At 71.9% G+C, this 53,340-nt stretch carries 39 protein-coding genes and 1 tRNA gene; 26 read left to right on the top strand and 14 right to left on the bottom strand.

What is annotated here, in order from left to right; genetic code table 11:
- Positions 1 to 87 precede the first annotated feature (87 nt).
- The 3 genes from AC0IY0_RS25555 to AC0IY0_RS25565 all read right to left on the bottom strand — a co-directional run bounded on the left by AC0IY0_RS25555 (position 88) and on the right by AC0IY0_RS25565 (position 6,337).
- A complete protein-coding gene (locus AC0IY0_RS25555) occupies positions 88 to 2,142 on the bottom strand; it encodes an ATP-binding protein (protein WP_471766091.1) in 2,055 nt (684 codons plus the stop codon).
- The gene (locus AC0IY0_RS25560; RefSeq protein ID WP_471766092.1) at positions 2,139 to 3,662 is read right to left on the bottom strand and encodes an ATPase domain-containing protein; all 1,524 of its coding nucleotides are present in this window, start codon (positions 3,660 to 3,662) and stop codon (positions 2,139 to 2,141) included. Before AC0IY0_RS25560 ends, AC0IY0_RS25555 begins: the two co-directional genes overlap by 4 nt.
- 170 nt (positions 3,663 to 3,832) lie before the next feature.
- Positions 3,833 to 6,337, bottom strand: coding sequence for a PAS domain S-box protein (locus tag AC0IY0_RS25565; protein WP_471766109.1), 2,505 nt, complete (start codon positions 6,335 to 6,337; stop codon positions 3,833 to 3,835).
- 338 nt (positions 6,338 to 6,675) lie between these two features.
- On the opposite strand from AC0IY0_RS25565, the gene AC0IY0_RS25570 reads away from it, so the two are divergent.
- The 7 genes from AC0IY0_RS25570 to AC0IY0_RS25600 all read left to right on the top strand — a co-directional run bounded on the left by AC0IY0_RS25570 (position 6,676) and on the right by AC0IY0_RS25600 (position 17,556).
- Entirely contained in the window at positions 6,676 to 7,407 is a 732-nt protein-coding gene (locus AC0IY0_RS25570; protein ID WP_147907629.1) for a lysophospholipid acyltransferase family protein, read from the top strand.
- 324 nt (positions 7,408 to 7,731) lie between these two features.
- On the top strand, positions 7,732 to 9,900 hold the full coding sequence (locus AC0IY0_RS25575; protein ID WP_471766093.1) for a hypothetical protein: 2,169 nt from the start codon (positions 7,732 to 7,734) through the stop codon (positions 9,898 to 9,900).
- A gap of 78 nt (positions 9,901 to 9,978) precedes the next feature.
- On the top strand, positions 9,979 to 11,703 hold the full coding sequence (locus AC0IY0_RS25580; protein ID WP_471766094.1) for a type I secretion system permease/ATPase: 1,725 nt from the start codon (positions 9,979 to 9,981) through the stop codon (positions 11,701 to 11,703).
- The gene (locus AC0IY0_RS25585) at positions 11,700 to 13,016 is read left to right on the top strand and encodes an HlyD family type I secretion periplasmic adaptor subunit (protein ID WP_147939868.1); all 1,317 of its coding nucleotides are present in this window, start codon (positions 11,700 to 11,702) and stop codon (positions 13,014 to 13,016) included. Before AC0IY0_RS25580 ends, AC0IY0_RS25585 begins: the two co-directional genes overlap by 4 nt.
- 101 nt (positions 13,017 to 13,117) lie before the next feature.
- Positions 13,118 to 14,413: a family 16 glycosylhydrolase gene (locus AC0IY0_RS25590; protein ID WP_471766095.1), complete on the top strand. Its 1,296-nt coding sequence runs from the start codon at positions 13,118 to 13,120 to the stop codon at positions 14,411 to 14,413.
- Positions 14,414 to 14,798: 385 nt separating this feature from the next.
- Positions 14,799 to 16,148 (top strand): adenylate/guanylate cyclase domain-containing protein, encoded by a 1,350-nt coding sequence (locus AC0IY0_RS25595; protein ID WP_471766096.1) that lies wholly within the window; start codon positions 14,799 to 14,801, stop codon positions 16,146 to 16,148.
- A 55-nt stretch (positions 16,149 to 16,203) separates the two neighbouring features.
- A complete protein-coding gene (locus tag AC0IY0_RS25600; protein WP_471766097.1) occupies positions 16,204 to 17,556 on the top strand; it encodes a TAXI family TRAP transporter solute-binding subunit in 1,353 nt (450 codons plus the stop codon).
- 58 nt (positions 17,557 to 17,614) lie between these two features.
- On the opposite strand, the gene senB is transcribed toward AC0IY0_RS25600, so the two are convergent.
- Entirely contained in the window at positions 17,615 to 18,574 is a 960-nt protein-coding gene (senB, locus tag AC0IY0_RS25605) for a selenoneine biosynthesis selenosugar synthase SenB (RefSeq protein WP_471766098.1), read from the bottom strand.
- A gap of 27 nt (positions 18,575 to 18,601) precedes the next feature.
- Here senB and senA point away from each other — a divergent pair, with 27 nt between their 5' ends.
- Positions 18,602 to 19,903, top strand: coding sequence for a selenoneine synthase SenA (gene senA / locus AC0IY0_RS25610; protein WP_471766099.1), 1,302 nt, complete (start codon positions 18,602 to 18,604; stop codon positions 19,901 to 19,903).
- A gap of 73 nt (positions 19,904 to 19,976) precedes the next feature.
- Here senA and selD read toward each other — a convergent pair whose 3' ends face one another.
- Positions 19,977 to 21,026: a selenide, water dikinase SelD gene (gene selD / locus AC0IY0_RS25615; protein WP_471766100.1), complete on the bottom strand. Its 1,050-nt coding sequence runs from the start codon at positions 21,024 to 21,026 to the stop codon at positions 19,977 to 19,979.
- A 450-nt stretch (positions 21,027 to 21,476) separates the two neighbouring features.
- Between selD and AC0IY0_RS25620 the strand changes: the two genes are divergently transcribed.
- Genes AC0IY0_RS25620 through AC0IY0_RS25630 form a run of 3 tightly spaced genes read left to right on the top strand, consistent with a single transcriptional unit; the run spans position 21,477 to position 24,619 of the window.
- Positions 21,477 to 22,364, top strand: a complete 888-nt coding sequence (locus AC0IY0_RS25620; RefSeq protein ID WP_147907639.1) for a putative selenate ABC transporter substrate-binding protein — start codon at positions 21,477 to 21,479, stop codon at positions 22,362 to 22,364.
- A gap of 15 nt (positions 22,365 to 22,379) precedes the next feature.
- Positions 22,380 to 23,063, top strand: a complete 684-nt coding sequence (locus AC0IY0_RS25625) for an ATP-binding cassette domain-containing protein (RefSeq protein WP_471766101.1) — start codon at positions 22,380 to 22,382, stop codon at positions 23,061 to 23,063.
- Positions 23,060 to 24,619 (top strand): PhnE/PtxC family ABC transporter permease, encoded by a 1,560-nt coding sequence (locus AC0IY0_RS25630; RefSeq protein WP_471766102.1) that lies wholly within the window; start codon positions 23,060 to 23,062, stop codon positions 24,617 to 24,619. The genes AC0IY0_RS25625 and AC0IY0_RS25630 overlap by 4 nt, the downstream gene beginning before the upstream one ends.
- Before the next feature lie 109 nt (positions 24,620 to 24,728).
- Here the strand turns inward: AC0IY0_RS25630 and AC0IY0_RS25635 are convergent, their stop codons facing one another.
- Both AC0IY0_RS25635 and AC0IY0_RS25640 read right to left on the bottom strand, forming a co-directional pair.
- Positions 24,729 to 25,439, bottom strand: a complete 711-nt coding sequence (locus AC0IY0_RS25635; RefSeq protein WP_147907641.1) for a L,D-transpeptidase — start codon at positions 25,437 to 25,439, stop codon at positions 24,729 to 24,731.
- 277 nt (positions 25,440 to 25,716) lie between these two features.
- Positions 25,717 to 25,792 (bottom strand) — tRNA-Glu (locus AC0IY0_RS25640).
- 106 nt (positions 25,793 to 25,898) lie between these two features.
- Here AC0IY0_RS25640 and cobU point away from each other — a divergent pair.
- The 5 genes from cobU (at position 25,899) to AC0IY0_RS25665 (ending at position 30,226) form a co-directional block, all read left to right on the top strand.
- The gene (gene cobU / locus AC0IY0_RS25645) at positions 25,899 to 26,453 is read left to right on the top strand and encodes a bifunctional adenosylcobinamide kinase/adenosylcobinamide-phosphate guanylyltransferase (RefSeq protein ID WP_419828463.1); all 555 of its coding nucleotides are present in this window, start codon (positions 25,899 to 25,901) and stop codon (positions 26,451 to 26,453) included.
- Entirely contained in the window at positions 26,450 to 27,052 is a 603-nt protein-coding gene (gene cobO, locus AC0IY0_RS25650) for a cob(I)yrinic acid a,c-diamide adenosyltransferase (protein ID WP_471766103.1), read from the top strand. Before cobU ends, cobO begins: the two co-directional genes overlap by 4 nt.
- 23 nt (positions 27,053 to 27,075) lie before the next feature.
- Positions 27,076 to 28,518, top strand: a complete 1,443-nt coding sequence (locus AC0IY0_RS25655; protein ID WP_471766104.1) for a cobyric acid synthase — start codon at positions 27,076 to 27,078, stop codon at positions 28,516 to 28,518.
- 80 nt (positions 28,519 to 28,598) lie between these two features.
- Positions 28,599 to 29,948, top strand: a complete 1,350-nt coding sequence (locus tag AC0IY0_RS25660) for an MFS transporter (protein WP_147941200.1) — start codon at positions 28,599 to 28,601, stop codon at positions 29,946 to 29,948.
- Between the two features lie 101 nt (positions 29,949 to 30,049).
- On the top strand, positions 30,050 to 30,226 hold the full coding sequence (locus AC0IY0_RS25665) for a hypothetical protein (protein ID WP_244036568.1): 177 nt from the start codon (positions 30,050 to 30,052) through the stop codon (positions 30,224 to 30,226).
- Between the two features lie 5 nt (positions 30,227 to 30,231).
- On the opposite strand, the gene AC0IY0_RS25670 is transcribed toward AC0IY0_RS25665, so the two are convergent.
- On the bottom strand, positions 30,232 to 31,146 hold the full coding sequence (locus AC0IY0_RS25670) for an NAD(P)-dependent oxidoreductase (RefSeq protein WP_471766105.1): 915 nt from the start codon (positions 31,144 to 31,146) through the stop codon (positions 30,232 to 30,234).
- Positions 31,147 to 31,258: 112 nt separating this feature from the next.
- Positions 31,259 to 32,242 carry an adenosylcobinamide-phosphate synthase CbiB gene (gene cbiB, locus AC0IY0_RS25675; protein ID WP_187278903.1) on the bottom strand — a complete coding sequence of 328 codons (984 nt, stop codon included), beginning with the start codon at positions 32,240 to 32,242 and terminating at the stop codon, positions 31,259 to 31,261.
- Here cbiB and cobD point away from each other — a divergent pair.
- A complete protein-coding gene (gene cobD / locus AC0IY0_RS25680) occupies positions 32,234 to 33,262 on the top strand; it encodes a threonine-phosphate decarboxylase CobD (protein WP_147941202.1) in 1,029 nt (342 codons plus the stop codon). The two genes, cbiB and cobD, sit on opposite strands and share 9 nt — an antisense overlap.
- Here cobD and AC0IY0_RS25685 read toward each other — a convergent pair.
- The gene (locus AC0IY0_RS25685) at positions 33,255 to 34,430 is read right to left on the bottom strand and encodes an MFS transporter (RefSeq protein ID WP_419828462.1); all 1,176 of its coding nucleotides are present in this window, start codon (positions 34,428 to 34,430) and stop codon (positions 33,255 to 33,257) included. The two genes, cobD and AC0IY0_RS25685, sit on opposite strands and share 8 nt — an antisense overlap.
- 352 nt (positions 34,431 to 34,782) lie before the next feature.
- On the opposite strand from AC0IY0_RS25685, the gene AC0IY0_RS25690 reads away from it, so the two are divergent.
- The 3 genes from AC0IY0_RS25690 to AC0IY0_RS25700 all read left to right on the top strand — a co-directional run bounded on the left by AC0IY0_RS25690 (position 34,783) and on the right by AC0IY0_RS25700 (position 38,327).
- On the top strand, positions 34,783 to 34,974 hold the full coding sequence (locus tag AC0IY0_RS25690) for a hypothetical protein (RefSeq protein ID WP_147856579.1): 192 nt from the start codon (positions 34,783 to 34,785) through the stop codon (positions 34,972 to 34,974).
- 282 nt (positions 34,975 to 35,256) lie between these two features.
- On the top strand, positions 35,257 to 36,666 hold the full coding sequence (locus AC0IY0_RS25695; protein WP_147909468.1) for a malonyl-CoA decarboxylase: 1,410 nt from the start codon (positions 35,257 to 35,259) through the stop codon (positions 36,664 to 36,666).
- Positions 36,667 to 36,818: 152 nt separating this feature from the next.
- Positions 36,819 to 38,327: a malonate--CoA ligase gene (locus AC0IY0_RS25700; protein ID WP_471766106.1), complete on the top strand. Its 1,509-nt coding sequence runs from the start codon at positions 36,819 to 36,821 to the stop codon at positions 38,325 to 38,327.
- Between the two features lie 50 nt (positions 38,328 to 38,377).
- On the opposite strand, the gene AC0IY0_RS25705 is transcribed toward AC0IY0_RS25700, so the two are convergent.
- The 4 genes from AC0IY0_RS25705 to AC0IY0_RS25720 form a co-directional block, all read right to left on the bottom strand.
- Positions 38,378 to 39,154 carry a hypothetical protein gene (locus AC0IY0_RS25705; protein WP_419828460.1) on the bottom strand — a complete coding sequence of 259 codons (777 nt, stop codon included), beginning with the start codon at positions 39,152 to 39,154 and terminating at the stop codon, positions 38,378 to 38,380.
- Positions 39,155 to 39,246: 92 nt separating this feature from the next.
- On the bottom strand, positions 39,247 to 39,618 hold the full coding sequence (locus AC0IY0_RS25710) for a DUF3618 domain-containing protein (RefSeq protein ID WP_187193612.1): 372 nt from the start codon (positions 39,616 to 39,618) through the stop codon (positions 39,247 to 39,249).
- A 5-nt stretch (positions 39,619 to 39,623) separates the two neighbouring features.
- A complete protein-coding gene (locus AC0IY0_RS25715; RefSeq protein WP_147855974.1) occupies positions 39,624 to 40,037 on the bottom strand; it encodes a phage holin family protein in 414 nt (137 codons plus the stop codon).
- 4 nt (positions 40,038 to 40,041) lie between these two features.
- Complete coding sequence (locus AC0IY0_RS25720) at positions 40,042 to 40,551, bottom strand: hypothetical protein (protein WP_147909464.1); 510 nt, start codon at positions 40,549 to 40,551, stop codon at positions 40,042 to 40,044.
- A gap of 481 nt (positions 40,552 to 41,032) precedes the next feature.
- Between AC0IY0_RS25720 and AC0IY0_RS25725 the strand changes: the two genes are divergently transcribed.
- The 6 genes from AC0IY0_RS25725 (at position 41,033) to AC0IY0_RS25750 (ending at position 53,164) form a co-directional block, all read left to right on the top strand.
- Positions 41,033 to 42,454, top strand: coding sequence for an alpha,alpha-trehalose-phosphate synthase (UDP-forming) (locus tag AC0IY0_RS25725; RefSeq protein ID WP_147909463.1), 1,422 nt, complete (start codon positions 41,033 to 41,035; stop codon positions 42,452 to 42,454).
- 728 nt (positions 42,455 to 43,182) lie between these two features.
- Positions 43,183 to 45,297 (top strand): glycogen debranching protein GlgX, encoded by a 2,115-nt coding sequence (glgX, locus tag AC0IY0_RS25730; RefSeq protein WP_471766107.1) that lies wholly within the window; start codon positions 43,183 to 43,185, stop codon positions 45,295 to 45,297.
- A gap of 182 nt (positions 45,298 to 45,479) precedes the next feature.
- Positions 45,480 to 45,704, top strand: a complete 225-nt coding sequence (locus tag AC0IY0_RS25735) for a hypothetical protein (RefSeq protein WP_047170722.1) — start codon at positions 45,480 to 45,482, stop codon at positions 45,702 to 45,704.
- A gap of 3 nt (positions 45,705 to 45,707) precedes the next feature.
- On the top strand, positions 45,708 to 46,268 hold the full coding sequence (locus AC0IY0_RS25740) for a type II toxin-antitoxin system VapC family toxin (protein WP_238260649.1): 561 nt from the start codon (positions 45,708 to 45,710) through the stop codon (positions 46,266 to 46,268).
- A gap of 174 nt (positions 46,269 to 46,442) precedes the next feature.
- Positions 46,443 to 48,248: a malto-oligosyltrehalose trehalohydrolase gene (treZ, locus tag AC0IY0_RS25745; protein WP_419828459.1), complete on the top strand. Its 1,806-nt coding sequence runs from the start codon at positions 46,443 to 46,445 to the stop codon at positions 48,246 to 48,248.
- Entirely contained in the window at positions 48,245 to 53,164 is a 4,920-nt protein-coding gene (locus AC0IY0_RS25750) for a malto-oligosyltrehalose synthase (RefSeq protein ID WP_471766108.1), read from the top strand. Before treZ ends, AC0IY0_RS25750 begins: the two co-directional genes overlap by 4 nt.
- Positions 53,165 to 53,340: the final 176 nt, after the last annotated feature.

Here is a 53,340-nt window from a genome sequence, read left to right on the forward strand (position 1 = left end):
ACACACAGACACGATCACCACGATCCAGCCAAACAGCCGGTCCGCTCACGCGGACCGGCTGTTTCGTGCTCGGGGCTCACTCGGGGCTCAGCGGCCTTCCCCGCCCAGCACCAGGCGCAAGGACCGGGCGAGCTCGTCCCGGCGGTACGGCTTGTTCAGGACCGGCAATTCGCCGTGGCCGATGACCTGGCCCTCGTCGAGATTGGCGACGTAGCCCGAGGTGAGCAGCACCTTGATCCCGGGGCGTACCCGCTGGGCCTCGACGGCGAGCTGCGAGCCGTTCATGCCCCCCGGCATGACCACGTCCGAGAACAGGATGTCGATGCGCTCCACGCCCCGGAGATGGCCTAAGGCCTCGGCGGCGTTGCGGGCGACGATGACCCGGTAGCGCAACTCCTCCAGGCTCTCCACCGCCATGCCGAGCACTTGCTCGTCATCCTCGACCAGCAGCACGGTCTCGCCCTCGCCGGCGCGGCGCAACGGGATGGTCCGGAGTGCGCCGGCCCCGGTCTCCTCGTCGGCCGGGTCGGTGGAGCGCGGGAAGTACAGTGTCACGGTGGTGCCGGCTCCAACCTCGGAGGCGATGTCGACGAAGCCGTTGGCGCTGCGGGTGAAGCCGTAGACCTGGCTGAGCCCGAGCCCGGTCCCCTTGCCGACCTCCTTGGTGGTGAAGAACGGCTCGAACACCCGCTGAAGCTTATCCGGCGGGATTCCCGCACCGCCATCGGTGACCGAGACCAGCACGTAGGGGCCGGGCGCCACGCCCTTCTCGGCCACAGCGCCGGTGCCGAGATGGACGTTGCGGCTCGTCACGGCGATCCGGGTGTGACCCGGCCGGCCCTCCATGGCGTCGCGGGCGTTGACGATCAGGTTGAGCACCGCGGCCTCGAACTGTGCGGGGTCGATGCGGATCGGATCGAGCGCGGGGTCGAGGTCGAAGGCGAGCTCCACCGCGCCGCCGGCGGCGCGTTCCGCGAGCGGCCGGAAATCCAGGAGCAGGCGGTTGGGATTGAGCGTCTGCGGCCGCAACATCTGCCGACGGGAGAACGCCAGGAGCTGCTGGGTCAGCTGCTCGCCGCGCCGGGCCGCGCCCATGGCGGCCTCCGCGAGTCGCTTGACCCGGTCGACCTGCTCGGGCCGGCGGAGCACCATGTCGAGCCCACCCACGATGACGGTGAGCAGGTTGTTGAAGTCATGGGCGACGCCGCCCGTAAGCTGGCCGATCGCCTCCATCTTCTGGGCCTGGCGCAGGGCCTCCTCGGTGACGTGCTGGTCGGTGCGATCCATCAGGATGCCGGCGATCCGGGTCGCAGTGCCGGCCGCGTCGTACTTGACCTGCCCCCGCAGGGCGATCCAGCGCACCGCCCCGTCAAGCCGACGGATCCGGCATTCCAGATCGAGCCGGCCGGTCAGGCCGACCGTGGAGAAAGCCCGGTCGACGCCCGCACGATCCTCCTCGACGACGTGGGCCAGGAAGGTATCCCGGTTCCAGAACGCCTGGGGCGCGTCGTAGCCGAACACCGTGTCGAAGCGAAGCGAGCGCCGGGACGCGCCGGTGACGTGGTCGAGGTCCCAGGATCCCATCCCGGCGGCGTCGAGGGCGAAGGCGAGGGTCTCGTGGGCGGTCTCGACCTCCCGGGTCCGCTCGGCCACGCGCCGTTCCAGCCCCTCGTTGGCGAGCCGGAGCTGCTCCCGGTCGCGCTCGCGCTCCAGGAGACGCTCACGCGCCTGGTATTGACGACGGCGCGCCCGCAGGGCCGCGGCCGTGGCGCTGACCAGGGTCTCGGCGTTGATCGGGCGCTCCAGCAGGACCACGTTGCCGAGCCGGGCGAGGAGCTGGGACGCGCGCTGGGAGCGGTGCCCGTGCTGGCGGGTCGCCAGCACGATGAACGGGAAGTCCGACCAGGCGGGCTGCGCCTCGAGCCATGCGAAAAGGTCCGGCGGCCCGGTCTCCCCGAGGGCCTCTTCGGTGACCAGCGCGGCGGCGGCCCCGGCCCGGAGGGCGTCGATCCAGCCGGCGAGGTCGAGACAGATCGCGGCCGGCGTGCCGGCCCGGGCGATCACCTGCTCGGCCACCGCGGCGTCGCGCCCGCGCGGCGCCAGGATCAGGACGCGCTCCTCGTCCTGCGCCAATGCCGTCATGGGGCGCGGCCGTCGGCCGGCGCGTCGCCGGTCAGCATCGCCACCGCGCCGCGATAGGAGGGCAGGCCGGTGAGCACGCCCTCGAAATCGGCCAGGGCCTCGCCGACCTGGATCCCATGCGCCGACAGCTTCATCTCGCGGATGGTGCGCTCGTGCGCGTTGACCCGGCTCTTGACCACGGACAGGGCCGTGCGGACCTCGCCCTTGGCTTCGAAGAACCGGAACAGCAGGATCGAATCGCTGAGATAGCTGAGATCGATGTCGGTGCGGACCTCGCCGATGACCCCGTGCTGCCCCAGGACCAGCAGCGTCGTGACGCCCTGCTGGTTCAGGTAGCTCAGCATCTCGTGCATCTGCAGGATGAGGTACTCCTCGCCCGGCATCGCGTGCAGGTAGGCGTTCAGGCTGTCGATCGCGACGACGCTGGAGCCGTGCTCCTCCACGCTCTGCCGGACCATGCTGGAGAACTCCCCGGGGGAGAGTTCGGCCGGGTCGATCTGCGTGATGGTCAGGCGCCCGGCCGCGATATGCGGGCTCAGGTCCATGCCGAGGGTCGCCGACCGCGCGAGCAGGGTCGCGAGGCCCTCGTCGAACAGGTAGTAGGTGCCCCGCTCGCCGCGCTCCAGGGCGGTCAGCATGCAGCGGATGGCCATGGTGGTCTTGCCCACCCCGGACGGGCCGAGCAACAGGGTGTTGGTGCCGGGCACCAATCCGCCGCCGAGCAGCAGGTCGAGCGCGTCCGAGCCCGTGGAGCGCGCCGTCGCGTCGAACGGCGTGTGGTGCTCGGCCGCGATCAGGCGCGGGAACGCCAGGATGCCGCCGGTCTCCAACAGGAAGTCGTGGTAGCCGCCCCGGTACTTGATGCCACGCATCTTGACGATGCGCAGGCGCCGGCGCTCGGAGCCGAACTCGCGCGGGACCTGCTCCAGCGAGACGACCCCGTGGGCGATGCTGTGGAGCTGCAGGTCGCCCGTCTCCGACGTGCGGTCGTCGAGCATCAGCACGGTGCAGGCCCGCTTGGCGAAGAACTGCTTGAGCGCCAGGATCTGGCGGCGGTAGCGCAGTGGGTTCTGGGCCAGCAGGCGCAGCTCCGACAGCGAGTCGAACACGACCCGCTCGGGCTTCAGCGCCTCGACCCGGGCGATGACCTCCCGGACGGTCTCGCCGAGTTCGATCTCGGACGGGTGGAGGATCGACTGCTCGCTGTCGGGGTCGAGCCCCATCTCGTTGACGAGCTCGTAGAGCTCGATGCCGTCGAGAGACCAGCCGTGGGTCGCGGCGGACGCGCGGAGCTCCTGGCCGGTCTCCGACAGGGTGACGTAGAGCGTCGGCTCGCCCCGGGCCGCGCCCGCGCGCAGGAACTGGAGCGCCAGGGTGGTCTTGCCGGTTCCGGGCGTGCCCTCGAGCAGGTAGAGGCGGCTCGGGGTCAGGCCGCCGCAGAGGATGTCGTCCAGGCCTGGAACGCCCGTCGAGATTCGCGGCGCCGGACAGGCCGGGAACGCCGTTTCGGTATCGGTCATCGGCTTGCCCTACGCTTCCCCCACGGTCCCACGCACCCCCCGGTGCCGCGCGCACGGTAGCGGCCGCGCCATGCCTTGTCAGTGCCATGCCTTGTCAGTGCCATGCCTTGTCAGTGCCGCCCGCGCCGCAGCCGTGAGGCGCCCCGTGCGCCGCGGGACAGCGCGGGGCCTCACGGCTCGATCATATCCCGGATGCGCGCGGCCAGCGCCTCGATCACGAAGGGCTTGGTGAGCACCTGCATGCCGTCGTCCAGGTAGCCGTTGCCCACCGCGGCGTTCTCGGCATAGCCGGTGATGAACAGCACCTTGAGCCCGGGACGGGTCTCGCGGGCGGCATCGGCCACCTGCCGGCCGTTCATGCCGCCCGGCAGGCCGACATCGGTGATCAGCAGGTCGATCCGCACGTCCGATTGCAGGACCTTCAGCCCGGACGGGCCGTCGGCGGCCTCGATCGCCATGTAGCCGAGATCCTCCAGGACCTCGGTCACCAGCATCCGCACGGAGGGCTCGTCGTCGATGAGCAGGACCGTCTCGCCCTGCTCGGCCCGGGGCACCGCGCCGGCATCCGGCACGGCCACCGCGGCGGAGATGTCGCCGTGGAAGCGCGGCAGGTAGAGGCACACGGTCGTGCCCTGACCGACCTCGGAGTAGATCCGCACCTGCCCGCCGGATTGCCGGGCGAAGCCGTAGATCATCGACAGGCCGAGCCCGGTGCCCTGCCCGATGGGCTTGGTGGTGAAGAACGGGTCGAAGGCCTTGGCGATCACCTCCGGGGGCATGCCGGTCCCGGTATCGGACACGCAGAGCGACAGGTACTGGCCGTGCGGCAGGTCGCGCTCCCGGGCGGCGCGGTCGTCGAGCCAGCGGTTGGCGGTCTCGATGGTGATGCGCCCGCCCTCCGGCATGGCGTCCCGGGCGTTGATGCACAGGTTCAGGAGCCCGTTCTCGAGCTGGCCGGGATCGACCAGGGCGGGCCACAGGCCGGCCGAGCCCACCACCTCGATGTGGATCGACGGGCCGACGGTCCGGCGCACCAGCTCCTCCATGCCGTGGACCAGGGCGTTCACGTCGGTGGGCTTGGGGTCGAGGGTCTGGCGGCGCGAGAAGGCGAGCAGGCGGTGGGTCAGCGCCGCCGCCCGCTTGGCCGCGCCCTGGGCGGCGGTCATGTAGCGGTCGAGGTCGGTCAGCCGGCCTTGGCTCATCCGCGTCTGCAGCAGCTCCAGGCTGCCCGAGATGCCGGTGAGCAGGTTGTTGAAGTCGTGGGCGATGCCGCCGGTCAGTTGACCGACCGCCTCCATCTTCTGCGATTGCCGCAGGGCCTCCTCGACCTTCTCGCGCCGGGCGGCCTCCTCCTCGACGCGCCGCTCCAGGGTGGCGTTGAACGCCTCCAGGGCGGCCTTGGCGCGCAGCTCCTCCTCGATGTTGCGGGCCTCGATGACCGTGCCGATCGGCTCGCCGCGCTCGTTGCGGATCGGGCTTGCGGTGAAGCCTACGGGATAGAACGAGCCGTCCTTGTGGACGAAGACCTCCTCGCCCTGCTCGCGCTCGTTCTCCGGGAAGGCCTGGTCGATCGGGCATTCGCAGAGCGGGTAGGGCGATCCGTCCGGCCGCGTATGGTGCACCACGTCGTGCAGGGCGCGGCCCTCGGTCTCCTCCAGGGCGTAGCCGGTGAGCGTCTCGGCGGCGCGGTTCATGTAGCTGCAGTGCTGGCGCTCATCCATCAGGAAGATCGCCTGCGAGGTGTTGTTGAGGATGGCGTCGAGCCGGCGCGTGGTCTCGACCAGGCGCTCCTCGGCGGCCTTGCGGTCGTGGATGTCGGTGACCGAGCCGATATAGCCGCGGAAGCCGCCATCCTCGCCGCGACGGGGCTGGGCCGCGTCGATGAACCAGCGATAGCGGCCGTCGGCGCCGCGCAGGCGGTACTCGACCTGGAACGGCCCGTGCCGGGCGTTGGCGTCCAGGAACGCCCGGGCCGAGGCATCCCGGTCGTCCGGGTGGACCGCGTCGAGCCAGCCGAGGCCAAGGCTCTCCGCCTCGGTCTGGCCGGTATACGCGTACCAGCGGCGGTTGAGGTAGGTGCAGGCCCCGTCGGCGCCGGTCACCCACATCATCACCGGGGCATGGTCGGCCATGTTGCGGAACCGCGCCTCGCTCTCCCGGAGCGCGGTCTCGGCCCGCATCCGGGCGGTGGTCTCCGTGCAGGTGCAGAACACCCCGGCCACCGCGCCGGCCGCGTCCCGGAGCGGCGCGCAGGAGAGGGTGAACCAGGTCTCCTCGTCGTAACCGTGGCGGTTCATGACCAGCGGCCGGTTCTCGACCCAGGTCGCCTCGCCGGCCATCGCCGCCTCGACGAGGGGCGCAAGGTCGGCCCAGATCTCCGCCCAGACGTCCCGGAGGCGCGCGCCCATGGCGGCCGGATGCTTGCTGCCTAGCACATCCGCGTAGGCGTCGTTGTAGAGGAGGCCCAGCGCCGGCCCAACGGCCACGAACATCGGGAATCCCGACCCATGGATCAGGCTCACGGCAGCCGACAGCCACTGGGGCCAGCGCTCGGGCGGGCCCAGCGGCGAGGAGGACCAGTCGAACGCGCGCATGACGGCGCCCGCCGCGCCGCCGCCCGCGACAAGGGCCGGACCGTCCCAACCGGCCCCCCCGTCCTCCGCACGCCCCGTCACCCTCGCCAACCCGGTCTCCTTCAACACGCGCGCCCGCGCCCGCCTGAACCGTAGCAACAACGCCGCTCGGCGGCGGCCGTTCTCGGCCCCGGCGCGGAAGGCTGCCGGGCCCAGCCCTTGTCGCCCCTGCGAAGGGCGGCGCCAAGTCTCCATCCGGAACCCGGATCCGGATCGACGGACTTGCGCGCGCGGCGAGGGGGAAATACTGGCCCTGGCCGGCACTCGCGGGTGCCTGCGGCTTTCGAGCCCGTCCGAATTGCCGTGCGCCCCGTTCCGCGAGGCGCTATTCCCCCCTGAACCACCCCAGCCCCGCCCCGGGCCCTAGGTGAGGCCCGACCTTGGCGCAGCACGCCCGTTCCCTTCTGTTCGTCGCCTACTGGACCGTCTGGACGGCCCTGTTCGTCGCGCCGCTGGTCGTCCTGGCGCTCGCCGGGGCGCCGGCGCGGCCGGTCCGCACGGCGGCGCGGCTCTGGGCCCGCGGGGTCCTGGCGGGCCTGCACGGCATCGTCGGCCTGCGCTACGTCGAGGAGGGGCGCGAACACCTCCCGGCTGAGCCCTGCCTGCTCGTGGCCAACCACCAGTCGACCTGGGAGACCCTGGCCTTCCTGGTGCTGGTCCCCGACGTCGCCATCGTGGCCAAGCGGGAATTGCTGGCGATCCCGGTGGTCGGCTGGTTCCTGCGGCGCTCGCCGATGATCGTGATCGACCGCGCCAACGGCACGCAGGCCCTGCGGGCGATCATCGAGGGCAGCCAGGCTGCCGTCGCGGCGGGCCGCTCGGTGCTGATCTTTCCGGAGGGCACGCGGGGCCGGGCCGGCGACCCGCTGCAGTTCAAGCGTGGCGTGGAGCTGCTGTACGGCCGGCTGCGCCTGCCGGTGGTGCCGGTCGCGGTGAATTCCGGATTGTTCTGGCCCCGGGGCATGGCCACGCGAGCCGGCACGATCGTGGTGAGCTACCTCGCCGCCCTCGCGCCCGGCCTGCCGGCCGCAGAGTTCCTGCGCGGCACCGAGGGCGCGATCGACCGGGAACTCGACCGCTGGCGTCCGGCCGAGGCGCAGGGGCGGCGTTAGGCCCTCGTTCCAGCACCGACAAACAGGGGCTGCGCGCAGGCCGTCCCGCGGCGAAGGAGCCGCCGCCCACCGCGCGGGCCGCCACCGGCGAGCTGGTCGGGTTGGCGAAGACCCGCTTTCATCTGTCCGCCGGGCTTTACCCGAACACGATCGCGGTCCTCGATCAGCGGATCGACGCGATCGGCCGGACCGGCCACCCCCGCAAGCGTATTCTCGCAACAGACGCGATCCACCGAATCAAGGTGGCCTCGGTATTCCCTACCGACGCCGCAATTTGCAACTCACAGTTGCAAAACTGGTTACTTGATGAACCAGGAGGTGTTCATGTCGCTCTCTCCCGCCGCAATCCTCAGCCCCGCGTCGCGCTCCCTCGCATGGCTCGTCGGCCCCGACGCACTCCTATCCACGACCGCCCTCTCCACCGGCCAGCTCGCGAGCCTCGGCCCGATCGCCTCGCTCATCGAGGGCACCGTCGATACCGGCTCCACGGATGCGCGCGGATCGGTGCTGCCCGACGCGGTCAGCGCGACGGCGAACCAGATCGTGCTCGACACCCATGCGCAGCTGGAGGGGCTCGGCCACGCGGTCGCCCCGCTGAACGGGCCGCTGCACGGGCTGACCAATCTCGGCGAGACCGTAGGCCTCGGCCATATCGGCGCGGGCGGCAACCTGATCACCGACCTCACGAGCGCTGGCGCCGACCCGGCCGGGTCCGGCGCGATCCCGTCGCTGCCGAGCGATGCCGGGGCCGTCGCCGCGGCCGCCGGCGCCCTGCTCGGATCGGTCACGGCAGCGCCGGCGAACGGCAACGGCCTGGTCGGGGCCGACGGCATCCTCAGCCCGGCGACCAGCATCCTCAACCAGGCCGTCCTCGATCTGCACACCACGCTGGAGGACGCCGGCCACCAGATCCCGGTGCTGAACGCGCCGGTCCACGCGGTCACGGCTCTCGGCGAGACACTCGGCCTCGGCTATCTGGGTCAGAGCGGCAACCTCCTGACCGACACGCTGGCCCTGCCCGGATCGCTCCTGACCGGCGGCGGCCTGGCGTCGGCCAACCCGGTCCTGTCCGATCTCGGCCACGTCCTCGGCTCGGCCGACACCCTGGTCGGCTCGGTGACCGGGGTCGCCAATGCCGGCGGCCTGCTCTCGTCGGACGGGCTGCTGGCCCCCGTCACCAACCTGGCGAACACCGCGGTGCTCGACATCCACGCGACCCTCGAGAATCTCGGGCACGCGGTTCCGCTCCTGAACGACGCCCTGCACGGCCTGACCCATCTCGGCGAGACCCTCGGCCTCGGCCATCTGGGGCAGGGCGGCAACCTCCTGACCGACGTCGCGGCCCTGCCCGGGGACTTGCTGGGCGGCCAGGGCCTCGGGGCGCTGTCGCCGATCCTCAACGATGTCGGCGCCGTGACCCACGCGGCCGGCGGCCTGCTGGGCGGCGTCACCGGCCTCCTCGGCGGGCTCGGCGGCGATACCGGAGCGCCAGGCGGCAGCCTGCTCGCCCCCGTGACCTCGGCGGTGGATGGCCTGCTCGGCGGGCACGGCGGAACGCCCCTCGACGGGTTGCTGGGCGGCCTCGCCGGTAAAGGCCAGGCGGATGGGATCGGCACCCTGCTCGGACCGAACGCGCCGCTGCAGCCCGTGGCCGGGCTCGCCAACGGGGCGATCGACGCCATCCACGGCGTGCTGGAACAAGCCGGCCACGACGTGGCGATCCTGAACGCGCCGCTCCACGCCGTGATCAACCTCGGCACCGATGTGGGCTTGGGCGAGCTCGGGGAGTCGACCAACCTCCTGACCGACGTGGTCAACCTGCCCGGCGCGGTTCTGAGCGGCAACGCGGCCCCCGCGATCGGGCAGGTCGCCGGCGATGTCGGGCATGTCGCCGGTGCGGCCGGCGGCGTCCTGGGGTCGGTGACCGGGGCCCTCTCCGGCGCCGCCGGCGGCCAGGGCGGCGCGGGTCCGCTCGATGGCGTGCTCGGGACCGTAACCTCGGTCCTGGGCGCCACGGAGGGCGGCGCGGGCGGCAACCCGGTCGGCGGCCTGCTGGGCGGCCTGACCGGCGGCGGCTCGGGCGATGCCGGCCCCGGGACCCACCCGCTGATCGACGTGGCCGCGGGCCCGACCACCGCGACGCCCCTGGCCAACGCGGCCGTGCTCACCCCGGCCGCGGATCCGTCCCACACCGTACAGGCGAGCGCCATCGCGGTGGGTGCCGACCAGCCGAGCCTGGCCACCGCCAGCCTGCTCTCCGGCGACAGCATCCTGCTGCCGCAGGGCAGCGGCGGCGGCGTGGATTCCCTCGTCGGGCAGATCCTGAGCCCGGCCTCGACGGCGCCGGCGGGTGCCGGGGAAGCCGGCGGCTCCCACGGGGCGAGCCTCGATCTCGGGATCGTCACGATCGACCTCGGCAGCCATGCCGACATCCACCACACCGACCCGACTCCGCACTCGGCCGCGGGCGGCCTGCACCTGCTCGGCCTCTGACGACCGGAGCCCCCGCCGCCCACGCGGCGGGGGCTTTTTTTGGGAGGATGTGGAGCCGAGGCTCCGGGGGACAGTCCGTTGACCGACGAACACGTGTTGCGTGCTGCCAAACGCCGGGAATTCCGGGCCGCGATCGGGGCCGGGCGCACCGCCCTGATCACCGTGATGATCGTCAGCGGCCTGATCAACCTGCTGATGCTGACCGCCCCGATCTTCATGCTGCAGGTCTACGACCGGGTGCTGCCGAGCCGCAGCATCGCCACCCTGGTCGGGCTCGCCGGCATCGCCCTGATGCTGTTCGTGATCCAGAGCGTGTTCGAGGTCTTCCGCGCCCGGATCCTGTCGCGGTTCGGCCGCCTGGTGGACGAGCGCCTCGGTCCGCGGATCTTACGGACCCTGCTGGCGCGCGGCTCCGAGACGCCCCGCGGCGACGACGGCCCCCAGGCCCTGCGCGACCTCGACACCGTGCGGGGCTTCGTGTCGAGTATGGCGCTCACCGCCTTCTTCGACCTGCCCTGGGTGCCGCTCTACATTGCGGTCTGCTTCCTGTTCCATCCCTGGCTCGGGGCGGCGATCGCGGCCGGCGCCCTGTTCCTGTGCGTGCTGACGGTCCTGACCGACTGGGCCTCCGCCGAGACCACCCGGGAGACCGTGCGGGTCGCCGGCGAGCGCCGGTCCTTCACCGACATGGCGCACCGGACGGCGCCGCTGCTCTGCGCGCTGGGGATGCGGTCGCGGGTGGCCGACCTCTGGCAGGTCCGGACCCGCCGGAACCTCGACGTCGCCACCTCCGGCAACGACCTGGCCATCGGCTTCGGTGCGGTCGCGCGCCTGCTGCGCACGGTGCTGCAATCCGGGATCCTGGGGCTCGGCGCCTACCTGGTGGTGCGCGAAGAGGCCACCGCCGGCGTCATGCTGGCCGCCACGATCCTGTCGGCCCGGGCGCTCGCGCCGGTGGACCTCGCCATCGCCAACTGGAAGTCGTTCTCGGCCGCCCGGCAGGCCTGGAGCCGGCTCGTGGCGTTCCTGCCCCGGCGGGAGCCGGAGGCCCTGACGCCCCTGCCGGCGCCCCGGGAGAGCGTGCGCGTGACCGCCCTGTCGATCGCCGCCCCCGGGACCGACAGCCTGATCCTGCACGACGTCAACGTCGCCTTGGCCCCCGGCAGCGCGCTCGGGGTGATCGGCGCCAGCGGCTCGGGCAAGTCCACCTTCGCCCGCGCGCTCGTCGGCCTGGCCCGTCCGGTCCGCGGGGTGATCCGCCTCGACGGCGCGGCGATCGACCAGTGGGATCCCGACGCCCTCGGGCGCGCCGTCGGCTACCTGCCGCAGGACATCGAGATGTTCGACGGCACCATCGCGGAGAACATCACCCGGTTCGACCCGGCGCCGGACCCGGAGGCCCTGCAATCGGCCGCGAAGGCGGCGGGCGTCCACGAGGTCGTGCTGCGGCTTCCGGGCGGCTACGACGCCCGGGTCGGCGCCGGCGGGCTCGGCCTGTCGGGGGGCCAGCGCCAGCGGATCGCGCTGGCGCGGGCGCTCTACGGCGACCCGTTCCTGGTGGTGCTGGACGAGCCGAACTCCAACCTCGACGTCGACGGCGACCGCGCCCTGTCGGCCGCCGTGCAGGGCGTGCGCGCCCGGGGCGGCATCGTCGTGGTGATCGCACACCGGCCGAGCGCGCTGGCGGCGGTGGACCGCATCCTGGTCCTGGGCGAGGGCCGCGTGCGCCTGCACGGGCCCCGCGACGAGGTGTTGGCGCAGCTGGGCGCCCTGACCCGGCAGACACCCACGAGGGTCGCATGACGCGGGACCAGGCCTCCGCCGACCCGACCCGCGAGACCCGGCGCTCGCTGCGGCGGCACGTCGTCGGCGTCGCCGCGGTGATCGTGCTGGCCACCGGGACCGGCGCCTGGACGGCCGCCACGGAACTGTCCGGGGCGATCATCGCCACGGGCTCCCTGGTGGTCGAGAGCAACATCAAGAAGGTCCAGCACCCCACCGGCGGCGTGGTCGCCGAACTGCCGATCCAGGAGGGCGCCCGGGTCCTGGCCGGCGACCTGCTGGTCCGCCTCGACGCCACCACCACCCGGGCGACCTACGACAGCGTCACCAAGAGCCTGTGGGAGATCGCCGCCCGCAATGCCCGGCTGGAGGCCGAGCGCGACGGCCGCGAGGAGGTCGCGTTCCCGGCCGAACTCGGCGGAGCCGGACCCGACGTCGCCCGGATCGTCGACGGCGAGCGCAAGCTGTTCCGCTTCCGCCGCGACGCGCTCCAGGGCCAGAAGGCGCAGCTGCGCGAGCGGATCGGCCAGCTGCGCGAGGAGATCAAGGGCTTGGTCGAGCAGGCCGCCGCCAAGGAGCAGGAGACCACGATCATCGGCCGGGAATACGAGGGCGTCGAGGATCTCTGGAAGAAGAACCTGATCCAGCTGACCCGGCTCACGAGCCTGCAGCGCGACATGTCCCGCCTCAAGGGCGAGCGCGGGGTCCTGGTGGCCAACATCGCCCAAACCAAGGGCAAGGTCTCGGAGACCGAGCTGCAGATCATCCAGCTCGAGCAGAACCTGCGCAGCGACGTCGCCAAGGAGCTGGCCGAGAACCGCGCCAAGGCCGCGACCCTGACCGAGCAGCGGATCGCCGCCTTCGACCAGCTCCAGCGCATCGAGATCCGCTCGCCGCAGACCGGCTACGTCCACGAGCTGGCGGTCCATACCCGTGGGGGCGTGATCTCCCCGGGCGAACCGATCATGCTGATCGTGCCGAACGCCGATTCCCTGGTGGCCGAGGTCCGGGTCGCGCCCCAGGACATCGACCGGCTGCAGACCGGGCAGGCCGCCGGCCTGCGCTTCCCGAGCTTCGACCAGCGAACGACCCCGGAGCTCAACGGCCGCGTCATCCGGATCGCCGCCGACGTCAGCGAGGACAAGCGGACCGGCAGCTTCTACTACCTGGTGCGCCTGGGCGTGACCAAGGACGAGCTCGGCCGGCTCGATGGCGCCAAGCTGATGCCCGGCATGCCCGTGGAGGCCTTCATCCGGACCGCCGACCGGACGGTGCTGTCGTACCTGACCAAGCCCCTGGTCGATCAGGCGCGCCGGGCGTTTCGCGAGAAGTAGGGCCGGGCGCCTGTTCGCCGGGCCGGCAAGGATATTGCAACTCTTGATTGCATAATGGAACCGGGCCGCCGGGATCCGGCACAACCGACAGGCCAGCCACCATGCCGATCGACCCAAAGAACCTCGCGCAGACCGCGACCCTGACCTACAGCGCCGAGTTCGACACGCTGCAGCTCTGGAACGGGACCTCGGGCCTCGACACGGCGGGCGGGCCGCAATGGGGCAGCTACGTCACAGCGACCGGGACGCGTCCGTTCAACCAGGAGCAGGAATGGTACCTCCGCGCCGACCATCTCGTCGGCGGAAGCGGCGCGGCTTTGCCGAACCCGTTCGGCGTCCATGACGGCATCCTGACCATCACGGCCGCGCCGTCCGACCCGGCGCTGCTCCCGGACCTCGGCGGCCAGCCCTACACGTCCGGGATGATCAACACGTCCCACAGCTTCAGCCAGACCTACGGCTACTTCGAGATGCGGGCCGAGCTGCCGGCCGGGCAGGGGATGTGGCCGGCCTTCTGGCTGCTGGCGAAGGACGGCTCCTGGCCCCCCGAGATCGACGTGATGGAGATGCTCGGGCACGACTCCGACACGCTCTACACCAGCGTCCACAGCCTGGCGCCCGGCCAGACCGCCGGCGACCACACCCTGAGCCAGGGCACCGCGCACGTCGCCGACATGAGCGGGGGCTTCCACACCTACGGGGTCGACTGGGGGCCCGACAGCCTGGCCTTCTACTTCGACGGCCAGGAGGTCTACCGCACGCCGACGCCGGCCAGCCTGGACAAGCCGATGTACATGATCGCCAACCTGGCGGTCGGCGGCACGTGGCCGGGCGATGCCGACGCGACGACGCCGTTCCCGGCCCACATGAACATCGACTACCTGCGCGCCTACCAGGCCAACCCGAGCAGTGCGGGCGCGAGCCTGGAGCCGGTCTTCCACTTCTACGACGCGTCCACCGGACAGCACCTCTACACGGCCAGCACGGCGGAACGGGACACCCTGACGGGTTCCCAGACGGCCTACGCGTATCAGGGGGTCGGCTGGGCGGCGCCCACCGACACGGCCGGCACCGCGGACGTGTTCCACTTCACCAACGCGGCAACCGGCGACCATTTCTACACGGCCAGCGCCGCCGAGCGGGACGGCCTGATCGGGTCCGGCTCGGGCTACCGCTACGACGGCGTCGCCTTCGAGGCCTACACGGATCCGACCGCGCCCGGATCGGCCGCGATGAACATCGAGCGGTTCGTCAACACCGAGAGCGGCCGCCACTACTACGCGTCGAGCGCCGCGGAGATCACCTATATCGAGCAGGGCCACGCCGGCACCGGCTGGATCGACGAGGGCCACGCCTTCACGCTCCACGCCCCGACCCAGAGCATGTTCGGCCTGTAGCGGCCGGGGTGGGGGAGGGGGACGACCCGGATCGGATCACGATTGCGGCAGCAGGGGCCGGAAACCGCCGTCGTCCGTTATGTTTGCCCGATGCGGCGGGAACAATCGCCGGGGCCGCCTTTTGTGCTGGCGGTCCCACCCGTCGGCCCGGTCCGGATCGCCCGCCGACCCCATCGAGACAGGAGATCGCTGTGCCCGCGGCGCGGAGCGCGACCATGCGCGAGCCCATCCGGCCGGCCGCTCCGGCCGGCGGGATCGCCGACGCACGAGCGACACGCACCTGCCTGGGCCGATTCCGCGCGACCCGATCCTGCATGGTCCGATCCTGCATGGTCCGATCCTGCGTGGCCAGATCCTGCGTATTCCTCGCCCGCGCGACAACGGCATGACCGCCCGGACCGCCCTGGACGTGATCGAGCAGCTGCCCCGGCGCTCGAAGACCGTCGACCGGATGATCGCGGGCCTCGCGGTGATCCTGACCATGCTGGGCATCGCCGTGGGCGCCTCGGTCTACCAGCAGCGCGGCAGCGAGGCCGTGCGCCACGCCCTGGCGGTGGAGGGGCGCCTCGGCCGGGTGCTGTCGGCGGTGCAGGACGCCGAGACCGGGCAGCGCGGCTACCTGCTCACCGGGGACGAGGATTTCCTGCCGCCGTTCCGGGCCGGCCGCTCCAAGGTCAACGGCGAACTCGCCCGCCTGGGCGACCTGCTGCGGGACGACGACGGCCAGCGCGCCGAACTCGACGGCCTGATCCTGCTGATCCGCGAGAAGCTCGGCGAACTTGCCACCACCATCGACCTGTACCGGGGCGGCGACGCCGAGGCGAGCCGGACCCTCGTCCGGGAGGGGAGCGGGCGCCGCCTGATGGACGAGATTCGCACGGTCGTGCGCCGCATGGAGGCCCAGGAGACGGCCCTGATGGAGCAGCGCCAGGCGGCGGTCTCCCGGATCGCGCTGCTGATCTGGGCGGCCCTGGCCGCGCTCGTCCTGGTGCTGATCCTGTTCGCCGTGTCGGCCATGCGCGAGGCGGGGCGCCGCCGCCGGCTGTCGCGCTTCCTGCCGCAGGAGCTGGTCTCGCGCCTGGCCGACGACGACGGCAGCCTGCGGGCAGGCCGGCGACAGCAGGCGGTCATCGCCTTCGTCGACATGCGCGGCTCCACCGCCCTGGCCGAGCGCCTCGACCCGCAGCAGCTCTCCGCGTTCCTGTCCGCGTTCCGGCGCCGGGTGATGTGGACGGCCAAGCTGCACAACGGCGTGGTCGACAAGTTCCTGGGCGACGGCGCCCTGGTGGTGTTCGGCCTGCCCGAGGCGCAGGGCGACGACGCCGCCCGGGCAGTGGCCTTCGCGGGGGACCTGGTCGAGGCCATCGCCCGCTGGAACCGCAAGGGCGAGCACGACGCCACGGTGCGCATCGGGATCGGCCTCCATTGCGGCGAGGTGTTCAGCGGGATCATCGGTGAGGAGGCCCGCTACGAGTTCACCGTGCTGGGCGACACCGTGAACGTCGCCGCGCGCCTTGAGCAGGCGACCAAGGTCCACGGCGTGCAGATCCTGGCCTCGGAGGCGGTCCGGCGGGCCGCAGGCCCGGCCACCGCGGTCTGGCGGGAGGTCAGCCGCGAGCCCCTGCGCGGCCGCCGGGAGCCGATGGCCTATTTTTCCGTCGAGCCCCCGGACCACGCCGAGCCCGCACCGGCCCGCCTGCGCGACGTCGATCCGCTCCCGGAACTGGCGCTGTAGCCGCGCTTTCGAGCCGCGCCGGCAAGCGGCGCGGACGCGACCCACCGAGAGGCCGATGCCGAGCGATCTGTCCTGGCTGCTGCGCCGCGAGACCCTGCTGGCCGGCGCCGTCCTGCTCCTCGGTGTCGCGGCCCTGGCCGCCTGGTATCTCCTGCAGGCGACCGTGCTCACCGTCGCGGTGGCGCCCCGGGACGGCACCGAGCCCGCCCTGATCAAAGCCTACGCGGACGCGCTGGAATCGGGCCGCACGGGCCTGCGCCTCAAGATCCTCGCTTTCGAGGACGTGCGCGAGAGCGCCGCCGCCCTGCAGGACGGTCGGGCCGACCTGGCGGTGGTCCGGCCCGACGTGCTGCTGCCGACCAACGGGCTCACCCTGGCGATCCTGCGCGACCAGGCGATGATCATCGCCTCGCCCGAGCAGGCCGGCATCACGGATTTCCCGCACCTGGCCGGCAAGCGGATCGGCATCGGCACGCACCGAGACGCCGATATCGGACTGCTCAAGAGCCTCCTCGGCTATTACGGCCTGACGCTGGAGCCGGCGGCGGGCGCCGGACCGGGCGACCGCGCGGTCGTGCTCGTGCCGGTCGCCGAGGATGGCGTGGCCGGCGCGCTGCGCGAGAAGCGGATCGACGCCTTCATCAGCATCATTGCGCCCTCCGCGCCCAAGGCGCTCGATCTGGTCGCGGCGTTCCGCTCGGTGGCGCGCGGCGGCAAGGTCGCGTTCGTCGCCGTGGCGGACGACGACGCCGTGATTGAGCGCTTCCCCAAGCTCCAGGCGGTGGCCATCCCGGGCGGCCTGTTCGGCGGCCGGCCCAAGCTTCCGGCCGACGACGTGAAGACGGTGGGCGCCTCCTACCGGCTGATGGCCCGCGCATCCCTCAGCCGTGCCGTGGCGGCCGACCTGACCCAGCAGCTGTTCGAGAAGCGCACGCAGGCAGCCAACGCCACGGAGGCGGCCGATTACGTCCAGGCCCCGTCCTACGAGACCACGGTGGCGGCCACGAGCGCCCGGATCCCGATCCACCCGGGGGCGATCGACTACTACGAGCGCGAGCAGCACGGCTTCGTCGAGCGCTACGGCGACACGCTCTACCTGCTCGGCGCGCTCGCGGGCGGCCTGGTCTCGGTCCTGGCCTGGATCCGGCAGCGCCTGGCCGGCCTGCGCCGCGAGCACATCGACGAGATCGTGGAGCGGCTCCTGGAGATCACCGAACAGGCCCGCGCGGCCCAGGACCCGGCGGCGACCGCCGGGCTGACCCGCGAGGTCGACCGCCTGGCCGGCGACGCCGTCCGCTACGCCCGCGAGCGTGCCCCCGACGCGGCCACGATGTCGGCCGTCGCCATCGCCCTCGACACCGCCCGGGCGACGATCGCGGACCTGCGCCGCCACGCCGCCGCGGACTGACCGGGCCGGGATGGCTTCTGCGCCGCGTTGGGGAAGCCGGGGGCGCCGGAGCGGGGCGCTACGGGCGGCAGCGCGCGACGACGCGCCGGAGGGACTCGCGCTCCCGGGCCAGCGCGAACAGGTCTGCCCGGGCCGCGCCGCACGCGGCCAGGGTGTCCAGGAACCCGGGCTCTTCCTCGGCGCGCAGGAGCAGGGAGGCCAGGGCGGCCTCGTCGAAGACCGGGAAATAGCCGGGATAGGCCGGCCCCAGCAGGCCGCGCGTGCCGGGGATGTCGGAGGCGATCACCGGCAGGCCGGACACGAGGGCTTCCGACACCACGTTGGCACCGCCCTCCTGCTGAGAACTGAGGACCATGACGCGCCCCCGGGTCAGCCACCGCCGAACCAGGGAGCCCGGCCGGTCACCGAGCCACAGGTAGCGCGGATTGTCGGCCATCTCGGCGCGCGCCCGGTCCGCCCAGACCTCCGAGGAGGCGCCGCCGAGATGGACGATGCGCGTGCGGGACCGGGCCGGAAGCCGCCGGGCGGCGCGGGCGGCGCAGAACGGGTCCTTCTCGGTGCGCAGGTGCCCGACGACGAGGACCTCGAAAGCCGCCGCCGATACCGGCCAGCGCTGTCGCCGCGGCAGGGCGGACTGGAACACGACGTCGAGCTTGCCGCGGTGGCGCTCCGGAAGCGCGGCGGGGATCAGGTCGTGGAGGCCGATCAGGCGGTCGGCCAGATCCAACGCGTGCAGCGTCGGCCCGGGGTCCGCCGCGAGATAGTGGTAGACGTCCGTGCCGGTCAGGGCGACCACCAGCGGCCGGTCGGGGTGGCGGGCCTTGAAGCGCGCGATGGACCCGGCGCTGCGCCAGGCGTGCAGGGCGAGCATCAGATCGGCGTCCGCATCCTCCCCGTAGGCCGTCGTCACCTCGACTTGGTGTCCGAGATCGCCGAGGATGCGCGCCCAGCGGGTCGCCGTTGTCCGATTTCCGGCGCGGGACATTCGCGCAGCCGGCGTGATGAGACTGATCTTCATGGTCTCGACAGGCTTCCAGGACGTTTGATGCGCACACCGGTTTCCGCTGCCGACCTCGTGGCCATGCTGCAGGATGCCCGGGCGCGAACGCTCGAACTGGTGGCAGGCCTCGATCGTGACCGCCTCATGGGGCCGAAATCTGATCTCGTGAACCCGCTCCTGTGGGAAATCGGGCATCTCGCCTGGTTTCACGAACATTTCATCCTGAGAGCGCTCGACGGGCAGCCGCCGCTGATGGCCGAGGCCGACGCGCTCTACGATTCCGCCCGGGTGCCGCACGCGACGCGCTGGTCGATCCCGCTGCCGGCGCTGCCGGAGACCCTGGGCTACATGGCGCGGGTCCACGAGGCCCTGATCCGGCGTCTGGCCGACCGCGAGCCGACAGGCGAGGAGGCCGACCTCTACCAGCTCGTCACCTTCCACGAGGACATGCACGACGAGGCCTTCACGTACACGCGCCAGACGCTGGGCTATCCCGCGCCGGCCTTCGCCGCATCGGCCAGCGCCCGGTCCGCGGGAACCGGCCCGTGGCCGGGCGACGCCACCGTGGGCGGCGGAACCTGGCGGCTCGGATCCGAGCCCGGGGGCTTCGTGTTCGACAATGAAAAATGGGCGCATCCGGTGCCGGTCGCGCCGTTCCGCATCGCCCGCGCGCCGGTGACCAATGCAGAGTTCGCGGCCTTCGTCGCGGATGGCGGCTACCGCGCGGACACCCACTGGGACGCGGACGGGGCGGGTTGGCGCGACGGCTGCGGGGCCGCGCACCCGGCCTACTGGACGCCTCACGGCGCGCGGGACTGGACCGTCCGCAGGTTCGACCGGGACGCGCCGCTGGCGCCCGACGAGCCGGTCGTCCACGTCAACTGGCACGAGGCCAACGCCTATTGCCGCTGGGCCGGCCGGCGCCTGCCCACGGAGGCGGAATGGGAGGCCGCCGCCGCCGGAGCGCCGGCGCGCGATGGGACGCTCGGTGGCACCAAGCGCGGCTATCCCTGGGGCGATGCCCCGCCCACGGCCGACCGCGCCAATCTCGACGGCGGCCATCTCGGCTGCGTCGACGTCGCCGCCTACCCCGCGGGCGACAGCGCCTGGGGCTGCCGTCAGATGCTCGGCAACGTCTGGGAATGGACCGCGAGCCCCTTCCTGCCCTTTCCCGGCTTCGCGCCCGACGCCTACAAGGAGTATTCGGAGCCGGCCTTCGGGACGCGCAAGGTCCTGCGCGGCGGCGCCTGGGCGACCCGCTCGCGCATGGTCGACACCGGCTATCGCAACTTCTTCGGCCCGGAGCGCCGGGACGTGTTCGCCGGCTTCCGCACGGTGGCGCTTTAGGGCGCTTGCCGCCGAACTGGATACCGGTTCGGTGCAAGCGGCCCAGACGAGGTCGAGGCCGCCCCGTGCCCCCTCAGGCCTCGACGCGGATCCCGGGGGCGCCGGCCTCGAACCGCCCCACGATGGCGGCCTGCGCGAAACCCGCGGCGCGGACCTGGGCCAGGATCGCCTCGGCACGCCCGGGCGAACAGGTCACGAGGAGGCCGCCCGAGGTCTGGGGATCGGTGAGGATGTGGCGGCGCCAGTCCGGCAGATCCTCGGGCAGGGTGACCTGGCCGCCGAAACTCGCCCAGTTGCGGTGCGAGGCGCCGGTGACGAAGCCGTCCCGCGCCAGCGCTTCGGCCCGGGGCAGGAGCGGGATCGCGCCGGCCGCGACGACGAAGGTCAGGCCGGCGCCGCGGGCGAGTTCGAGCCCATGCCCGAGGAGGCCGAAACCGGTGATGTCGGTGATGGCATGGACCTCCGCATCGCCCGCCAGATCTGCCCCGACCCTGTTGAGACGCGTCGTGGTGGCGACGAAGTCGGCATAGCCCGCGGCGTCGAGGGCCTCGCGCTTGATCGCGGCGGCGTAGATGCCGACGCCGAGCGGCTTGGTCAGGATGGCCACGTCGCCGGCTCGCGCGTCGGCGTTGCGCCGGATGCGGGCACGGTCGCACAATCCGATCACCGCCAGGCCGTAGATCGGCTCCGGGGTATCGATCGAGTGGCCGCCCGCGATCGGGATGCCCGCCTCGGCGCAGGTGGCGGCCCCGCCCTTCAGGATCCGGGCGACGATCTCGGGGGCGATCTTGCCCACCGGCATGCCCAGGATGGCGAGCGCGAGGATCGGCTTGCCGCCCATGGCGTAGACGTCGGAGATCGCGTTGGTGGCGGCGATCCGACCGAAATCGTGGGGATCGTCCACCATCGGCGTGAAGAAGTCCGTCGTGGCGATGAGGCAGGTCCCGTCATCCAGGGCCCAGACCGCCGCGTCGTCGGCCGTCTCGTTGCCCACGAGCAGGCGCTCGAATGGGCCGGCCACCGGCTGGTCGGCCAGCAGCGTGCGCAGCACCGCCGGATCGAGCTTGCAGCCGCAGCCTCCGCCATGGGCGAGGCTGGTGAGGCGGACCGGAGGCGTATCCATGGCTGAATCCTGTGGCATCGAGAGCTGTGACAACTGACGGTTCGGAACGGGTCCTACCAGACAAAAGCGGGCATCCGGTACAGACCGCCATCAGGCCGGCACAGCGCGGGCGCGTCGCACCACCACCCGGCTCGTGCCCGCCTCGTGCCCGGATCGGTGCAGCGCAGGCGGCGGCCGGGCCGAAGCGCGCGGTGCAGGACCGCATTGCGGCCACCGCCTCCGGGCGGCCCGTAGGCGCACGGCATCGTCCCGCAGGATCCATCATCGACAGAAGGGGCCCCGATCCGGTGACCGGGAGCGGCTCCCAGTCCTCGATTCAAGGCTCTCGCTGACGCCGAACCGGTATCCACTTCGGCGGCGCGCGCTTTAACGCCCGCATGAGCCGTCAATTGATTGGACATCGGCGTGCGCTTGAGGGTGTAGAGTGTCGGAACACGGGTGGGGACGGCGATGCTGAGACGGACGTTGAACGGGGCGTTGCTGGCGGGACTGGGATGCCTCGTCGCATCCGGCCCCGCGGGCGCGCAGGAGCGCGCGAAACCGGCCTTCGTCTTCACCGGCATTCCCGACCAGGACGAGAGTCGTCTCGTGGAGCGCTTCGGCAAGGTCGCGCGCTATCTCGAGGGCAAGCTCGGCGTCCCCGTGACGTACATCCCCGTGAAGAACTACCCGGCGGCGGTGACGGCCTTCACCAACGGCCAGGTGCAACTCGCGTGGTTTGGAGGCTTCACCGGGGTGCAGGCGCGCAAGGCCTCGCCCGGTGCGCAGGCGATCGCGCAAGGCGCCGAGGACGCGGCCTTCAAGACCTACCTCATCGCCAACACGAAGACCGGCCTGGCGAAGTCGGCCGACTTCCCGAAGGCGGTCGCCGGCAAGACGTTCACGTTCGGCTCGCGCGCCTCGACCTCGGGTCGCCTGATGCCGGAGTATTTCATCCGCGCGGCGTTCCCGGGCAAGACGCCCGAGGAGGTGTTCTCCCGCGTCGGCTTCTCCGGGGACCACACCCGCACGATCCAGCTCGTCCAGTCCGGAGCTTTCGAGGTCGGGGCGGTCGACTACTCGGTGTGGGACTTGGACGACAAGGCCGGCAAGGTCGACCACACGACCGTCGGCATCATCTGGGAGAGCCCGCCGTTTCCCGACTACCAGTGGACCGTGCGGGGCGATGTCGACGCGATCTACGGCGCCGGCTTCACCGAGACGCTGAAGGCGGCCCTCGTCGGCATCACCGATCCGGCGATCCTGGCGCCCTTCGCCCGCTCGAAGTTCATCCCGGTCACCAATGCCGCCTATGAGCCGATCGAGCGCGTGGCGAAATCCACGGGCTTGCTGGACTGAGACGAGCGCAGCGCGGTGAACGCCGGATCCCGACCCGAGCCGGAGATCGTGCTGTCTGGCGCCCAGGCGGCCTATGACGGCAAGCCGGTCCTGTTCGGGGTGGACCTGACCATCCGGGCCGGCGAGCGGGTCGCCCTGATGGGCCGCTCGGGGGCGGGCAAGTCCACCCTGCTCGGGCTCATCCACGCCCAAGCGCGCGCCCGCGCCGCGCTGATCCCGCAGGCGGCGGCCCTGGTGCGGACCCTGTCGGTCTTCCACAACGTCTACATGGGCCGGCTCGACCGGCGCTCGACCCTGCACAACCTGCGCACGCTGGCGTTTCCGGCCCGCGCCGACCTGGCCGAGATCCGGGACATCCTCGGGGAGATCGGGCTCGCCGGCGAACTCCACGCCAAGGCCGGCGCCCTGTCGGGCGGGCAGCAGCAGCGCGTCTCGGTGGCGCGCGCGCTCTACAACGGGCGCCCGATCCTGATCGGGGACGAGCCGGTCTCGGCCCTGGACCGCGCGCAGGGCGGCCTCGTCCTGGAGCGGCTGGCCAGGCGCCACCGGACCCTGGTGCTGGCGCTCCACGACATCGCCCTGGCCCTCGCGCACACGGACCGGATCGTGGTCCTCGATGCCGGGCGCATCGTGCTCGACGCGCCCGCCCGCGACCTCGACGAGGCGGCCCTCGCCCCGTTCTACGGTCAAGCCTCGTGAGCGCCCTGCGCCGGATTCCCGGCTGGGGCTACGCGGCGGTGACGCGCTGGTTTGCAGCGGGTGCGCTGGCCGCGCTCCTGGCAGCCGACCTCGCAGTCAGCAGCCTGCATCCCTGGGCCGACCTCCAGCGCCTGCTCGGCGGCCTGATCCATCCGGACTTGCTGGCGGTGGACATCTGGAGCGTCGTGTACACCGTCGCGTTCGCGATCCTCGGGGTGACGGCGGGGGCCGGGGCCGGCTTCGTCCTCGCCATTCCGTTCGCCAGAATCCGGGGCGTGCGCCTCGTCTGCGCCGGCCTGCGCTCCGTGCACGAGCTGTTCTGGGCGCTGCTCCTGATGCAGGTGTTCGGCTTGTCGGCCCTCACCGGCATCCTCGCCATCGCGCTGTCCTATGCCGGGATCTGCGCCAAGGTCTATTCCGAGATCATGGAGGAGGCCGACCTGTCGGCCCTGCGGGTGCTGCCCGAGGGGACCGGTGCCCTCTCGGCCTTCGCGTACGGCCGTCTTCCGGATGTCGCCGCGGCCTTCCGACACTACACGCTCTATCGGTTCGAGTGCGCCATGCGCTCGACCCTGGTGCTCGGCTTCATCGGCCTGCCGACCATGGGCTTCTACCTCGAATCCGCCTTCCGGCAGGGCCGCTACGCCGAGGCCGGCGCCCTGCTCCTCGTGTTCTACGCCCTGATCGGCTCGCGCCGTCTCTGGATGCGGCTCTCGACCCTGCCCCTCCTTCTCATCGTCAGCGTGCTCGCCCTTCCGCGCACCGTCGGGACGACGCACTGGCTCTCCAGCCTGGACCGCTTCCTGACGCACGACATCGTCCCGAGCCCGCTCCGGTCCGGCGCGCTCCTCGACCCGGCGACCTGGAGCCGGCTCGGGCTCTGGTTCCAGCCGATCCTCACCCAGCAGATCCTGCCGGGCGCCGTCCAGACCCTGGTGCTCGCGCAGATCGCGCTGGTGGCCACCGCCCTCGGCGCGCTGCTGCTGTTCCCCCTGGCCTCGCGCCGGTTCGCGGGGCCGATCGGCCAGCCCTTCGGGCGCGTCCTGCTCGTGATCGTGCGCTCGACGCCGGAATACATGCTGGCCTACGTGCTGCTGCAGCTGCTCGGGCCGTCGATGCTGCCGGCGATCCTGGCGCTGACGATCCACAACGCGGGCATCGTCGGCTACCTGATGGGGCGCCACGCCGACGACCTCGCCTACCGTGCCGACGCCCCGACGGGCCTGAACCTCTACAGCTACGAGACGGTGCCGCGGCTCTATGGGCAGTTCCTCGCCTACCTGCTGTACCGCTGGGAGCTGATCCTGCGCGAGAGCGCGATCTTCGGCATCCTCGGCGTGGCGACGCTCGGCTTCTACGTCGACGCCGCGATCTCGGAGCTGCGCCTCGACGTCGCCGTGCTGCTGATCGTGGCGACCGCCGTCCTGACGATGCTGGTGGATGCGCTGTCCAGGGCCCTGCGCCGGTCCCTGCGCCTCACCGACCTGCCGATCCGCCTCTCCGCGCCGCGGCACGGATCCGCCGCGACCCCGCCCCTCCGGGCGGCCTGCTCCTGACGGGCTTACGCCCCTTCACGGCCGCCACGCGGCGACCGGCCGCGGCGAGGAGCACCGCCGGCAGGGCCGGGGGATCCGGCTGGATCGGCCCGGGGGGCCGACAAGCCTCTTAGGCCGGCAGGACCACCACCTTCGTCTTGACCGGCGTGCGCGCGTAGAGGTGGATCATGTCCTGGCTGAGCAGGCCGACGCAGCCGCTCGTGATGCCGGAGCCGATCGTCTCGGGATCGCTGCTCGCGTAGATCGTGTAGAGCGTGTAGGCGCCGTTCTGGTAGAGATGGAGCGTGCGGGCGCCGAGCGGGTTGTCGAGGCCGCCCGGCATGCCGCGGGCATACTTGGCGGCCTCGGGCTGGCGCTTGATCATCTCCCGGGGCGGCGTCCAGGTCGCCCATTCGGATTTACGGCCGACGTAGGCGTCGCCGCTCCACAGGAACCCATCGCGGCCGACATTGGCCCCGTAGCGGGTGGCGGATCCGTCACCCTCGACGCGGTAGACGTAGAAGTTGCGGGGATCGACGACGATCGTGCCGGCCGCCTCCTTGGTGTCGTAGCGGACCGTCTGGCGGAAGTATTTCGGATTGACCTTGCTGACGTCGGCGGCCGGGATCGGGAATTTCTCGTCGGGCATCGGCCCGTAGATCTTCGCCGCCTCGGCCAGGATCAGGCCATCGGATGTCGCGCAGCCACCGAGCCCGAGCGCGCCCAGGCCGACGGCCGAGCCAGCCAGAAACGACCGGCGGCTGAGAACTCCCGTCTGACGCCCGCGCAGGCCGACCGCATCCCCGTCGCCGCCCTCGGCGCCCCGACCGTCCATGATCATGATCCCGGACTTCCCATGAGCCGCGGCCCGATACGGTCACGCCCGCGGCCGATACCAATCGTGCGTCCTGCTCAGCTGAGCTTGACAACACCTGTCCCGCCTGGAAGCGCGGCTATTACGTCGAGAGTATGGCCAAGCCTGTACAGCGCTCGGATGCGGCGATCGTCGACCGGGGGACGTCGGGAGCGGACCTGATCCTCAGGTCGGCGACACGGCCAGCCTGGAGGCGGCCACCGCCGGCTCATGAGCCATGCCGGGGGGTCGCTCTGTAGCGAAGTGGCGCGCCCTACGGGAATCGAACCCGTGTTTTCGCCGTGAAAGGGCGACGTCCTGGACCGCTAGACGAAGGGCGCTTTGGCTAGGCCGGGGTTCTATAGTCGGCGGCGGCGCGTCCGGCAACCGTCGATCCGCACGCGGGCTCGGGTTTGACCCCGGGACGGGTTGGGGCGATGGAGGGGCATGCCGCAGATCCCGCCCCGCATGACCCTCGTCCTCGGCGGGGCGCGTTCCGGCAAGAGCGCCTACGCGGAGGGGCTGATCGAGGCCTGCCCCGGCCCGTGGCTCTACCTCGCCACCGCGCAGGCGTTCGACGGCGAGATGGTCGCGCGCATCGCCCAGCACCGCGCCCGGCGCACCGGAGCGTGGCGGACCCGCGACGTTCCGCTCGCTCTGCCGGAGGCGGTTGCCGAGGCCGAGGGGGCCGTCCTGGTCGATTGCCTCACCCTGTGGCTCACCAATCTGATCCTGGCCGAATCCGACCTGGAGGACGCGGTGGCGCGGCTCATCGCCGCCTGCGCGCGGGCGCCGGGTCCGCTGGTGCTGGTCGGCAACGAGGTCGGGCTCGGGATCGTGCCGGACAACGCCCTCGCCCGCCGCTTCCGCGACGAGGCCGGGCGCCTGCACCAACGGCTCGCCGCCCGGGCCGACCGGGTCGTGCTCACCGTGGCGGGCCTGCCGCTCGTAGTGAAGCCGCAAGCCCCCGTACAAGCCCTCATTCCCGGAGCCTCCGCATGAGCGACGACGCGACCCGCCACCGCGAGAAGATGGAGAAGCGCAAGGCCGTGCAGGATGCCGAGGTGGCAGCCAAGACCGTCGAGAAGGGCCTGCTCATGGTCCATACCGGCCTCGGCAAGGGCAAGAGCACGGCGGCGCTCGGGCTGATGCTGCGGGCGCTGGGTCGCGGCTGGCGGGTTGGCATGGTCCAGTTCATCAAGGGCGGCTGGGATACCGGCGAGCGCCACGCGGTCGCGGTGTTCGGCGAAAAGGTCGCCTGGCACACGCTGGGGGAGGGGTTCACTTGGGAGACCCAGGACAAGGCCCGGGACATCGCCGCCTGCCGCCACGCCTGGGACGTGGCCGAGGGCCTGATGGCCGATCCCACGATCCGCCTGCTCGTCCTCGACGAGCTCAACATCGCCCTGCGCTACGAGTATCTCGACCTTGATGCCGTGGTCGCCGCGCTGCAGGCGCGCCGGCCGGACCTGCACGTGGTCGTCACCGGCCGCAACGCCAAACCGGCCCTGATCGAGGCCGCCGACCTCGTCACCGAGATGGGCAGCGTGAAGCACCACTTCTCGGCCGGCGTGAAGGCTCAGGAGGGGATCGAGTTCTGAAGCCCACGCGCAAGAAGGCCCTGATGATCCAGGGCACCGGCTCCGATGTCGGCAAGTCGCTGCTCGTGGCGGGGCTGGCGCGCGCCTTCACCGACCGGGGCTTGGCGGTGCGGCCGTTCAAGCCGCAGAACATGTCGAACAACGCCGCCGTCACGCCGGATGGCGGCGAGATCGGCCGGGCCCAGGCGCTCCAGGCCCGGGCCGCCCGAGTGGCGCCGTCCGTGCACATGAACCCGGTCCTGCTCAAGCCCCAGAGCGAGGTCGGCTCCCAGGTGGTGGTGCAGGGGCGGATGGTCGCCACCGTGAAGGCCCGCGACTACCAGGCCTGGAAGCCCCGGCTGATGCCCGCCGTCCTGGAGAGCTTTTCGCACCTGGCCGCGGAGGCCGATCTCGTGCTGGTCGAGGGCGCGGGCTCGGCCTCCGAGGTGAACCTCCGGGCCGGGGACATCGCCAATATGGGCTTTGCCCGGGCCACCGACACGCCGGTGGTGCTGGTCGGCGACATCGACCGGGGCGGAGTGATCGCCAGCCTCGTCGGCACAAGGGCGGTGATCGATCCCGCCGACGCCGCGATGATCGCCGGCTTCATCGTCAACCGCTTCCGGGGCGACCCGAGCCTGTTCGCCGACGGGATGCGGCTGATCGCCGAGCGGACCGGCTGGGCGTCGCTCGGCCTCGTGCCGCACTTCCCCGCGGCCGCGCGCCTTCCGGCCGAGGACGTGCTCGGGCTGGCGGGTTCCGGGCCGCGCCCGGCCGGGACCGTTACGGTGGCGGTGCCGGTGCTTCCGCGCATCGCCAATTTCGACGACCTCGACCCGCTCCGGGCCGAGCCCGGGGTGTCGGTGGTGCTGGTGCGCCCCGGAACGCCGATCCCCGCGGACGCCGCCCTGGTCCTGCTGCCGGGCTCCAAGACCACCATCGACGACCTGGACTTCTTCCGGGCCGAGGGCTGGGACGTCGATCTGCGCGCCCATGTCCGGCGGGGCGGGCGGGTGCTCGGCCTGTGCGGCGGCTACCAGATGCTGGGGCGCAGCCTCGCCGATCCGCACGGGATCGAGGGGGTGCCCCGCACGGTGCCGGGGCTCGGGCTCCTCGACGTCGATACCGTGATGACACCGGACAAGCGCCTGGCCGAAGCCACCGGCACGAGCCTGTCCGATGCGGTGCCGTTCTCGGGCTACGAGATGCATATCGGCGCCACGCACGGCCCCGACGCGGCCCGGCCGCTGCTGCGGCTCTCCGACGGGCGCACCGACGGGGCGGTCTCGGCGGACGGGCTTGTGGCCGGGACCTACGTGCACGGGCTGTTCGCACACGATGCCCAGCGCGCGGCTTGGCTCGCCCGCCTCGGCACGGTCTCGGAGGGGGCGGGCTACGAGGCCGGGGTCGAGGCGGCGCTCGACGGCCTGGCGCGACACATCGCGGCCCATGTCGATTGCGACCGGCTGCTGGCGCTTGCCCGGTAGGCGAGGGCCGGGCCAGGGATTACTCTGTGTAATGCCGGCCCTCGCCACGAGGGGCCGCACGGACCCAGAGGAAACGCCAGATGCCCCCCACGCAATCCCCGGCTGGGGAAGATTTCGCCGAGAGCACCGTCCGCACGGTGACATTGCGGCTGATGCCGCTGCTCGGCCTCCTCTACCTGATCGCGTATATCGACCGGCAGAACGTGTCCTACGCCAAGCTGGACATGGTCGGCAGCCTGGGTCTCAGCGAGACCGCCTACGGCCTCGGCGCGTCGCTGTTCTTCCTGGGCTACTTCCTGTTCGAGGTGCCCGCCAACGTGTTCCTCGAGCGGGTCGGCGCACGGGTCTGGTTCGCCCGGATCATGTTCACCTGGGGCATCGTCACGCTCCTGCTCGGCTTCACCCAGAACGCCGCGATGTTCTACGTGCTGCGCTTCCTGCTCGGCGCCGCGGAGGCCGGCTTCTTTCCCGGCGTGCTGTTCGCGCTCACCCTCTGGTTCCCGCAGGAGCACCGGGCCCGGATGATCGGCTGGTTCATGATCGCCAGCGCGGTGGCCAACGCGGTCGGGGCGGCGATCGGCGGGGCGCTGCTCGGCCTCGACGGAGTCCTGGGGCTGGCGGGCTGGCAATGGGTGTTCCTGGCCACCGGGGCGCCGGCGATCGTGATGACCGCGATCGTGCTGCTGGTCCTGCCGAACGGCCCCGAGACGGCGCCCTGGCTGTCCCAGGACCAGCGCGACTGGCTCGCCCGGACGCTCCGGGCCGAGCGCGAGGGCGGCGGCCTCGTGGATCACGGCAACCCCTTCGCGGCGCTCCTCGACAAGCGCGTGCTGATGCTCGCCGGGGTCTACGTATCGCTGCCGCTGGCCGCCTACGGGCTCGGCTACTGGCTGCCCACGGTGGTCAAGGGCTTCGGCGTCTCGAACCTCACCAACGGCTTCCTGAACATCATCCCGTGGGTCGCCACGGCCGTCGCCCTGTGGTGGGTCCCCCGCCACGCCGCCCGCACGAACGCCCAGGGCAACGCCCTGACCTGGCACGTGGTCGGGCCGGCGCTGGTCGGGGCGACCGGGCTGGCGTTGAGCGTCATCCTGCCGGGCAACGCCGTGAAGTTCGCGTGCCTGTGCGTGGCGGCGGCCGGGACGTTCTCGGCCCAGCCGGTCTTCTGGTCGATGCCCGCGACCTTCCTGCGCGGGGCGACCGCGGCGGCCGGGATCGCGGCGATCAACTCGGTCGGCAACCTCGGCGGCTTCGTCGCGCAGAACATGGTCCCGTTCATCCGCGACCAGACCAAGAGCGACCTCGTGCCGATGCTGTTCCTGTCCGCCTGCCTGGCGATCGGCGCCGGGGCGATGTTCGTGGTGCTCTCCGCCCTGCGGCGGGATGCGGCCAAGCGCGGGGCGACGACGACGAGGCCCCGCGCCGCCTGAACATCGGTCGTCATCGCGCGTTATCCTTCATCGTGCCGCTCAATCCGGCACGATGATGTGACCTCGCGCTCCCGCGGGACATCATCGATGAGGGTACCGCAATGAGCGAAGGCATTCCGCTTCTGATCCTCGCCCTGGGCACTCTGGGCGGCGTCTGGTTCCTGGCCGCCGCAGCACGGAAGCAGGTCGCCGACGCCAAGGGTTCGCCGGAACGCTCCAGCGTGATCCGCGATCACGGCGGCGCGCCACGCGCGAACATGCCCGGCACCGAGCACTGACGGGATCAGCCGACGGCGATCCGCCGGCAATGGTCGAGGGCGGCGCCGATCAGGTTGTCGCTGGCCTCGGGCGTGCGGAAGGCCGAATGCGCCGACAGGACGACGTTCGGCAGGCGCGCGAGCGGGTGGTCGGCGGGAAGCGGCTCGACCGCGAACACGTCGAGCCCGGCCGCGGCGATCCGCCCCGTGCGAAGCGCCTCGACGAGGGCATCCTCGTCGATCAACGCCCCCCGGGCGGTGTTGATCAGGATCGCGCCGGGCTTCTGCGCGGCGATGCGCGCTGCCGACAGGAAGCCGCGGGTCTCGTCGGTCAGGAGCAGGTGGAGCGAGACCACGTCGCTCTCTTGCAGCAGCTGTTCCAAGGACACGAACGCGACGCCCTGATGCGTCCTCGGGGTCCGGTTCCAGGCCAGCACCCGCAGGCCTGCGCCGTGGCAGAGCCGTGCCATCTCGCCCGCGATCCCGCCGAAGCCGATCAGTCCGACGGTCTTGCCGGTGAGCTGGATCGCCTCGGTGCGCAGCCACCGCCCCGCCCGCATGGCCCGGTCCATCTCGGGCAGGCCCCGGGCGGCGGCCCACATCAGCGCGAAGGCGCATTCCGCGACCGCGGTGTCGCCGTAGCCCTTGATCGTGTGGACCGTGACGCCGCATGCGGTCCGGAGCGCTTCCGGGTCCATGTAGCTGCGGGCGCCGGTGCCCAGGAACACCACGTGCCGCAATCCCGTGCAGGCGCGGGCCACGTCGACCGGGAGAGCGGTGTGGTCGATCACCGCGATCTCTGCGCCGGCCAGCAGGGCGGGCAGGTCCTCCGGGGCGATGTCGGGCTGGAGGTTGATCGCGAACGCGGGATCGTCCGGCCGCAGCAGGCGGTGCGCCACCGCCGCCAGGGTCTCGCTGGCATCGACGAACACCGCGCGCATCGGCTTCTCCCTGACCGCTCAACCCAGCGTAGCGCATCCTCCCGAAAGGCGGGTCCCGGCTTTCGAAAAAAATGATGCAACCCAGAGCCCTGGCGCAGGCCGTGCCGTCGGGTCAGCCCAGCACGGCGAACCAGAGGGCGAGCAGGGTGAGGACGAGGCCGCCCTGAAGCAGGCAGGCCGTGCGGTAGAGGGTCAGGGCCCGGGCGATGTCGTCGGCCGTGGCCTCGGCCCGGCCGTCGCCCATATGCGCGTCGGGGACGCGGGTGCCGTCATAGACCCGCGGACCCGCGAGCCTCAGGCCGAGCGCACCGGCCATGGCGGCTTCGGGCCAGCCGGCATTGGGCGAGCGGTGCCGGCCGGCATCGCGGGCCATCGCCCGAAGGCCGCCGCGTGCGTCGGCGCCGCGCAGGAGCGCCGCACAGACGATCAGCAGGCCGGCGAGCCGGGAGGCCGGCAGGTTCACCAGGTCGTCGAGCCGGGCGGCCGCCCAGCCGAAGGCCGCGTAGCGCGGGCTGCGATGGCCGATCATGCTGTCGGCGGTGTTGATCGCCTTGTAGAGTGCGCCGCCGGGCAGGCCCAGACACCCGATCCAGAAGGCCGGCGCCACGATCCCGTCGGAAAAATTCTCCGCCAGGCTCTCGATGGCGGCGCGGCACACCGCCGGCGTGTCGAGCTGGTCCGGGTCGCGCCCGACGATCATCGACACGGCGCGGCGCCCGGCCGCCAGGCCGCCGTCGCGCAGGGCGGTCTCCACGGCCGCGACGTGGTCGTTGAGGCTGCGTTGCGCCGGCAGGCTCGCGCAGAGCAGGCCGAGCAGCAGGAAGGCGGGGAGGGGACCCGCCCACAGGGCGAGGCCGGTGAGCGCCCAGGCCGGCAGCCCCGTGATCGCCAGAAGAAGCACCAGCGCGACGCAGCCCGCGACCCGGCGGCGGCGCCCGGAACCGCGATTCAGGCCACGCTCCAGCCAGGAAATCAGCCGGCCGATCCAGGTGACAGGGTGGCCGATGGCCTTGTAGAGCGCGTCCGGGTAGCCGGACGCCGCCTCGATCCCGAGGGCGAGGGCGAGGATGGCGAGCGTGTCGGGCGGATGGACCATCGTTTCTGGAATCCCGCTCCGAGGCCGGGGGCGATCCCGGGTGTCATCCCCCATGGCGGCGATCTCGGAGGGCTCCGGGACGCCTTTCCAGACGCGCCGGAACCCTGGCTCGACCTCTCGACGGGGATCAATCCGGTCCCGTATCGCGTGCCGCCGGTGGAGGCCAGCGCCTGGACGCGGCTTCCCGCCGCCGCCGAGGTCGAGGCCCTACGGGAGGCGGCCGCGGCGGCGTACGGGGCTCCGGGCGCCGCTCAGGTCGTGCCCGCCCCCGGCACCCAGATCCTGATCGAGACCCTGCCCCGGATGGTGGCCCCGACCCGGGTGGCGGTTGTCGGCCCGACCTATGCCGAGCACGCCGCCGCCTGGGCGCGGGCGGGGCACGCGGTGGCGCAGGTCGACGGGATCCAGACGGTCGGCGATGCGGCCGTCGCGGTGCTGGTGGATCCGAACAACCCGGACGGGCGGACCCATCCGCTCGCCGATCGGCTCGCCTTGGCGGAAACGCTGCGCGCCCGCGGCGGCCTGCTGGTCGCCGACGAGGCCTTCGCGGACCTGGAGCCGGTGGCGAGCCTGTGCCCGCATGTCGGACCTGGGCTCGTGGTGCTGCGCTCCTTCGGCAAGACCTACGGGCTCGCCGGCCTGCGCCTCGGCTTCGCGGTGACGGATTCCGGGACGGCGGGCCGGATCGCCACGGCGCTCGGTCCCTGGGCGGTGTCGGGGCCGGCCCTGGCGATCGGGCGGGCGGCCCTGGCGGACGTGGACTGGCGCGCGGAGGCGGCCCGGTCGCGGGCGGCGGATGCGGGCCGCCTCGACCGGCTGATCGCCCGCGGCGGCGGAACCGTCATCGGCGGCACCAGCCTGTTCCGCACCGCAGACTTCGCGGACGGCCCGGGCCTGTACCGGCGGCTCGCCGAGGGCGGCATCGCGGTGCGGCGCTTCCCCGAGCGGCCCGAGCGCCTGCGCTTCGGCCTGCCGGCCGGGAAGGCGGCGTGGTGTCGCCTGTCGCGGGTGCTCAGGTAGACGGCGCTGCCAGCCCGTGCCGGTCGCGGGCCGCCACCAGCACGGCCAGCACCGAGAAGACCAGCCCCACAGCGCAGACCCCCGGCCAGCCGACCATCAGGAACGCCTGCGAGCCCGCGAAGGCGCCGAGCGCCCCGAACACGAACAGGGTCGTGAACAGCACGGTGTTGATGCGGCCCCGGGCCCCCGGCACCAGGGCGTAGGCCCGGGTCTGGTTGGCGATGAGCGCGCCGTTCATGCCGATATCGATCAGCAGGACGCCGAGCCCGACGGCGACGAGCGACCACGTGCCCCCGGCCCACAGCACCAGGAACGACAGGGCGACCATCAGGCTGCCGCCGAGCACCACGGGCCGGGCGCCACTCCGGTCGGTGAAGCGGCCCGACACGGGGGCGACGAACGCGCCGCAGACCCCGATCACCCCGAACAGCCCCGCCCCGGCGGCGGACAGCCCGAAGGGCGGGCCCTCGACCAGCAGCGCGAGGGTCGCCCAGAAGGCGTTGAACGCGGCGAACAGCAGCGCCTGCGACAGGCTCGCTGTGCGCAGGACCGGCTGCGACCGGGCGAGGTGCAGGATCGACAGCATCAGGGCACGATAGCGCAGCGGATGGGTCTGCGGCGTGTGCGGCAGGGTGGCGCGGGCGATGCCCGCCATGACGAGCGCCAGGAGCGAGGCGGCCAGGAACACCGCCCGCCAGCCGAGATGCGCCCCCAGGAACCCGCTCGCCGTGCGGGCGAGCAGGATACCGGTGAGCAGTCCGGTCATCACCTGGCCGACGATCCGCCCGCGGCTCGCATCCGGGGCAAGCTCGGCCGCGAACGGCACCGCCTGCTGCGCCGCGCAGGCGAGGACGCCGACCACCAGATGGGCCAGGGCCAGGCAGGCGAGGTTCGGCGCGAGGCCGACGGCGAGCAGTGCCACGGAGAGCCCGAGGCATTGGGCCACGATCAGGCGGCGGCGGGGCAGGGCGTCGCCCAGGGGCACGAGCCCGATGATGCCGAGCCCGTAGCCGACCAGGGCCGTGGTCGGCACCCAGAGGGCGGCGGCATCGCCGAACTCGGAGACGATCAGGCCGAGCAGCGGCTGATTGTAATAGATGTTGGCGACCGCCCCGCCGGCGATCAGCGTCAGGCCGAGCCGGGCCTTCGCGTCGAGGATGGTGGTCACGGCAGGATCGGGAGCAGGCGGGCGCGCCGCCGCGGGAGGGCCGTGATGGGGGCCATCGTGAGGTCCGTACGGGTGAGGGAGGGCAGGGCCGAGATCGATACGGGCAGAGCGCGCCGTCCGGCAAGCGCCGGGCCTGCAGCCCTCCGCCACGCCCCGAACCCCTTCACGGGCCCGCGCCCCGCACCATATCCGGTCGACGCGGTTCAGGCCGTCCGCAGCGGAAGCGCTGCCGGTCACGTCCCATGGGCCGAAGCCCAGCCGAAGCCGACCGGGGCTCCTCATCCGGATACGGTCTTGGGGTTGGTTTCGTTCCGCATGGCGACGTCGGAACCGCTGCAGCAGGGAGTACGGGATGCCGAACTACCGCGTCGAGTTCGCCCGGGAGATCCTCGGGGTGCCCTTCACCATCGGGTCCGTCGAGATCACGCGGGCCCGCGATCCGGAACGTGCGCTCCGGGCGGCCGAACTCCGCTTCGCCCGCCAGCACGGCCTCGGCGACTGGCGGGAGCGGGCCGACCTCGCCACCCTGGCCGAGCGCCTCTGAGGGTCCGCGTCGCATCCTCCCCGAACGCCGTCGTTCGGGACGGTGCTTGGCGAACCTCTGGTTCCACCCGTCACACGGTGTTCGTCTTCGAGTTGCAGGGTGGGCGTTCGTTGGTTCGTGCGACCGCTCAAGCTCTGGTCGGGACGGCTGCGCCACCATAGAATGGCGGACGGAGCCGGGAACCGCCGTGTCCCTGCGTGACGGGACGAGGGCGTCCCGCTCCGCAGACCGGCGGACGGGTCCGGAGAGACGTCAGGTCCGACAGGGGTCAGTGCAAGGGTCATGGCGGCGATCTCCTTCTTCGGCGACCTGCTCCAGACCATCAGCGAGCGCGGCCGCGACCTGATCGGCATCGGACGCGGCGAGATCGGCGGCCGTGCCAGCGCGGGCGAGCTGGTCAAGCTGTGCGAGGACCTGATCTCCCGGCGCGGCGAGGCCTCCGGGGTGGCGCTGGCGCGGCTGATCCTCGACCGCTACGCCAGCTTCGGCCAGCCGGAGCGTCATGCCTTCCTGCGGGCGATCGCGCTGGATTTCGACGCGGACCACGCCGCCGTCGACGAGGCGATCGCCGCCTACCGGGCCGATCCGACCCGCGCCCGCCTCGGCACCCTGCATGAGGCCGCCGAGCCGCGCAGCCAGGAGCTGATTCGCCGCCTCAACCTCGCCCGCGGCGGCACGCTGAGCCTGGTGCGGATGCGCGAGGACCTGTTCCACCTGCGCAAGGCGCTGCGCACCGGGGCCGAGGCGGACCCGGTGGTGCTCGACGCGGTCGACAGCCTCGATTCCGATTTCGAGCACCTGTTCGCATCCTGGTTCAACCGGGGCTTCCTGGTGCTGCGGCACATCGACTGGACCACGCCGGCCCATATCCTCGAGAAGATCATCCGGTACGAGGCGGTGCACGCGATCTCCGGGTGGGACGACCTGCGCGCCCGGATCGAGCCGCCGGACCGGCGCTGCTTCGCGTTCTTCCACCCGGCCCTGGCCGACGAGCCGCTGATCTTCGTCGAGGTCGCGCTCACCGAGCAGGTCGCCCCGGCGATCGCCCCGATCCTGTCGCAGGAACGCAAGCCGCTGCAGCCGCGGGCGGCCACCACGGCGGTCTTCTACTCGATCTCGAACTGCCAGAAGGGCTTGGCCGGCGTCACCTTCGGCAATTTTCTGATCAAGCAGGTGGTGGAGGATCTGACCCGCGAGGTGCCCTCGCTGAAGACCTTCGTCACGCTCTCGCCGGTGCCCGGCTTCGCGGCCTGGCTCGCCCGGGAGCGCCGGGCCGACAGTCCGCAGGGGCTGCTGCCCGAGGATGTGGAGATCCTGCGGGCCCTGGACGATCCGGACTGGCACGCCGACAAGGCCCGGGCCGAGGCGGTGCGCAAGGCGCTGATCCCGGCCGCGGCCGCCTATTTCCTGCGCGCCAAGAACGAGCGCGGGCGCCCGCTCGACCCGGTGGCCCGGTTCCACCTCGGCAACGGCGCCCGGCTGGACCGGATCAACTTCCTCGGCGACACCGCGAAGAAGGGGCTGGCCCAGTCGCACGGCTTGATGGTGAACTACCTCTACGACCTGGCGGCGATCGAGAAGAACCACGAGACCTACGCCAATCTCGGCACCGTGGCGGCTTCGCCGGCAGTCACCCGGGAGCTGCGCACCAAGCTGCCGCCGCCGCGGGCCGTGGTGCTCGCCGAGGCGTGAGCCGGGGGCTTCCTCACCCTGAAGGGGATCTCGGTTCGCGCATCGACGCCCGGTGAACGTCATGGCGGAGAGCCGGCCTGCGATTGCGGGGCGGTCGCCAACGGTTCTATGGCTGCCTGAACCCCATGGCCCGTGATAGCTCAAGCCTCACGATGACGAACCACCTCTTCTCCCTGGTCCGGGACGGCGTTCCGGATCCTGCCAAGACCGTGATCGAGACGCCGGACGGGCGCCGATACAGTTACGCGGACCTGATCGCCCGCTCCGGCGCCTACGCGGCGGCCCTGCGGGCGGCGGGCGTGCAGCCCGGCGACCGGGTGGCGGTCCAGGTCGAGAAGAGCCCGGAGGTGATCTTCCTCTATCTCGGCGTCGTACGGGCCGGCGCCGTGTTCCTGCCGCTCAACACGGCCTACACCCCGGCGGAGATCGAATATTTCCTCGGCGATGCCGAGCCCACGATCTTCGTCTGCGACCCGGGCCGGCGCGACGCCCTCGCCGGAGCCGCCTCCGGCATCCGCGAGACCTGGACGCTGGATGCCGCGGGGACCGGCAGCGCCGCCGAGGCCGCGGACCGACAGGACACGGATATCACGGACGTGCCCCGCGGCCCGGAGGATCTCGCCGCGATCCTGTACACCTCGGGCACGACCGGGCGCTCCAAGGGCGCCATGCTGACCCACGACAACCTCGCCTCGAACGCCCGCACGCTGGTCGAGATCTGGCGCTTCACCGCCGACGACGTGCTGATCCACGCCCTGCCGGTGTTCCACACCCACGGGCTGTTCGTGGCGACCAACACGGTGCTGGCGAGCGGCGGCACCATGCTGTTCCTGCCGCGCCTCGATCCGAAGCTGATCCTGAGCCTGATGGGCCGGGCGACCGCCCTGATGGGCGTGCCGACCTTCTACACGCGCCTCCTGAAGGAGCCGGGCCTGACCCCCGACGCGGCGAAAGGCATGCGGCTGTTCGTATCGGGCTCGGCGCCGCTGCTCGCGGAGACGCACCGGGACTGGCAGGCCCGCACCGGCCACGCCATCCTCGAGCGCTACGGCATGACCGAGACCAACATGAGCACCTCGAACCCCTACACGGGGGACCGGGTCGCCGGCACGGTCGGATTTCCGCTGCCGGGTGTATCCCTGCGGGTGGTCGATCCCGAGACCGGCGCGGCGCTGGGCCCGGATGCGGTCGGCATGATCGAGGTCAAGGGCCCAAACGTGTTCAAGGGCTACTGGCGGATGCCGGAGAAGACCGCGGCCGAGTTCAGGCCGGACGGCTTCTTCATCTCCGGCGACCTCGGCAAGGTCGATGCCCGGGGCTACGTCCACATCGTCGGGCGCGGCAAGGATCTGATCATCTCAGGGGGCTTCAACGTCTACCCCAAGGAGGTCGAAACCGAGATCGACGCCCTGCCGGGCGTGGTCGAATCCGCGGTGATCGGACTGGCACACCCGGATTTCGGTGAAGCCGTCACAGCCGTGGTTGTCGGCGGCGCGAACGCGCCGGACGAGTCCGGCGTGCTGGCGGCTCTGGAGGAGCGTCTCGCCCGGTTCAAATGCCCCAAGCGCGTGCTGTTCGTGGACGAACTGCCCCGCAACACCATGGGCAAGGTCCAGAAGAACCTGCTCCGTGAGGCGCATGCGGGGCTGTATCGCGCGTGAAAGAAACCGCGCGCTGGCCTCGGGGCCAGCGCGCGGTTTCCTCGTCGTGATCAGAGGTTGTGTGCGGTCCGCTCGTTCTCCGGCGGCGTATGCCCGTCGGGATCCGTGGCCTTGCGGACCGCCGCGTTGAGGTTGTCCGGGTCGAGGGCGGTCTGAACGAACTCGCGGCCCATACTGGTCACCTCGCGGGCGTAGCGCAGACCCTGGTCGCGGACCTCGTCGGCCCAGGGACCGATGTTGCGGTCCTCCTGGCGGGTGCGCGGCAGCAGCGCGCCGAGCAGCAGGCCGGCGGCGACGCCGACGACGCCCACCAGCAGCGGATTGTCGTCCACGAAGCGCTCGACCGCGCTGCGGCCGCGCTGGAGACCGTCGATCCCCTGGGTGGTGATGTCGTCGAGCGCCCGCAGGTTGCGCTTGTGCAGCGCCCCGGCACGCTCCCGGGCATCGTCATAGGCCGAAGCGGCCCGCGCGCGGGCCTGGTCGGCGGCGCTACCGAGGCGGTCGCCGATGTCGTCGGCCAACTCCGATACGGTTTGGCGGGCCTGTCCGGCGAGATCGCTGGCGCGCTCGCCGGCCGCCTGGGCGTTCTCCCGCGCGGTGGCGGCCGCGTCGATCGGCCGGGCCGCGGCGCCGTGCGGAAGCGGATCGTGCAGCCCGCGCGGGTCGGGGCGGAGCGTGAAGTCGCCCGCCGCCTCGCCGGGAGCCGGGCGGGTGTCGCCGTGGCCGGCCGGATCGGGCCGCAGGCTGCTGTCGCTCGAGCCGGTGGGCATGCCCGCCGCGGCGGCGAGCTGATCGGGGAGGCTGGACGGATTCGGCTTGTCAGTCATGGCGGTGTCCTCGGATGTCCGTCGCGGCGGCGCCTGGGGGGTGGAGCCCCTCCCGGCTCTCCGGCCGGGCTCGGGTCGTCACGGTTCGGGTGTCAGATGTCGGTCGTCTCGAGGGGATCGCGGGGCGGACGCGCCGTCGGGAGATCGGGGTCGTAGCCGCGGGCCGTACCGGTGTTGAGCGTGGCCACGCGCTCGGCCGAGACCTGGGTCCGGCGGCGTTCGGCATCCCGTGCCATCCGGTTGAACAGCAGACCCACCCCGGCGGCGATCAGAAGGACCGGCACCGGGTTGCGGCGCACCGCCTCCAGGGCCCCGTCGTAGACGCCACTCAGTGCGGGCGTGCGCCGGGCGTTGCCCAGCATCTCGTCCACGATGTTCGGGACCGAGAGCTTGCCCTGGATCTGGTCGATCGTGTCGTCGAGCCGAGCCCGGCTCGCCTCGATTTCCTTCTCGAGGTCGGTCATCGAACTCATCCGGACACGCGCTCCGACAGGGCCTGGGCATCCTGGCGCACCTGGCGCGTCGTACGCGTCGGCGCCAAGGTGGAGAGGGACAGGACGCTGCGCGCCCACAGGGCCATGCCGACGGCGATGACCAGCAGTACGCCGCCCACGATGAGCGCCGACAGCCACTCGGAGCCCACGATGGTGGCGAGCCACTTCACGAACGCGCCGATCAGGACCAGCAGGGCGACCACGGCGAACACCGCGGAGCCGACCATGCAGGCCAGGCCGACGATGAGCTGGCGGACGTTGCCCGCCATCTCGGCGCGGAACAGCGCGATTTCCTTACGGGCGAGCTCGTTGGTCTCCCGCAGCGCATCGCCGATGAGGCTCTGAATGCTGGAGGCGCCGGTCTGGCGCGGATCAGGACCCTGGGCCATGGTCTCAGGCCCGGAAGCTGTCGCGGGCGTCGCCGTCCGGGGCTTCCGGCGGCAGGCTCGACGACTTGATGAACCGGGCGGCGATCAGGCCGGCCACGAAGGTCCCCACCGCCACCGCTACCGGAGCGCGCCGGGCGAAGGCCTCGGCCTCACCGTAGAAGTCGCCGAGGCTGCGCCGCTCGATCGAGGAGCCGAGCTGCTCGAGGCCGTCGGCGGCGCTGTCGAAGAAGGCGCGCACGTTCGGCTTGTCGCCGAGGTCGCGGCCGGAATTGCGGATCGTCTGCGCCAGCTCGTGGACCGACTGCGCGGCGTCGCCCTTGCGCCGCTCGACGTAGTCCTGGGCCTGGAGTCGCGCCGCATCGATCAGGCCGCGGCCGCGCTCGGCGGCTTCGTCGGCGAGACCTTCGACATCGCCCTGCAGCGCGCGCCACTGGGCGCGCTCGCCGGGGCCATCGTGCAGCGGATCCTTGAGCGGGTCCTTCGGCGCGTCCTGCGGGAACTCGTTGCCGGCCATCTCGAAAACACTCCTCGCGGCGCAGGGATGGTGCCGCTTGCGGCGACCGCGGCCCCCGCGATGGCTGAGTAACCGGTTGGGCTGTCACCGGTTCCGGCCGATCCCGAAGGACCGCTCCGCGCGGGTTCGCGGCCGCCGCTCAGCCGGCGTTCAGGCGCGGTCTGGCAGAACCGCCACGCTTGCACAACGGCGACGCTTCGCCCGCTCTTCAACACGCTCCGGGCTTCCCTTCGCATCGCCTTCGAAGGCTGACCGGACGGGCGTCGGAGGCGTTCGGAACCCGGCGGCCGGCACCGGACAGGGCGGCGATCCTGTCCGGCGCGGCGGCGTGCTCGACTTGACCCGCGCCCGGCTTCACGCTTGGGTTGCTTCGACAAAGGATCGCGCAGGGACTCCGCGCGTTCTGCTATAAGAGAAGTCCCGATGCAGGCGCGGCGCGGTCCTCGACGCGGACCGCGCCCATGATCCGGAGCCGACCCGCGTGGCACGCCTTGTGATCGTATCGAACCGCGTCGCCATCCCCGAGGATGGCGGGAAGGCGGTTGCGGCGGGCGGCCTCGCGGTCGCCGTGAAGGAGGCGTTCACCGCCTACGAGGGGTTGTGGTTCGGCTGGAGCGGCAACATCTCGGAGGAGCCCTCCGAGGAGCCGACGCTGATCGACCGCGGCCGGGTCCAGTACGCCGTCGTCGACCTCTCCCCGCAGGACCACCTGGAATATTACGCCGGCTTCGCGAATCGGGCCCTGTGGCCGATCATGCATTACCGGCTGGGGCTCGGCGCGTTCTCGCGCTCGGATTACGCCGGCTACAGCCGCGTCAACCGCACCTTCGCCCGGGCGCTCGCCAAGCTGGTCGAGCCCGACGACATCATCTGGGTGCACGATTACCACCTGCTGCCGCTGGCCGCCGAGCTGCGCGGCCTCGGGCTCGACAACCCGATCGGCTACTTCCACCACATCCCCTGGCCCGCCGCCGACGTGTTCAACTCGCTGCCGGCGAGCACCGAGCTGCTGCGCGCCATCGTCGATTACGACCTGATCGGCCTGCAGACCGAGGCCGACGTCCAGAACCTGCAGCGCAACCTGGTCGACACCCAGCGGGCGATCCCGCTGGGCGGCGGCTCGCTGATGGTCGACGGGCGCCGCACCCGGATCCGCGCCTTCCCGATCGGGATCGACGTCGCCGGCTTCAAGGAGGCGGCCGAGAAGGCCAACGCCAACAAGGTGGTGCGCGAGACCATCGCGGGCCTGCGCACCCGCAAGCTGCTGATCGGCGTCGACCGGCTCGACTATTCCAAGGGCGTGTCCGAGCGGATGGAGGCGGTGGAGAGCTTCTTCGCCTCGAATCCCGACCAGCGCGGCAACGTCACCTACATCCAGATCACCCCGAAATCCCGCAGCGAGGTGCCGGAATACGAGCAGCTCGCCCGGGACGTGAACGAGAAGGTCGGCGAGATCAACGGCGCGCTCGGCGACCCGGCCTGGACGCCGATCCAGTACATCACCAAGGCCTACCCGCGCCCGGTCCTGGCCGGCCTGTACCGGGCGGCCCGGGTCGGCCTGGTCACGCCGATGCGCGACGGCATGAACCTCGTCGCCAAGGAATACGTGGTCGCCCAGAGCGAGGACGATCCGGGCGTCCTGGTCCTGTCGAAATTCGCCGGCGCGGCCCGGCAGATGCCCGAGGCGCTGCTGATCAACCCCTACGACCGGTTCGAGGTCGCCGAGGCGATCCGCTCCGCCCTGTACATGCCCAAGGCCGAGCGGCTGGCGCGGTGGAAGCCGATGGTCGAGCGCATGACCCGCGAGGACGTGGATTGGTGGGCCCGCAACTTCCTGTCGGAGCTGGAGAACTTCCGCACCATGGAGCGCGAGCCCCCGACCGCCGCCGCGGCCGCCGAGTAGGCGGATCAGGGCGGCAGCCGAGGCGCGCCTCTCCCTTCCCCCTCTGCGGGGGAGGGTGGGCCGGCCGTGAGGCCCGCATCGGGAGACGAGAACCCGGCTTCCCGACAAGGCGCGACCGGCATGACGGGTGAAACCCTGTCCTGCAGCCGTCGCCCTTCTCTCTCGCCCTCTTCCGGGGCCTCCCTCCGCCGCAGAGCTCCGGGTTAGACAGGTCGGAATTTTGATCTCTGCTCAGGGCGGAAGGCTCGGTCTTCCCCTCGTGAAGACCTGACCGATACGGCCGCGCGCCGTCATCCCGGGGCCGTGCAGCGGAGCCCGGGATCCAGAGACGCCGACGTGTCCAGCACTTGCGCCGCCCCTTGAACCGACACTTGCGCCGACCCTTGCGCCGACAGTGGTTCTGGGTCCGGGCTCGCCTCCGGCGCCCCGGAAAGACGACGCGGGTCATCCGATAGGGGGGATCGCTCCTCGGGAGATGGGTCTTCCAACCAGTCTGACCCGCAGCCCGCAAAGGGGGGAGGGAGGGCGCGCGCCCGCTGCGATGCGGCTTCTCCTGCCGCCGGGAAGGATCCGGACTGCGTTCCCCGAACCCGCCGGCCTTTGCGGGGAAGGAAGGGCGCGTGTCATACCTGGACCGAACGCCCCTGCGAGCCGAGCGCCATCCAGAACCCTATGAATGACCGCGCGCCCTCCCATCCCCCCACCTCCCACAAAACCGGACCCCGCCCATGATCGCCGTCGATGACGGGGTGCCGGCGCCGCTCGGCGCGCATTTCGATGGGCGCGGGGTCAACTTCGCCCTGTTCTCCGAGCACGCCACCGCGGTGGACATCTGCCTGTTCGAGCCGGGGGAGCGGCACGAGACCCGCACGGTCCGGCTGCCCTGCCGCACCGACGACGTCTGGCACGGCTACCTGCGCGGGGTGCTGCCGGGCCAGCTCTACGGCTACCGGGTGCACGGCCCCTGGGATCCGGCGAACGGCCACCGGTTCAACGCCTCGAAGCTGGTGCTCGACCCCTATGCCAGGGAGATCCGGGGCCGGATCCGCTGGCACGACGCGCTCTACGGCCACCGCCGGGGAAACGAGAGCCGGATCGACCGGCGGGACAGCGCGGTCTACATGCCCAAGGGGGTGGTCACGGCCCCGGAGGTGCCCGACCTCGCCCTCGCCCCGCTGCGCCGGCCGCTCACCGAGACCGTGGTGTACGAGGCGCACGTCAAGGCGCTGACCCGCACCCATCCCGCCATCCCGGAAGCGGAGCGCGGCACCTACGCGGCGCTCGCCCATCCGGCGATCATCGAGCACCTGGTCAAGCTCGGGGTCACCGCCCTGGAGCTGCTGCCGATCCAGGCCTTCGCGGACGACCGCTTTCTGGTCGAGAAGGGGCTCGTCAATTTCTGGGGCTATCAGCCCCTGGGCTACTTCGCCCCGGATCCGCGCTACCTCGGGGAGGGCGGGCTCGGCGGCCTCAAGGCGGCGATCCGCGAGCTGAACGCCGCCGGGATCGAGACCTGGCTCGACGTCGTCTACAACCACACCGCCGAGGGCGACCACAGCGGCCCGACCCTGTCGTTCCGCGGCATCGACAATGCCAGCTACTACAAGCTCGACCCCGCGGACCGGCGCCGGACGATCGATTGCACCGGCTGCGGCAACACCCTCGATGCGAGCCACCCGCGGGTGATGCAGCTGGTGCTCGATTCCCTGCGCCACTGGGTCACCGCCTACGGCATCGCCGGCTTCCGGTTCGACCTCGCCACCAGCCTCGGGCGCGCGCCGCTCGCCTTCACCCCGCAGGCGGCGTTCTTCCAGGCGGTGGCGCAGGATCCGGTGCTCGCCCGGGTCAAGATGGTGGCCGAGCCCTGGGACATCGGGGAGGGCGGCTACCAGCTCGGCGGCTACCCGCGCGGCTGGAGCGAGTGGAACGACAAGTTCCGCGACGCGGCCCGGGGCTTCTGGAAGGGCGATTCCGGCACCCTGGCGAAATTGACCCAGGGGCTGACCGGCTCGCGCGAGGTGTTCGCCCCGTCCCGGCGCTCGCCGCTGGCCAGCGTCAACTTCATCGCCAGCCACGACGGCTACACCCTGGCCGACACGGTGGCCTACGAGCAGAAGCACAACGCGGCCAACGGCGAGGACAACCGCGACGGCCACGGCCACAACGTCAGCTGCAATTACGGCGTCGAGGGCGACACCGACGACCCGGCGATCCTGGGCGCCCGCGCCCGCCAGAAGCGCAACATGCTGGCCACCGTGATGCTGGCCCAGGGCGTACCGATGCTGCTGATGGGCGACGAGCGCTCCCGCAGCCAGGGCGGCAACAACAACGCCTACGCCCAGGACAACCCGATCAGCTGGATGGACTGGACCAGCGACCCGGACCCGCAGCTCACCGGCTTCGTGGCGAACCTCCTGGCCCTGCGCCGGGCCCAGCCGGCCCTGCGGCGGCGGACCTTCTTCACCGGCGTCCCGGCCACCCCCGAGGCGCCCCTCCGGGACGTGCACTGGCTCGCCCCCGAGGGCACCGAGATGGAGAACCACCACTGGGCCGACGACGGCCTGCAGGTGTTCGGCATGCAGATCGGCAACGACGGGGACGGCGACCGCCTGCTGCTGCTGTTCAACGCCGGGGTGGAGCCCCTCGACTTCCGCCTCGCCCCGGTGATCGGCGGCCCCTGGCAGCCGGCCTTCGACACCGGAGAGGCCGCCGGCACGGTCCCGCCGGGCGCCCCGTCCTACGGGCCGGACGCGCCGGTGCCGCTGCCGGGCCGCTCGGTGCTGGTGCTCACCGCGGCGGGCGTGGGGGCGGGGGTGTCGAGCGGTTGGGTGGCGAGGGGTTGAGAGCAGGCCCCAGTTCGAGCCGGTCGAAGCGAGATGATTGCGCGCGGGGGTCCTGCGCGTTACGTTGCCTGATCATACGATTTGTTGAACGTCATCGGAGCATCGTCATGGCTGGAGATCGTTCGCAGCCGAGGCAGGCCTCAGGGACTGAGACAGCCCTTGCCCCTTCCGTTACCGCTGTCATGGCCCGCGCGCAGGAAAGCGGCCTGACCCGGGGCAAGGCCAGCCGGATCTCCGGACGCGTCGCGCCGGAATTGATCGAACGCGCCAAGGCCCGGACGGGGCTTCACTCCGATACCGCGCTGATCGAGTTCGCGCTCGCCAACATCGCCATCGAGGATGGCTTCGCGGACGTATTCCGCACGCTGCGGGCCTCGGTCGACCCGGAACTCGACCTGAGCTTCTAGCGAGTGGCCTTCACCTTCAAGGCTGCGGAACGGCTGCGTCGGCAGGCACCGAAGACGGCGTTGCAGCGCCGGGACGATACCGCACTGCCCTTCCTGGAGGGGCAGGCGCAGGCGGGCCGTCCCCTCCTGCTCGATACCTGCGTCTACATCGACCAGATGCAGGGGCGGGCGCCGCCCCTGGTCGAGGATCTCCTCGGCATCCGGATCGTGAACCACAGCACTGTCGCCATCCAGGAGTTGATGCACACGGTAGGGGTCCTCGATCCCAAGGACCCTCGCAGCGCCCAGGCCGTCGCGGCAATCGGAACCGCGATCGACGCGATGCCGGCGCACCGGATCTTCACGCCCGACGCCGAGATCCTGGGAAGCGCCGCCGTCTATGCGGGCATGCTCTGCCGGATCCAGGGCTATGCAAAGGACGACCGCATGGGCGCACTCCACGATTGCGTCCTGTTCCTGCAGGCGCTCAAGCTCGGCTTCTGCGTGCTCACGCGCAACCTCAGGGACTTCGACGCCCTGTTGCAACTCCGCCCGGACAGCCAGGTCCTGTTCTATCGAACGTGACCCCACAGCCTACCACTTGGTCCCCCGCGCCATTTTTCGCACGCTGGCCGTCTCATCACGTCGCCATAGCTGCGCTGCGGGAACCGGATCGTGTGCGGGGCCTTCTCCCACGACAATGATCCCTGCCGCGCTTGTCCCTCGGGACGCACGGCCAACGACGAGGACCGTGGCCCGATGCGGCGCGCCCACAGCATGGATTTCGGAGCCGAGATGGTGGGGGGCGGCGTGCGCTTCGCGCTCTGGGCCCCGACCGCCCAGAGCGTCGAACTCGTCGTCGACGGCGTCGCGCATCCGTTGCCGGAATCCGGCGGCGGCTGGCGGCGCACCGCCCTGCCCGGGGTGAAGCCCGGCGCCCGTTACGGATTCCGGGTCGACGGCGACCTCGTGGCGCCGGACCCGGCCTCGCGCTTCCAGCCGGACGACGTCTCGGGCCTCAGCGAGGTCATCGATCCGCGCGCCTTCGCGTGGACGGACGAGGCCTGGACCGGGCGTCCGTTCGAGGAGGCGGTGATCTACGAGTGCCATGTCGGCACCGCGACCCCGGAGGGCACCTATGCCGCCCTGCAGGCGCGCCTGCCCGATCTCAAGGCGCTCGGCGTCACCGCGATCGAGCTGCTGCCGCTCGCCGACTTCAAGGGCTCGCGCAACTGGGGCTACGACGGGGTCCTGCCCTACGCCCCCGACGGCGCCTATGGCCGCCCGGACGACCTCAAGGGCCTGATCGACGCCGCCCACGGGCTCGGGCTGATGGTCTACCTCGACGCGGTCTACAACCATTTCGGGCCGGCCGGGAATTACCTGCACGCCTACGCCAAGACCTTCTTCACCGAGCGCCACCAGACCCCGTGGGGCGCCGGCATCAACTTCGACGGCAAGGAGAGCGGCGCCACCGTGCGGCAGTTCTTCATCCAGAACACCCTGTACTGGCTGGAGGAATACCATTTCGACGGCCTGCGCTTCGACGCCGTCCACGCCATCCTCGACGATTCGCCGCGCCATTTTTTGGCCGAGCTCGGTGAGACGGTCCGCAAGACCTTCCCGGACCGCGACATCCACCTGATGCTCGAGAACGAGGCCAACCAGGCGCGCTGGCTCGAGCGCGACGGCGCCGGGCGGCCGAAGATGCACGACGCGCAATGGGCCGACGACCTGCACCATTGCTGGCACGTGCTGCTCACCGGTGAGGACGCCGGCTATTACCAGAGCTTTGCCGACAAACCCGTCGCGCGCCTGGCCCGCTGCCTAGCGGAGGGGTTTGCGTATCAGGGCGAGCCGTTCGCCACCCTCGACAACCATCCGCGCGGCGAGCCCTCGGCGCACCTGCCGCCGTCGGCCTTCGTGACCTTCCTGCAGAACCACGACCAGGTCGGGAACCGGGCGCTCGGCGAGCGGCTGTCGCATCTGGCCGACCCCGCGAAACTCGACCTCGCCCGGGCCGGGTTCCTGCTGGCGCCGCAGATCCCGATGCTCTGGATGGGCGAGGAATGGTCGGCCTCGACGCCGTTCCTGTTCTTCGTCGACTTCGCCCCGGACGAAGACCTGAACACGGCGGTGCGCGAGGGCCGCCGCCGGGAGTTCAAGAGCTTCGCCGCGTTCGCCGACGACACCTCGAAGATCCCGGATCCCACCGAGCACGAGACCTTCGCGGCCTCCAAGCTCGACTGGTCCGAGCGGGCGCGCTCGCCGCACCGGGAGGTGCTGGCCGAGACCACGCGCCTGCTGGGCCTGCGGCGGGAGGTCGTGGTGCCGCTGGCGAAATCCGGCTACCAGGGCGCCGCCGCCACCCTGCCGCGCGCCGACGTGGTCGACTGCACCTGGCGGTTCGGTGCCGGCACCCTGCGGTTCGTGGCCAATGTCGGCACAGAGGCCTTCGCGGTGGATCCGGGCGGCGCCCGGGTGGTCTGGACCAACGCCCCCGACAAGACCGGACGGGACCTGCCCGCCTGGACCGGCCTGTTCCTGACGGAGCCCCGCTCGTGAGCCCCCTCGAAAAACTCGCCGACCTCGTCGGCGTCGCCTCCGGATACACCGACGCCTTCGGCAAGCCGGTGGAGACCTCCCTGGAGGTCCGGCGCGGCCTGCTGGCGGCGCTCGGCTTCGCGGTCGAGGACGAGGCCGGCATCGGCGAGAGCCTGGCCCAGGTCGAGGCCCTGCGCGGCGGCCTGGTCCCGCCGCTCCTGCCCGTGGAGGCGCGCCGCGCCGCCCGGGTGCCGGTCCGCGTCGCTGACGGATCCCCGCATACGCTGGTCTGGCGCTTGGTGGACGAGCGCGGCGCCGCCCGCGAGGGCCGGGCCAACCTGCAGGGGGCGGAGCCGGGCCAGGGTGCGGGCTTCGAGCTGCCGCCGCTGACCCCGGGCTACCACCGGCTCACCGTCCAGGCCGGCCGGATCCGGGCCGAATCCTGGGTGATCGCCGCGCCCCAGCGCTGCTGGCGCCCGCGGCCCTACACGGAGGAGGGCGCCTCCGACTGGGGCATGGCCGCCCAGCTCTACGGCCTGCGCTCGGCCACCAACATCGGCATCGGCACCTACGCGGATGCCGGCGAGGCCGCCCGCGAGGCGGCGTTGCGCGGGGCGGCGTTCTTGGGGCTCAGCCCGGTCCACGCCCTGTTCGGCTCCGACCGGACCAAGATCTCGCCCTACTCGCCGTCCTCGCGGCTGTTCCTCGAGACGCTGTTCATCGCGCCGCGCAGCCTGCCGGGGCTCGCCGGCTCCCGGGCCGAGGCGCTGCTCGCCGAGCGCGCCGACGCGATCACGGCCCTGCGCGAGGCCGCGCTCGTCGATCACCAGGGCGTGGCCGACGTGCTCGACCCGGTGCTGCGCGCCCTCTGGCTCGAATCCCCGGCCCGGGCCGGCACCGACGCGGACTTCGAGCGCTTCCGCCAGGAGGGCGGCGTCGACCTCGCCGCCCACGCGGTGTTCGAGGCCCTGTCCGAGCATTTCCGGCAGCAGGGCGCCCATTGGCTGGGCGACTGGCCGGAGGAGTACCGCCGCGCCGGCACCGAGGCGGTGGTGGCCTTCGCGGCCGAGAAGGCCGAGGCGGTGGGCTACCACGCGTGGCTGCAATACCTCGCCGACCGCCAGCTCGCGGCGGCCTCCGCGACGGCGCTCACGGCCGGCATGCGGGTCGGGCTCTACCGCGACCTCGCGGTGGGCGCCGACCGGGGCGGCTCCGAGATCTGGTCCCATCCCGAGCGCTTCGCCGACCGGGTTTCGATCGGCGCGCCCCCGGACCTGCTCGCCCCCAAGGGCCAGAACTGGGGCCTGCCCGCCTTCGACCCGCTGGAGATGGAGCGGGACGGCCTCGCGGCGTTCCGGGCCCTGGTCCAGGCCAACATGCGCCATGCCGGCGCGATCCGGATCGACCACGCCTTCCAGCTCGCAAGGCTGTTCCTGATCCCGCTCGGGGCCGGCGCCCATGCCGGCGCCTACGTGGCGATGCCGTTCGAGCCGATGCTGGCGGTGCTGCGGCTGGAGAGCCACCGCAACAAGTGCCTGGTCATCGCCGAGGATCTCGGCACCGCGCCCGAGGGTTTTTCCGACGCCCTGATGCGGGCCGGCGTGCTCAGCTACCGGATCCTGGCCTTCGAGCGGGAAGGGGACGGCCGGTTCAAGGCCCCGTCCGCCTACCCGCGCGACGCGCTCACCGCCATCACCACCCACGACCTGCCGACCTTCGTCGGCTGGTGGCGCGGGGTCGACACCGACACCCGCCAGTCGCTGGGCCTGTACGATCAGGATCGCGCCGAGGCCGAGCGCGGCGAGCGGGTGGTCGAGCGCCGCCGCCTCACCGAGGCGCTGGCCGGGGAGCAGCTCCTGCCGACGGCCGAGCCCCCCGAGGCCGCGCCGTTCGAGGCCGCCGCCCGCTACCTCGCCCGCGCCCCCTCGATGCTGACCGCCGTGCAGTACGAGGACGTGGTCTCGGAACTGGCCCAGGCCAACGTGCCGGGCTCCACCGAGGGCTATCCGAACTGGCGGCGCAAGCTCGACCGGGACCTCGTGGACATCGCCGCCCCCGGGGGACCGCTCGCCAAGCTGGCGGCCTCGCTCTCGGCCGAGTCCCGGGGCCCGCGCTCGGGCTCCGCCCGGCTGGCCGTGCCGCCGCCGCAATCGACCTACCGGCTGCAGTTCCACAAGGACTTCACCTTCGCGGACGCGGAGCGGATTGTCCCGTATCTCAAGAAGCTCGGGATCAGCCACGTCTACGCCTCGCCGCTCCAGAAGGCGCGGCCGGGCTCGACCCACGGCTACGACATCGTCGATCACGGCGCGATCAACCCGGAGCTCGGCGGCGAGGCGGATTTCGTCCGGCTCTCCGAGACCCTGCACGGGCACGGGCTGAAGCTGCTGCTGGACATCGTCCCGAACCACATGGGCGTCGGCGGCTCCGACAACCCGTGGTGGCTCTCGGTGCTCGAATGGGGCTCCCTGTCGCCCTTCGCGGACGCGTTCGACATCGACTGGCAGCGCCTCGGCGCCGGCCGCAACCTGGTGATCCCGTTCCTGGGCGAGCGCTACGGCGAGGCCCTGGAGCAGGGCACGCTGGAGCTGAAGTTCGATCCCGAGGCCGGCGCCTTCAGCGTCTGGCACTACGAGCACCAGCTGCCGATCCGCCCCTTGAGCTATCCGACCATCCTCAACCGGGTGATCGCCGCCATCGGCGCGGTGGACGACGACACCACCGCGGAGCTGCTCGCCATCTCCGAGCGCCTGCGCGCCATGGCGATCGACGCCGACGAGACCCGCCGGACGGGCTTCCCGGAGGAGGCCGAGGGGCTCAAGCGCCGGCTCGCCGAGATCTACGGCGTCTCGCCCCTGATCCAGGAGGCCACCGCCAGCACCCTGGCGCTGCTCAACGGCTTCAAGGGCCGCCCGGACAGCTTCGGGCCGCTGCACCGGCTCCTGGAGGCCCAGGCCTACCGGCTGGCCCATTGGCGGGTGGCCTCGAGCGACATCAACTACCGGCGGTTCTTCGACGTGAACTCGCTGGCGGGCCTGCGGGTGGAGTTGTCCGACATCTTCCACCGCTCGCACGAGACCGTGTTCCGGCACATCCGCGAGGGCCGGATCGACGGGTTGCGCATCGACCACATCGACGGGCTCGCCGACCCGCTGGGCTACGCCCGCGCGCTCCAGGCCGCCGTCGGCCCGGGCTTCTACGTGGTGGTGGAGAAGATCCTGGAGCCCGGCGAGCGGCTGCGGCCCTGGCCGGTGGCCGGGACCACGGGCTACGACGTGCTCAACCAGCTCGACGGCATCCTGGTGGACAAGGAGCGGCAGGGGAAGGTCCGGCGCCTGTACGAATGGGCTTCGGGCTTCGACGAGCCCTACGGGTTCCAGCTCCGGGCCGCCAAGGCCGAGATCCTGGAGATTAGCTTCGCCAGCGAGCTGGAAGTGCTGACCTCCGATCTCAAGGAGGTGGCCGATGCCGACCGGCGCACCCGCGACTTCACCGTCAACGCCCTGCGCCGGGCGCTGATCGAGATCATCGCCCGCTTCCCGACCTATCGCAGCTACCTGCCGCCGGAGCTGGAGGAGGGCGAGGTCGAGCCCGAGGACGTGCGGCTGATCGAGGGCGCGGTCGCCAAGGCCAAGCGCTGGTCGAGCCTGCCGGACCGCTCGGTGCACGATTTCGCCGCCGACGTGCTGCTCGGGCGGATCGAGACCACGGGGCCGGGCCGCCCGGACCCGCGGGTGGCGCTGCGCTTCCGCCGGCGGTTCCAGCAGCTCACCGGCCCGGTCATGGCCAAGAGCCTGGAGGACACGCTGTTCTACCGGTACGCCTGCCTGCTCGGCCTCAACGAGGTCGGCGGCGATCCGGGCGAGTACGGCATCGACGCCGAGCATTTTCACGACCTCCAGATCGCCCGCGCCCGCGACTGGCCGAACGCCATGATCACCACGGCGACCCACGACACCAAGCGCGGCGAGGATGCCCGGACCCGGATGCTTGCGCTCTCCGAGATCCCGGAGGGCTGGGCCGGCGCCTGGGACCTGTGGCAGCGCACCGCCGGGCCGCACCTCGCCCGGATCGACGGCGAGCCGGCCCCGGATGCCAACGACCAGTGGATGTTCTTCCAGGCGATCCTCGGCGCCTGGCCGCTGGAACTGCTGGAGCGGGACGAGACGGCGGCGATCGAAGACTTCCGCGACCGGCTGATCGCCTACGGCGAGAAGGCCATGCGCGAGGGCAAGCGCCGGTCGAGCTGGGTCAACGTCGACGAGGTCTACGAGGGCGCGGTCAAGAAGCTGTTCTCGGCGCTGATCGCCCCGGGCTCGGACTTCCTGCGCGAGCTGCGCCCCTTCGCCCGGCGGCTCGCCCATCTCGGCATGCTGGCGGGGCTGGGCCGCACGGTCCTGAAATGCACCCTGCCGGGGCTGCCCGACACCTACCAGGGCACGGAGGTCTGGGACTTTTCGTTCGTCGATCCCGACAACCGCCGCCCGGTGGATTACCCGGCCCTCGAGCGCATGCTCGAGCAGGGCGGCGCACCGGCCGACCTGCTGCCGCACTGGCCGGACGGGCGGGTCAAGCAGGCGACCCTGGCGCGCCTGCTCGCCGAGCGGGCCGAGCGGCCGGCCTTCTACGCCAGCGCGGCCTACGAGCCGGTCGAGGCCAGGGGCGTCCGGGCGGCCCACGTGATCGCCTACCGGCGGACCGACCCGGGCGAGGAGGGCGGCGACCTGTTCGTGGCGGTGCCGCGCCTGTTCGCCGGCATCGTCGGCGAGGCGGTCTGGTCGGGCGAGGCGTTCGCCGGCACCCGGGTCGATCTCGGGGCGGGCACAATCTGGCGCGACCTCGTCTCGGGGCGGATCGTAGAGACCGGAGGGGAGGGGGCCGATCTCGGCCAGCTCCTGCGCGACCTGCCCTACGCGGTCCTGCGGCGGGAGCCGTGAGGGACGCGGCCGGATCGGCGGATCTCCCGCCCCCCTCTGCCGGCTACGATGTTCACACATTGGCTGGTGGATGTGGGCCAAGACTGACCTCAAGCGCGTCTCCCGCCCCCTCTGCGGGGGCGGGTGGCCCCTGCGTCAGCAGGGGTCGGGAGATGGGAGCGCCGTTTCCGGAAAGC

Source organism: Methylobacterium sp. AC315 (assembly GCF_979253755.1).

Excerpts from the sequence above, each read along its gene's own strand:
- AC0IY0_RS25555 (WP_471766091.1), bottom strand. The coding sequence starts at position 2,142 with ATGACGGCATTGGCGCAGGACGAGGAGCGCGTCCTGATCCTGGCGCCG.
- AC0IY0_RS25560 (WP_471766092.1), bottom strand. The coding sequence starts at position 3,662 with ATGACCGATACCGAAACGGCGTTCCCGGCCTGTCCGGCGCCGCGAATC.
- AC0IY0_RS25575 (WP_471766093.1), top strand. The coding sequence starts at position 7,732 with ATGTCGCTCTCTCCCGCCGCAATCCTCAGCCCCGCGTCGCGCTCCCTC.
- AC0IY0_RS25585 (WP_147939868.1), top strand. The coding sequence starts at position 11,700 with ATGACGCGGGACCAGGCCTCCGCCGACCCGACCCGCGAGACCCGGCGC.
- AC0IY0_RS25590 (WP_471766095.1), top strand. The coding sequence starts at position 13,118 with ATGCCGATCGACCCAAAGAACCTCGCGCAGACCGCGACCCTGACCTAC.
- AC0IY0_RS25595 (WP_471766096.1), top strand. The coding sequence starts at position 14,799 with ATGACCGCCCGGACCGCCCTGGACGTGATCGAGCAGCTGCCCCGGCGC.
- AC0IY0_RS25600 (WP_471766097.1), top strand. The coding sequence starts at position 16,204 with ATGCCGAGCGATCTGTCCTGGCTGCTGCGCCGCGAGACCCTGCTGGCC.
- senB (WP_471766098.1), bottom strand. The coding sequence starts at position 18,574 with ATGAAGATCAGTCTCATCACGCCGGCTGCGCGAATGTCCCGCGCCGGA.
- senA (WP_471766099.1), top strand. The coding sequence starts at position 18,602 with ATGCGCACACCGGTTTCCGCTGCCGACCTCGTGGCCATGCTGCAGGAT.
- selD (WP_471766100.1), bottom strand. The coding sequence starts at position 21,026 with ATGGATACGCCTCCGGTCCGCCTCACCAGCCTCGCCCATGGCGGAGGC.
- AC0IY0_RS25620 (WP_147907639.1), top strand. The coding sequence starts at position 21,477 with ATGCTGAGACGGACGTTGAACGGGGCGTTGCTGGCGGGACTGGGATGC.
- AC0IY0_RS25635 (WP_147907641.1), bottom strand. The coding sequence starts at position 25,439 with ATGATCATGGACGGTCGGGGCGCCGAGGGCGGCGACGGGGATGCGGTC.
- cobU (WP_419828463.1), top strand. The coding sequence starts at position 25,899 with ATGCCGCAGATCCCGCCCCGCATGACCCTCGTCCTCGGCGGGGCGCGT.
- cobO (WP_471766103.1), top strand. The coding sequence starts at position 26,450 with ATGAGCGACGACGCGACCCGCCACCGCGAGAAGATGGAGAAGCGCAAG.
- AC0IY0_RS25655 (WP_471766104.1), top strand. The coding sequence starts at position 27,076 with ATGATCCAGGGCACCGGCTCCGATGTCGGCAAGTCGCTGCTCGTGGCG.
- AC0IY0_RS25660 (WP_147941200.1), top strand. The coding sequence starts at position 28,599 with ATGCCCCCCACGCAATCCCCGGCTGGGGAAGATTTCGCCGAGAGCACC.
- AC0IY0_RS25665 (WP_244036568.1), top strand. The coding sequence starts at position 30,050 with ATGAGCGAAGGCATTCCGCTTCTGATCCTCGCCCTGGGCACTCTGGGC.
- AC0IY0_RS25670 (WP_471766105.1), bottom strand. The coding sequence starts at position 31,146 with ATGCGCGCGGTGTTCGTCGATGCCAGCGAGACCCTGGCGGCGGTGGCG.
- cobD (WP_147941202.1), top strand. The coding sequence starts at position 32,234 with ATGGACCATCGTTTCTGGAATCCCGCTCCGAGGCCGGGGGCGATCCCG.
- cbiB (WP_187278903.1), bottom strand. The coding sequence starts at position 32,242 with ATGGTCCATCCGCCCGACACGCTCGCCATCCTCGCCCTCGCCCTCGGG.
- AC0IY0_RS25690 (WP_147856579.1), top strand. The coding sequence starts at position 34,783 with ATGCCGAACTACCGCGTCGAGTTCGCCCGGGAGATCCTCGGGGTGCCC.
- AC0IY0_RS25695 (WP_147909468.1), top strand. The coding sequence starts at position 35,257 with ATGGCGGCGATCTCCTTCTTCGGCGACCTGCTCCAGACCATCAGCGAG.
- AC0IY0_RS25700 (WP_471766106.1), top strand. The coding sequence starts at position 36,819 with ATGACGAACCACCTCTTCTCCCTGGTCCGGGACGGCGTTCCGGATCCT.
- AC0IY0_RS25705 (WP_419828460.1), bottom strand. The coding sequence starts at position 39,154 with ATGACTGACAAGCCGAATCCGTCCAGCCTCCCCGATCAGCTCGCCGCC.
- AC0IY0_RS25710 (WP_187193612.1), bottom strand. The coding sequence starts at position 39,618 with ATGACCGACCTCGAGAAGGAAATCGAGGCGAGCCGGGCTCGGCTCGAC.
- AC0IY0_RS25715 (WP_147855974.1), bottom strand. The coding sequence starts at position 40,037 with ATGGCCCAGGGTCCTGATCCGCGCCAGACCGGCGCCTCCAGCATTCAG.
- AC0IY0_RS25720 (WP_147909464.1), bottom strand. The coding sequence starts at position 40,551 with ATGGCCGGCAACGAGTTCCCGCAGGACGCGCCGAAGGACCCGCTCAAG.
- glgX (WP_471766107.1), top strand. The coding sequence starts at position 43,183 with ATGATCGCCGTCGATGACGGGGTGCCGGCGCCGCTCGGCGCGCATTTC.
- AC0IY0_RS25735 (WP_047170722.1), top strand. The coding sequence starts at position 45,480 with ATGGCCCGCGCGCAGGAAAGCGGCCTGACCCGGGGCAAGGCCAGCCGG.
- treZ (WP_419828459.1), top strand. The coding sequence starts at position 46,443 with ATGCGGCGCGCCCACAGCATGGATTTCGGAGCCGAGATGGTGGGGGGC.